The 55,336-nt window shown below is 71.1% G+C and carries 57 protein-coding genes and 1 tRNA gene (1 of these 58 cut by a window edge); 36 read left to right on the forward strand and 22 right to left on the reverse strand.

Features of this window, described 5'->3' with window-relative positions; genetic code table 11:
• Window positions 1-73: 73 nt before the first annotated feature.
• Together ABZ823_RS17480 and ABZ823_RS17485 are read right to left on the reverse strand one after the other, a co-directional pair.
• Window positions 74-712 carry a TnsA-like heteromeric transposase endonuclease subunit gene (locus tag ABZ823_RS17480; RefSeq protein ID WP_361660364.1) on the reverse strand — a complete coding sequence of 213 codons (639 nt, stop codon included), beginning with the start codon at window positions 710-712 and terminating at the stop codon, window positions 74-76.
• Window positions 713-900: 188 nt separating this feature from the next.
• Window positions 901-1,593 carry a TetR/AcrR family transcriptional regulator C-terminal domain-containing protein gene (locus ABZ823_RS17485; protein ID WP_361660368.1) on the reverse strand — a complete coding sequence of 231 codons (693 nt, stop codon included), beginning with the start codon at window positions 1,591-1,593 and terminating at the stop codon, window positions 901-903.
• A 21-nt stretch (window positions 1,594-1,614) separates the two neighbouring features.
• Between ABZ823_RS17485 and ABZ823_RS17490 the strand changes: the two genes are divergently transcribed.
• From ABZ823_RS17490 to ABZ823_RS17505, 4 genes are all read left to right on the forward strand, one after another.
• Complete coding sequence (locus ABZ823_RS17490) at window positions 1,615-2,766, forward strand: NAD(P)/FAD-dependent oxidoreductase (RefSeq protein ID WP_361660371.1); 1,152 nt, start codon at window positions 1,615-1,617, stop codon at window positions 2,764-2,766.
• A 366-nt stretch (window positions 2,767-3,132) separates the two neighbouring features.
• Window positions 3,133-3,636: a helix-turn-helix transcriptional regulator gene (locus ABZ823_RS17495; RefSeq protein ID WP_361660374.1), complete on the forward strand. Its 504-nt coding sequence runs from the start codon at window positions 3,133-3,135 to the stop codon at window positions 3,634-3,636.
• 102 nt (window positions 3,637-3,738) lie between these two features.
• Entirely contained in the window at window positions 3,739-4,383 is a 645-nt protein-coding gene (locus ABZ823_RS17500; RefSeq protein WP_361660377.1) for a hypothetical protein, read from the forward strand.
• Between the two features lie 144 nt (window positions 4,384-4,527).
• The gene (locus ABZ823_RS17505) at window positions 4,528-4,869 is read left to right on the forward strand and encodes a DUF2516 family protein (protein ID WP_361660795.1); all 342 of its coding nucleotides are present in this window, start codon (window positions 4,528-4,530) and stop codon (window positions 4,867-4,869) included.
• A 38-nt stretch (window positions 4,870-4,907) separates the two neighbouring features.
• On the opposite strand, the gene ABZ823_RS17510 is transcribed toward ABZ823_RS17505, so the two are convergent.
• From ABZ823_RS17510 to ABZ823_RS17520, 3 genes are all read right to left on the reverse strand, one after another.
• A complete protein-coding gene (locus tag ABZ823_RS17510; RefSeq protein ID WP_361660380.1) occupies window positions 4,908-6,215 on the reverse strand; it encodes a fused response regulator/phosphatase in 1,308 nt (435 codons plus the stop codon).
• A gap of 270 nt (window positions 6,216-6,485) precedes the next feature.
• Complete coding sequence (locus ABZ823_RS17515; protein ID WP_361660383.1) at window positions 6,486-7,571, reverse strand: NlpC/P60 family protein; 1,086 nt, start codon at window positions 7,569-7,571, stop codon at window positions 6,486-6,488.
• Between the two features lie 226 nt (window positions 7,572-7,797).
• Entirely contained in the window at window positions 7,798-8,616 is an 819-nt protein-coding gene (locus tag ABZ823_RS17520; protein WP_361660386.1) for a class I SAM-dependent methyltransferase, read from the reverse strand.
• 242 nt (window positions 8,617-8,858) lie between these two features.
• On the opposite strand from ABZ823_RS17520, the gene mshA reads away from it, so the two are divergent.
• The 3 genes from mshA (at window position 8,859) to ABZ823_RS17535 (ending at window position 12,548) form a co-directional block, all read left to right on the forward strand.
• Window positions 8,859-10,199, forward strand: a complete 1,341-nt coding sequence (gene mshA, locus ABZ823_RS17525; protein WP_361660389.1) for a D-inositol-3-phosphate glycosyltransferase — start codon at window positions 8,859-8,861, stop codon at window positions 10,197-10,199.
• Between the two features lie 23 nt (window positions 10,200-10,222).
• Complete coding sequence (locus tag ABZ823_RS17530; protein ID WP_361660392.1) at window positions 10,223-10,723, forward strand: YbjN domain-containing protein; 501 nt, start codon at window positions 10,223-10,225, stop codon at window positions 10,721-10,723.
• Between the two features lie 151 nt (window positions 10,724-10,874).
• Complete coding sequence (locus ABZ823_RS17535) at window positions 10,875-12,548, forward strand: glycosyl hydrolase family 28-related protein (RefSeq protein ID WP_361660798.1); 1,674 nt, start codon at window positions 10,875-10,877, stop codon at window positions 12,546-12,548.
• A 123-nt stretch (window positions 12,549-12,671) separates the two neighbouring features.
• On the opposite strand, the gene ABZ823_RS17540 is transcribed toward ABZ823_RS17535, so the two are convergent.
• Window positions 12,672-13,925, reverse strand: coding sequence for an MFS transporter (locus tag ABZ823_RS17540; RefSeq protein ID WP_361660394.1), 1,254 nt, complete (start codon window positions 13,923-13,925; stop codon window positions 12,672-12,674).
• Window positions 13,926-14,100: 175 nt separating this feature from the next.
• Here ABZ823_RS17540 and ABZ823_RS17545 point away from each other — a divergent pair, with 175 nt between their 5' ends.
• The 4 genes from ABZ823_RS17545 (at window position 14,101) to ABZ823_RS17560 (ending at window position 17,838) form a co-directional block, all read left to right on the forward strand.
• Entirely contained in the window at window positions 14,101-14,862 is a 762-nt protein-coding gene (locus ABZ823_RS17545; protein ID WP_361660397.1) for a phosphoglyceromutase, read from the forward strand.
• An 815-nt stretch (window positions 14,863-15,677) separates the two neighbouring features.
• The gene (locus tag ABZ823_RS17550; protein ID WP_361660400.1) at window positions 15,678-16,505 is read left to right on the forward strand and encodes a hypothetical protein; all 828 of its coding nucleotides are present in this window, start codon (window positions 15,678-15,680) and stop codon (window positions 16,503-16,505) included.
• A 115-nt stretch (window positions 16,506-16,620) separates the two neighbouring features.
• On the forward strand, window positions 16,621-17,364 hold the full coding sequence (locus tag ABZ823_RS17555; protein ID WP_361660402.1) for an SDR family oxidoreductase: 744 nt from the start codon (window positions 16,621-16,623) through the stop codon (window positions 17,362-17,364).
• Between the two features lie 27 nt (window positions 17,365-17,391).
• A complete protein-coding gene (locus tag ABZ823_RS17560) occupies window positions 17,392-17,838 on the forward strand; it encodes a cupin domain-containing protein (RefSeq protein WP_361660405.1) in 447 nt (148 codons plus the stop codon).
• Window positions 17,839-18,044: 206 nt separating this feature from the next.
• Here ABZ823_RS17560 and ABZ823_RS17565 read toward each other — a convergent pair whose 3' ends face one another.
• Together ABZ823_RS17565 and phoU are read right to left on the reverse strand one after the other, a co-directional pair.
• Window positions 18,045-18,197: a hypothetical protein gene (locus ABZ823_RS17565; RefSeq protein WP_361660408.1), complete on the reverse strand. Its 153-nt coding sequence runs from the start codon at window positions 18,195-18,197 to the stop codon at window positions 18,045-18,047.
• 150 nt (window positions 18,198-18,347) lie between these two features.
• Window positions 18,348-19,037: a phosphate signaling complex protein PhoU gene (phoU, locus tag ABZ823_RS17570; RefSeq protein ID WP_361660411.1), complete on the reverse strand. Its 690-nt coding sequence runs from the start codon at window positions 19,035-19,037 to the stop codon at window positions 18,348-18,350.
• A 243-nt stretch (window positions 19,038-19,280) separates the two neighbouring features.
• On the opposite strand from phoU, the gene ABZ823_RS17575 reads away from it, so the two are divergent.
• Both ABZ823_RS17575 and ABZ823_RS17580 read left to right on the forward strand, forming a co-directional pair.
• Window positions 19,281-20,549: an ATP-binding protein gene (locus tag ABZ823_RS17575; protein WP_361660413.1), complete on the forward strand. Its 1,269-nt coding sequence runs from the start codon at window positions 19,281-19,283 to the stop codon at window positions 20,547-20,549.
• Window positions 20,546-21,226: a response regulator transcription factor gene (locus tag ABZ823_RS17580; RefSeq protein WP_043441515.1), complete on the forward strand. Its 681-nt coding sequence runs from the start codon at window positions 20,546-20,548 to the stop codon at window positions 21,224-21,226. Before ABZ823_RS17575 ends, ABZ823_RS17580 begins: the two co-directional genes overlap by 4 nt.
• 196 nt (window positions 21,227-21,422) lie before the next feature.
• Here the strand turns inward: ABZ823_RS17580 and ABZ823_RS17585 are convergent, their stop codons facing one another.
• A complete protein-coding gene (locus ABZ823_RS17585; protein ID WP_361660417.1) occupies window positions 21,423-22,091 on the reverse strand; it encodes a DUF461 domain-containing protein in 669 nt (222 codons plus the stop codon).
• Between the two features lie 688 nt (window positions 22,092-22,779).
• On the opposite strand from ABZ823_RS17585, the gene ABZ823_RS17590 reads away from it, so the two are divergent.
• From ABZ823_RS17590 to ABZ823_RS17620, 7 genes are all read left to right on the forward strand, one after another.
• Entirely contained in the window at window positions 22,780-23,262 is a 483-nt protein-coding gene (locus ABZ823_RS17590) for a CarD family transcriptional regulator (protein ID WP_003953493.1), read from the forward strand.
• A 425-nt stretch (window positions 23,263-23,687) separates the two neighbouring features.
• Window positions 23,688-24,440 (forward strand): 2-C-methyl-D-erythritol 4-phosphate cytidylyltransferase, encoded by a 753-nt coding sequence (gene ispD / locus ABZ823_RS17595; RefSeq protein ID WP_361660420.1) that lies wholly within the window; start codon window positions 23,688-23,690, stop codon window positions 24,438-24,440.
• On the forward strand, window positions 24,430-24,924 hold the full coding sequence (ispF, locus tag ABZ823_RS17600; RefSeq protein WP_361660422.1) for a 2-C-methyl-D-erythritol 2,4-cyclodiphosphate synthase: 495 nt from the start codon (window positions 24,430-24,432) through the stop codon (window positions 24,922-24,924). The genes ispD and ispF overlap by 11 nt, the downstream gene beginning before the upstream one ends.
• Window positions 24,925-24,978: 54 nt before the next feature.
• The gene (locus ABZ823_RS17605) at window positions 24,979-25,386 is read left to right on the forward strand and encodes a PPOX class F420-dependent oxidoreductase (protein ID WP_361660801.1); all 408 of its coding nucleotides are present in this window, start codon (window positions 24,979-24,981) and stop codon (window positions 25,384-25,386) included.
• Window positions 25,387-25,482: 96 nt separating this feature from the next.
• A complete protein-coding gene (cysS, locus tag ABZ823_RS17610; protein ID WP_361660425.1) occupies window positions 25,483-26,883 on the forward strand; it encodes a cysteine--tRNA ligase in 1,401 nt (466 codons plus the stop codon).
• 98 nt (window positions 26,884-26,981) lie between these two features.
• A complete protein-coding gene (rlmB, locus tag ABZ823_RS17615; protein WP_361660428.1) occupies window positions 26,982-27,920 on the forward strand; it encodes a 23S rRNA (guanosine(2251)-2'-O)-methyltransferase RlmB in 939 nt (312 codons plus the stop codon).
• Window positions 27,921-28,088: 168 nt separating this feature from the next.
• Complete coding sequence (locus ABZ823_RS17620; RefSeq protein ID WP_361660804.1) at window positions 28,089-29,861, forward strand: DoxX family protein; 1,773 nt, start codon at window positions 28,089-28,091, stop codon at window positions 29,859-29,861.
• A gap of 372 nt (window positions 29,862-30,233) precedes the next feature.
• Here ABZ823_RS17620 and ABZ823_RS17625 read toward each other — a convergent pair whose 3' ends face one another.
• From ABZ823_RS17625 to ugpC, 3 genes are all read right to left on the reverse strand, one after another.
• The gene (locus tag ABZ823_RS17625; RefSeq protein WP_361660431.1) at window positions 30,234-30,965 is read right to left on the reverse strand and encodes a nucleotidyltransferase family protein; all 732 of its coding nucleotides are present in this window, start codon (window positions 30,963-30,965) and stop codon (window positions 30,234-30,236) included.
• A gap of 51 nt (window positions 30,966-31,016) precedes the next feature.
• Window positions 31,017-31,466 carry a hypothetical protein gene (locus tag ABZ823_RS17630; RefSeq protein ID WP_361660434.1) on the reverse strand — a complete coding sequence of 150 codons (450 nt, stop codon included), beginning with the start codon at window positions 31,464-31,466 and terminating at the stop codon, window positions 31,017-31,019.
• Between the two features lie 200 nt (window positions 31,467-31,666).
• Entirely contained in the window at window positions 31,667-32,803 is a 1,137-nt protein-coding gene (ugpC, locus tag ABZ823_RS17635) for a sn-glycerol-3-phosphate ABC transporter ATP-binding protein UgpC (protein ID WP_361660437.1), read from the reverse strand.
• Window positions 32,804-33,026: 223 nt separating this feature from the next.
• On the opposite strand from ugpC, the gene ABZ823_RS17640 reads away from it, so the two are divergent.
• Window positions 33,027-33,100 (forward strand) — tRNA-Thr (locus ABZ823_RS17640).
• A gap of 106 nt (window positions 33,101-33,206) precedes the next feature.
• On the opposite strand, the gene ABZ823_RS17645 is transcribed toward ABZ823_RS17640, so the two are convergent.
• Window positions 33,207-33,443, reverse strand: coding sequence for a hypothetical protein (locus ABZ823_RS17645; protein WP_361660440.1), 237 nt, complete (start codon window positions 33,441-33,443; stop codon window positions 33,207-33,209).
• Window positions 33,444-33,587: 144 nt separating this feature from the next.
• On the opposite strand from ABZ823_RS17645, the gene ABZ823_RS17650 reads away from it, so the two are divergent.
• The 7 genes from ABZ823_RS17650 to ABZ823_RS17680 all read left to right on the forward strand — a co-directional run bounded on the left by ABZ823_RS17650 (window position 33,588) and on the right by ABZ823_RS17680 (window position 38,903).
• Complete coding sequence (locus tag ABZ823_RS17650) at window positions 33,588-34,742, forward strand: SchA/CurD-like domain-containing protein (protein ID WP_361660443.1); 1,155 nt, start codon at window positions 33,588-33,590, stop codon at window positions 34,740-34,742.
• Window positions 34,743-34,805: 63 nt separating this feature from the next.
• Window positions 34,806-35,267: a cupin domain-containing protein gene (locus ABZ823_RS17655; protein ID WP_361660446.1), complete on the forward strand. Its 462-nt coding sequence runs from the start codon at window positions 34,806-34,808 to the stop codon at window positions 35,265-35,267.
• Window positions 35,264-36,532 (forward strand): beta-ketoacyl-[acyl-carrier-protein] synthase family protein, encoded by a 1,269-nt coding sequence (locus ABZ823_RS17660; protein WP_361660449.1) that lies wholly within the window; start codon window positions 35,264-35,266, stop codon window positions 36,530-36,532. The genes ABZ823_RS17655 and ABZ823_RS17660 overlap by 4 nt, the downstream gene beginning before the upstream one ends.
• Entirely contained in the window at window positions 36,529-37,782 is a 1,254-nt protein-coding gene (locus tag ABZ823_RS17665; protein ID WP_361660452.1) for a beta-ketoacyl synthase N-terminal-like domain-containing protein, read from the forward strand. Before ABZ823_RS17660 ends, ABZ823_RS17665 begins: the two co-directional genes overlap by 4 nt.
• Before the next feature lie 29 nt (window positions 37,783-37,811).
• Window positions 37,812-38,069: an acyl carrier protein gene (locus ABZ823_RS17670; RefSeq protein ID WP_361660455.1), complete on the forward strand. Its 258-nt coding sequence runs from the start codon at window positions 37,812-37,814 to the stop codon at window positions 38,067-38,069.
• A gap of 1 nt (window position 38,070) precedes the next feature.
• Window positions 38,071-38,550 carry an SRPBCC family protein gene (locus tag ABZ823_RS17675; protein ID WP_361660458.1) on the forward strand — a complete coding sequence of 160 codons (480 nt, stop codon included), beginning with the start codon at window positions 38,071-38,073 and terminating at the stop codon, window positions 38,548-38,550.
• 20 nt (window positions 38,551-38,570) lie between these two features.
• Window positions 38,571-38,903 (forward strand): TcmI family type II polyketide cyclase, encoded by a 333-nt coding sequence (locus ABZ823_RS17680; RefSeq protein ID WP_361660460.1) that lies wholly within the window; start codon window positions 38,571-38,573, stop codon window positions 38,901-38,903.
• Between the two features lie 191 nt (window positions 38,904-39,094).
• On the opposite strand, the gene ABZ823_RS17685 is transcribed toward ABZ823_RS17680, so the two are convergent.
• On the reverse strand, window positions 39,095-40,144 hold the full coding sequence (locus ABZ823_RS17685) for a methyltransferase (protein WP_361660463.1): 1,050 nt from the start codon (window positions 40,142-40,144) through the stop codon (window positions 39,095-39,097).
• A 174-nt stretch (window positions 40,145-40,318) separates the two neighbouring features.
• Between ABZ823_RS17685 and ABZ823_RS17690 the strand changes: the two genes are divergently transcribed.
• The 3 genes from ABZ823_RS17690 to ABZ823_RS17700 all read left to right on the forward strand — a co-directional run bounded on the left by ABZ823_RS17690 (window position 40,319) and on the right by ABZ823_RS17700 (window position 42,967).
• Window positions 40,319-40,984, forward strand: coding sequence for a rhomboid-like protein (locus ABZ823_RS17690; protein WP_361660466.1), 666 nt, complete (start codon window positions 40,319-40,321; stop codon window positions 40,982-40,984).
• A gap of 10 nt (window positions 40,985-40,994) precedes the next feature.
• A complete protein-coding gene (locus ABZ823_RS17695; RefSeq protein ID WP_361660469.1) occupies window positions 40,995-42,401 on the forward strand; it encodes an FAD-dependent oxidoreductase in 1,407 nt (468 codons plus the stop codon).
• 89 nt (window positions 42,402-42,490) lie between these two features.
• Window positions 42,491-42,967 carry a GNAT family N-acetyltransferase gene (locus tag ABZ823_RS17700; protein ID WP_361660471.1) on the forward strand — a complete coding sequence of 159 codons (477 nt, stop codon included), beginning with the start codon at window positions 42,491-42,493 and terminating at the stop codon, window positions 42,965-42,967.
• Window positions 42,968-43,044: 77 nt separating this feature from the next.
• Here the strand turns inward: ABZ823_RS17700 and ABZ823_RS17705 are convergent, their stop codons facing one another.
• Window positions 43,045-43,719, reverse strand: a complete 675-nt coding sequence (locus ABZ823_RS17705) for a pentapeptide repeat-containing protein (RefSeq protein WP_361660474.1) — start codon at window positions 43,717-43,719, stop codon at window positions 43,045-43,047.
• An 85-nt stretch (window positions 43,720-43,804) separates the two neighbouring features.
• Window positions 43,805-44,305, reverse strand: coding sequence for a hypothetical protein (locus tag ABZ823_RS17710; RefSeq protein ID WP_361660478.1), 501 nt, complete (start codon window positions 44,303-44,305; stop codon window positions 43,805-43,807).
• 63 nt (window positions 44,306-44,368) lie between these two features.
• On the opposite strand from ABZ823_RS17710, the gene ABZ823_RS17715 reads away from it, so the two are divergent.
• The gene (locus ABZ823_RS17715) at window positions 44,369-45,778 is read left to right on the forward strand and encodes a M1 family metallopeptidase (protein WP_361660481.1); all 1,410 of its coding nucleotides are present in this window, start codon (window positions 44,369-44,371) and stop codon (window positions 45,776-45,778) included.
• A gap of 1 nt (window position 45,779) precedes the next feature.
• Here the strand turns inward: ABZ823_RS17715 and ABZ823_RS17720 are convergent, their stop codons facing one another.
• Both ABZ823_RS17720 and ABZ823_RS17725 read right to left on the reverse strand, forming a co-directional pair.
• On the reverse strand, window positions 45,780-46,301 hold the full coding sequence (locus tag ABZ823_RS17720; RefSeq protein WP_361660484.1) for a GNAT family N-acetyltransferase: 522 nt from the start codon (window positions 46,299-46,301) through the stop codon (window positions 45,780-45,782).
• 107 nt (window positions 46,302-46,408) lie between these two features.
• A complete protein-coding gene (locus tag ABZ823_RS17725) occupies window positions 46,409-46,984 on the reverse strand; it encodes a TerD family protein (RefSeq protein ID WP_361660487.1) in 576 nt (191 codons plus the stop codon).
• Window positions 46,985-47,143: 159 nt separating this feature from the next.
• On the opposite strand from ABZ823_RS17725, the gene arfB reads away from it, so the two are divergent.
• The gene (arfB, locus tag ABZ823_RS17730) at window positions 47,144-47,572 is read left to right on the forward strand and encodes an alternative ribosome rescue aminoacyl-tRNA hydrolase ArfB (protein WP_361660490.1); all 429 of its coding nucleotides are present in this window, start codon (window positions 47,144-47,146) and stop codon (window positions 47,570-47,572) included.
• A 15-nt stretch (window positions 47,573-47,587) separates the two neighbouring features.
• Here arfB and ABZ823_RS17735 read toward each other — a convergent pair whose 3' ends face one another.
• Window positions 47,588-48,163 (reverse strand): flavin reductase family protein, encoded by a 576-nt coding sequence (locus ABZ823_RS17735; RefSeq protein WP_361660493.1) that lies wholly within the window; start codon window positions 48,161-48,163, stop codon window positions 47,588-47,590.
• Between the two features lie 424 nt (window positions 48,164-48,587).
• Between ABZ823_RS17735 and cdgB the strand changes: the two genes are divergently transcribed.
• Both cdgB and ABZ823_RS17745 read left to right on the forward strand, forming a co-directional pair.
• The gene (gene cdgB / locus ABZ823_RS17740; RefSeq protein ID WP_361660496.1) at window positions 48,588-50,261 is read left to right on the forward strand and encodes a diguanylate cyclase CdgB; all 1,674 of its coding nucleotides are present in this window, start codon (window positions 48,588-48,590) and stop codon (window positions 50,259-50,261) included.
• Window positions 50,262-50,379: 118 nt separating this feature from the next.
• Entirely contained in the window at window positions 50,380-51,330 is a 951-nt protein-coding gene (locus ABZ823_RS17745) for a carbohydrate-binding protein (RefSeq protein WP_361660499.1), read from the forward strand.
• Window positions 51,331-51,345: 15 nt separating this feature from the next.
• Here the strand turns inward: ABZ823_RS17745 and ABZ823_RS17750 are convergent, their stop codons facing one another.
• The 3 genes from ABZ823_RS17750 to ABZ823_RS17760 form a co-directional block, all read right to left on the reverse strand.
• Window positions 51,346-52,275, reverse strand: a complete 930-nt coding sequence (locus ABZ823_RS17750) for a 1-phosphofructokinase family hexose kinase (protein ID WP_361660502.1) — start codon at window positions 52,273-52,275, stop codon at window positions 51,346-51,348.
• A 177-nt stretch (window positions 52,276-52,452) separates the two neighbouring features.
• Complete coding sequence (gene nagA / locus ABZ823_RS17755) at window positions 52,453-53,670, reverse strand: N-acetylglucosamine-6-phosphate deacetylase (RefSeq protein ID WP_361660505.1); 1,218 nt, start codon at window positions 53,668-53,670, stop codon at window positions 52,453-52,455.
• Complete coding sequence (locus ABZ823_RS17760) at window positions 53,670-54,614, reverse strand: ROK family protein (protein ID WP_361660508.1); 945 nt, start codon at window positions 54,612-54,614, stop codon at window positions 53,670-53,672. Before ABZ823_RS17760 ends, nagA begins: the two co-directional genes overlap by 1 nt.
• Window positions 54,615-54,775: 161 nt before the next feature.
• Between ABZ823_RS17760 and ABZ823_RS17765 the strand changes: the two genes are divergently transcribed.
• Window positions 54,776-55,336 carry the 5' portion of an extracellular solute-binding protein gene (locus ABZ823_RS17765; RefSeq protein ID WP_361660511.1) on the forward strand. Its footprint extends 675 nt past the window's final position, so only the first 561 of its 1,236 coding nucleotides appear in the window; the start codon lies at window positions 54,776-54,778; the stop codon falls past the right edge of the window.

Below are 55,336 nucleotides of genomic sequence, written 5' to 3' on the forward strand. Positions count from 1 at the left end.
CGCCCGTCGAGTACGAAGCCAACTACTACACGGAACTCACGAAACCCCAGGTCACAACCACAATCTGAGATCTCTACCGAACCCGGGGCGGTTCAGTCACCAGCGGCGACGGCATCGAGAACAGGGCGAGCGACCGGGTGGCGAGCCCCTCATCGGCCCCGTGCCGTGGATGCCGGTATCCCGCCAGCCAGCGGACGTTCACCATCCGCACCGGATCCACCTCGCCGACGACGCGGTATCCCCACCCCGCCGCCTCACAAGCCGCCCGTGTCGCCGCGAACTTGGCCGCCGACCGTGCGTCGATCCGGTCCAGGGGCCGACAGTCCACCACCAGCCCTCGCCCGTCCTTGAACCGAGCGAAGTAGTCCGGAGCGTGCGAGACCCGCTTGCCCCGCTCGTCCTCCCAGAACAGCCACAACGGCTGCGACAGCAGCCCCATCACCTGTGGCGTGAAGTCGAGCAGCATCGCGTGATCCCGCTCCAGCCAGGACTCGAATCCCACGTGCCCACCGGTCGTCGACGACCAATACAACCCAGGGAAATGCCGCTGCCCGCGATATGACGGGAAGTCGCGGACCGGCCGCCCGGCCTCGAACGGCACCGAGACCGCATCCGCCAACGGCAGCCGATATTCACCCTGGTCGTCTCGCCAGCCGACCTCGAAGCCGTCTACTTGTGACGGCTTCGTCCCCTCCAGCACACCCAGCCCCATGTATGCCACTTTGCAGACCGGCAGGGACCGGGCAGCTCGACTGGGACCAAACCCCTCGTCCAGGTGATTACCTAGTCCGGCGCGATCCCCCGCCACTGGGCAGTGTTATGAAGTGGTGGCGGCGCAAGTCCCGCACGGCCCGTGGACACCGAACCCCGACCTCGCTCACATTCGGCAGGAGTTGAGCGTCACGTCGACGGCCGGGTGAGTTTCGCGGCCACGGCGTCGAGGACCCAGTCCAAGCCGGTCGCGAAGGATGTCTCGGCGTCCACATCCGTGCCGTCGTACACGGCCTTGGCCAGCGCCGGGAAGCGGCCCGTGGCCAGCATTCTTGTCACATGCGGGCCGTGGGCGCGCTGCCAGTCGTGTTTGGACAGGCCCGTGGCGCGCTCGGCCCGTAGGTTCGTGATCTCGCGCCTGATCGCGCCGGTGAAGTAGGCGCTGACCGTCTCCACGGCTCGCATGACGGTATCGATGTCGGTGAGGCCGTCGAGGGCGGCCAGCGTGGCCTCGGTCACGGCGAGGCCGTTCGGACCCAGGGCCGGGCGGCGGCCGAGCAGGTCGGCCAGCCATTCGTGACGGAGAGTTGCCTGCCTGGTGCGGTGGGCGAGGATGCGCAGCGCCTCCCGCCAGTCACTGGGCTGCTCCTCGGGGAGAATCTCGGCGTAGACCTCGTCCACCATGAGGTCGAACAGCTCCTCCTTGGTGGAGATGTATCCGTACAGCCGCATCGGCCCGGCGTTCAGTCGGCCGGCGACCTTGCGCAACGACACCGCCTCCAGCCCGCCCTCGTCGGCCAGCGCGATGGCGGCGGCGACAATCCGCTCCCGGTCGAGCGGCACGGGGCGAGTCGGCGGCTCCGGCCGGTCCCACACAGTCATGGGCACCACCGTACCGTTGCGATGCATCGTACTGAATCAATACAGTGTATCGACATGAGACATCGCATCGCAGTGGTCGGGAGCGGTCCTGCCGGCCTCACCTTCGCCCGCGTCCTGCACCGCCACGGCCACCCCGTCACCGTCCTCGAACGCGATTCCACCCCCGACGCCCGCCCCCCGGGCGGCACGCTGGACCTGCACGAAGGGATGGGCCAGCTCGCACTGGACAAGGCGGGGCTGTTGGCGGAGTTCCAGGCGCTGTCCCGTCCCGAAGGGCAGGCCATGCGCATCCTGGACACGGACGGGACCGTCTTGCGCGACTGGCGGCCCCGTCCAGACGACCGAGCCAATCCCGAGATCGACCGCGGGCAACTCCGTGACCTGCTGCTCGGCCTTCTCGACGTCCAGTGGGGCCGGGGCGTGACGCAGGTGGTGCCGGGGACCCAGGATGGCGTACTGGTCCATTTCGCGGACGGGAGACAGGAGGCATTCGACCTCGTGGTCGGCGCGGACGGAGCATGGTCCCGGGTCCGCCCGGCAGTCTCGTCGGTGACGCCGCACTACACCGGCGTCACGTCGATCGAGACCTCCCTCGACGACGTCGACACCTGCCACCCTGACCTTGCCCGGTTGATCGGCGACGGTTCCGTGGTTGTGTACGGCGTGAACCGAAGCCTCGTCGCCCAGCGCAACAGCGGCGGCCACGTGAAGGTGTACACCAAATTCCGCGCGCCGCTGGACTGGCACACGAACCTGGACCTGACCGACGTTGAGGCCGTGCGATCGAGTCTGCTGGCTCTGTTCGACGGCTGGGCCGCTCCCGTCCTCGACCTCCTTCGCCACGGCACCGCTTTCGTCTCCCGCCCCTTCTACGTCCTGCCCGTGTCCCACACCTGGACCCATGTCCCCGGGGTGACGCTCCTGGGTGACGCCGCCCATCTGATGCCCCCGCTGGGGGTCGGCGCGAACCTCGCGATGCTGGACGGCGCCGAACTCGCCGAGTCCATCGCCACCGGCCCTGAAGATCTGGACAAGGCCGTCCGCGCCTTCGAGGGGCAGATGTGGGCACGGGCCGGCAAGTGGGCGAAGATCACGACGGCCGGTCTGGAACGCCTCGTGAGCCCGGACCCCGCCGAAGCCCTGGCCCTCTTCGACGAAGTCCAGCCATCCTGACTGCCAAGCGCGAGAGCACCAGCATCAGTAACTCGCCGTGGCTTCACGAGACAGCACGGCACCGCCGCAGTCCCTTCCGACAAAACCACCGTTAGGCGAACGCGCGGTCGCCTGTACCGAACGCAGCCTTCGGCCCGTTACCCGCCAGAACCCGGTCCGATCCTCCTCGCGGGCCGGTAGGGCAGCTCGCTGCGCAGATCGTCCGGGACCCGTTCACTTCACTCTGCAGACTCGGCGGGAAACCGCAGATAGACAGGGAACGGACAACAGTTAGCGTGACGAGTCACACGTGGCGGGCCGCGGCGCGGCGCACTTTTGCAAGCGGTGTGCTTGCAATTGTTAGCACTCGTGGGGCACAGTGGAGTCATGGCATCGCTGAACGTCGGCAACCTCGGTGAGTATCTGCGCGAACAGCGGCGCAACGCGCAGCTGTCGCTCAGGCAGCTCGCCGACGCCGCCGGGGTGTCCAATCCGTATCTGAGCCAGATCGAGCGCGGGCTGCGCAAGCCGAGCGCGGAGGTGTTGCAGCAGGTCGCCAAGGCGCTGCGGATCTCCGCCGAGACGCTGTACGTGCGGGCCGGCATCCTCGACGCCGAGCGGGACCGGGAGGAGAGCCGACAGCAAGGCTCGACGCGTGCCGTCATCCTCGCCGATCCCACGCTCAACGAGCGGCAGAAGCAGGTGCTGCTCCAGATCTACGAGTCCTTCCGCAAGGAGAACGGCTTCGAGATCGCCCGGGCGGGCACGGCGGACGAGAACGGCCGGGTGGCCCAAGAGGCTCCGGACACGGACGACGCCCACAGCACCGACACCCCCGGCCCCCGCACGGCCGACGGCAGCGATGCCGGTCCGCGGCGCAACGCCGGTTGACCGGGCCGCCCCGGGATGACCGGGACGACCACTACGACCGGAAGACGAGCGGCGGACCGCCCAAAACCCTCAGTCGAAAGCCGAACCGGGAGGACCGTTCCCATGGCCATCACCGACGATCTGCGTAAGACCCTCAGCGACCCGACCCCGCTCTACTTCGCCGCCGGCACCGCCGACCTGGCCCTCCAGCAGGCCAAGAAGGTCCCCGGCCTGGTCGAGCAGCTGCGTACCGAGGCCCCGGCCCGCATCGAGGCGGTACGCAACACCGACCCGAAGGCGGTCCAGGAGAAGGCCGCGGCCCGTGCCAAGGAGGCCGGGGCCCGGGTGAAGGTGACGCAGGAGACCATCCAGTCGAGGGTCGGCGAGTTCCTCAACTCGCTCGACTCGGACCTCAAGAAGTTCGGCACCACCCTGGACGCCGACCTGAAGAAGCTCGGCGAGACCGCCCAGGACCTCGCCCTGCGCGGTGTCGGCGTCGCCGCCGAGTACGCGGTCAAGGCCCGTGAGACCTACGAGAAGGTCGCCGAGCACGGCGAGCAGGCCGTGAAGACCTGGCGTGGCGAGGCAGCCGAGGAGATCGAGGAACTCGCCGTCGCCGTGGAGGGCAAGCCGGAGTCCGTCGAGGTCAAGGACGAGCAGAAGCCGGGCGAGGCCAAGGCCGCGCCGGCCGAGAACAAGTCCGCGGCGAAGAAGGCGGCGCCGGTCCGCAAGCCGGTGGCGAAGAAGACCCCGCCGCCGGCCAAGTGAGCACTGTCAGACCCGCCCCGCGGGGGGCGGGCCACCGGTGACGGGCCGGGCACTTCGCTGGTGCCCGGCCCGTTGTACGGATACACGGCGCCGGGACACGGGTACGGTGGCCGTACAGAGGACTCGACCCGGGTGGTGGGCATTGTGCTGATGACGGCATTCGGCGGCTTCTTGTCGCTGCTCTATCTGGCCATGCTGGTGCTCGCCGTAGTGGCACTGGCGATGGCCGCGCTGTACCGCGACGACGCGTATCGCGCCGCCGACAAGCAGAACAAGGGCTTCTGGCTGATCATCCTCGGTATCGCGGTCGCCGTGAACCTGCTGGTGCCGATGCTCTTCCTCCAGCTCGCCGGCCTCGTCGCCACCATTGTGTTCTTCGTGGACGTCCGGCCCGCGCTCAAGCAGGTCTCGGGCGGCGGCTGGGGCCGTCGCCGCCGAGGCAGCAGCAGCGACGGCCCCTACGGCCCGTACAACGGCGGACGGTAGCCCGGCCGCACTCCCGGTGCGGCGGGGACTCCCAGCGGCTACGGCAGGGGCAGCGGTGTGCGGTCGAGCAGGACGACCGCGACGTCGTCCGTGAGTTCCCCGCCGTTGAGGTCGCGGACCTCGCTGACCGTCGCGCGCAGCAGCGCCTCACCGGTCAGTCCCTCGGCCAGCCGGCGACGGACGAGTTCCACCATGCCGTCCTGGCCGAGGCGCTCCCCGTCCTCGCCGATGCGCCCCTCGATGAGACCGTCCGTGTAGAGCATCAGACTCCAGGCGGGTCCCAGCTCGACCTGCATCCGCGGCCAGCGGGCGTGCGGCAGCAGACCGAGCGCCGGGCCGTTGTTGTCGTACGGCAGCAGCTCGGCGGGCCTGTTCGGACGCGCGATCAGCGGGGACGGGTGACCGGCCAGGCACAGCCCGGCGCGGCGGCCGTCCGGAGCGATGTCCACCGTGCACAGCGTCGCGAAGATCTCGTCGTTGTCCCGCTCGTGCTCCAGGACCTGCTGGAGCGTGGACAGCAGCTCGTCGCCACACAGGCCCGCCAGCGTCAGCGCGCGCCAGGCGATGCGCAGCTCCACCCCGAGCGCGGCCTCGTCCGGGCCGTGCCCGCAGACGTCGCCGATCATCGCGTGCACCGTGCCGTCCGGTGTGCGCACCGTGTCGTAGAAGTCACCGCCGAGCAGCGCACGCGAGCGGCCGGGGCGGTAGCGGGCCGCGAAGCGCAACGAGGAGCCGTCCAGCAGCGGGGTGGGCAGCAGACCTCGTTCCAGACGGGCGTTCTCCTGCGCCCGCAGCCTGGACTCGGTCAGCCGCCGCTCGGCCGTGTCGGAGCGCTTCCGCTCGACCGCGTAGCGTATCGCCCGGCTCAGCAGCCGACCGTCGAGCTCGTCGCGGAACAGGTAGTCCTGGGCGCCGACGCGCACGGCCTCGGCGCCGCGCTCGGCGTCGCCGGACGCGGTGAGGGCGAGAACGGCATGGCGGGGCGCGAGCCGGAGGACGTGCCGCAGCACGGCCAGCTCGTCGTCCTCCTCGGCGGCACGGCCGGGAGCGGGCAGGGCAAGGTCGAGCAGGATGCAGTGGACGTCGTCGGTGAGCAGCCGCTCGGCCTCGGTGAGGTTCCGGGCGGTGCGCAGCCGGATGGGGCGGCCCGCCGCGTCGAGCATCTCGGGCACGATCGGTGCGCCGGTCGGATCGTCCTCGATCACCAGCAGGGTGAGCGTGTCGGCCGGGGTCTTGATACGGGAGGCCGGCCCCGGAGCGGCCTGGATCCCGGACAGGGGCCCGGCTTGAGCCTGACCACTCTCCACGGCCGGGATCATTCTCTGCCGCGGTACGGGTACGGGCATCGTGTTGGGTTCCTTCCCTCCCCCCGAGGGCACGGGCGGGGCGAGGGACCTCGACCCACCGACCGGGACCATAGCGGTAGCCGAGGCCGCAATGGAATGCCCGACGGCGCGGTGTCGGGTAACGGGCCAGCGTCATATGCCGCATCCCCTACCGCAGTTGGACACGGGTGGGGGCGCAGGGGATGACGAAAGTCACGTCGGGGGCGGGTTTGAGCCGGAGATGGCGTGCGCGGCGTCACGTGGGGCCCGTCACGTGGGATGCGGGGCCCCTCAGCTCGCGTCCGGGCGCACCACTCCCAGGATCGGCATCGAGCCCGCGCCCGCGATCGTCACCGTGCGTCCCGGACGCGGGGCGTGGACGATCACGCCGTCGCCGACGTACATCGCCACATGGCTGGCGTCCCGGAAGTAGATGATCAGATCGCCGGGGCGCATGTCCTTGATGTCGACGTGCCGCAGCCGCTTCCACTGCTCCTGGGAGGTGCGCGGAATGGTGGTTCCGGCCGCCGCCCAGGCCTGGGACGTCAGTCCCGAGCAGTCGTAGGACTTCGGGCCCTCGGCGCCCCATACATACGGTTTGCCGATCTGGTCGGTCGCGAACCGCACGGCCTTCAGGCCGTCCGTGGAGGCCTTGGTGCCGATGTCCTTGAGTATGCCGGTGTCCAGCCAGGCCGTCTGCGCCCGTTTCGCGGCCTGTTCCTCCAGCTTCCGCAGTCGCTCCCGCTCCTGCTTCCTCAGCCGGGACTGGAGCTCCTCGGCGGCGGCGATCTCCTTCTCGATCCTCTTCTTGGCCTCGGCCCTGGCCTTGCGGTTGGCGTCGAGTCTCTTCCACTGGTCGGCGGCGTCGCGCGCGTACTGCTTCAAGTCGTCCTGGGTGCGCGTCATCTCGGCGAGCAGTCCCTTGGCCGCGTGTTCGCCCTGGCGGACGGTGCCCGCGTCGTCGAGGAACTCCTGCGGGTCGCGGCTCAGCCAGAGCCTGACCTCCGGCGGCAGCCCTCCGCCGCGGTACTGGGCCCGCGCCGCGGCGCCCGCCCGGTCCTTCAACTCGGCCAGCTTCTCCTGGCCCCGGACGATCTCCCGGGCCAGCTCGACGATCCGCGCCGACTGCTCCTTGGTCTGCTCCGCGGCCGCGTTGTACGCGTCCGTGGCGACCGCGGCGTCGTGGTACAGCTCGTCCAGCTTCCTGCGGACCGCTTCCAGGTCCTTGTCGGCCGCCGGAGTCGACCGGCGGGGCGGAGTGGGTGCCGGGGCCGGCCGGCTCACGCTCGCATAGGCGGCTCCCGGCGCGCCCAGCACGGTGACCGCGCAGACCAGTGCGATGGCCGCCGTGGTCAGGGTCCGCTTCCCGGATCCCATACTTCGCCCCCAAAACTGGTTTCCCGTCGGTAACTTGCGACGTCTGGGGATCGTGCCACGTCGGCGGGCAAAGCGACAGAGGCGGCACTTATCCGCACAAAAAACTCCCCCGCCTGCCGCACCTGGTACGACGATCTCCCTGCCCTGCCCGTCGCCCTCCCACGCAATCTCCCGCGCATGTGACGAAGAAGGCAGGAAGATCGTTCCCCGCAGGTCGGGCGGGGTTTCACGCGCGAGGCGCCAAGGCTCCCCAGGCGACCGTGACTTCGCCCTGGCGCCAGCGCGCCGGGCCGTCGGTCACCGGCCAGTCCGCCGTCAGCCGGCGGACGCTGCGTATCCAGCGCTGGCGGGCGCCGTAGGACGCGTAGGGCGCCGCGGCGGCCCAGGCGCGGTCGAAGTCGCGCAGGAAGGCGTGCACGGGCTCGCCCGGGACATTGCGGTGGATCAGCGCCTTCGGCAGCCGCTCGGCCAGGTCGGAGGGGCGCTCCAGCGAGCCGAGCCGGGTGGCGAAGGTGACCGTGCGCGGCCCCTCCGGGCCCAGGGCGACCCACACATGACGGCGGCCGATCTCGTCGCACGTGCCTTCCACGAGCAGTCCGCCGCGGGAGCCGGTCGCCGGGTCGGCGGGGGAGAGGCGGGCGCACAGCCGCTCCCAGACGGCGGCGACCTCCCCCTCCTCGTACTGCCGCAGGACGTTGGCGGCGCGGATGAGGCAGGGGCGACCGGGCACCGGCACCTCGAAGCCGCCGTGCCGGAAGACCAGCCCCTCGCGGGCGTACGGCCGCGCGGCGGCGACCCGGGCGGGCTCGATCTCCACCCCGACCACTCGGGTGCGCGGTGCGGTGGTGCGCAGCCTGTGCAGCAGTTCGACCGCGGTCCAAGGGGCGGCCCCGTACCCGAGGTCGACGGCCACCGGGTCTGCCGTGCGGCGCAGCTCGGCGCCGTGGACCATGGCGATCCAGCGGTCCATCCGGCGCAGCCGGTTCGGATTGGTGGTCCCGCGCGTCACCGTACCCACGGGGCGGGACGCGGCGCGGGTTGACATGCGTACGAGAGTAAGCGGCCGGACGGGGGCGCGGGCCGGCCTGTGGACAACGGCGCCTCCGGCCCCCGCGGCAGGCCGTGGAGCGCGGCGCAGCCCACCGGCTGTCGAACGGTTGACCGGAAACTGGTAATGATTCGGTAAAGCCGCTCGCAGGGGAAATGGAGTGCCCCGCCCTGGCGTTCGCACGGTTGTGAGGGAGTGCCGGGCCCTCGCGGCAGGCCCGCAGCAAGGAGGAACGCCACGTGAGCCAGTACGTCAGCAGGCTCGGGCGTCGCACCGCGGCGGCCTCCCCGCGCCTTCGGCTGCCGCATCGCAGGCCCCGTCGCGTTGCCATGCTCTCCGTGCACACCTCACCGCTCCACCAGCCCGGCACGGGTGACGCCGGAGGCATGAACGTCTACATCGTGGAGCTGGCCCAGCGTCTGGCCGCCATCAACATCGAGGTCGAGATCTTCACCCGGGCCACCACGGCCGCCCTCCCGCCGGCCGTCGAGCTCGCCCCCGGCGTCCTCGTCCGGCACGTGGACGCCGGACCCTACGAAGGGCTCGCCAAGGAAGACCTGCCCGCCCAGCTGTGCGCCTTCACCCATGGCGTGATGCAGGCCTGGGCCGGCCACCGCCCCGGCTACTACGACCTCGTGCATTCCCACTACTGGCTCTCCGGCCACGTCGGCTGGCTGGCCGCCCAGCGCTGGGGGGCTCCGCTGGTCCACGCCATGCACACCATGGCCAAGGTCAAGAACGCCTCCCTGGCCGAGGGAGACACCCCCGAACCCGCCGCCCGTGTGATCGGCGAGACCCAGATCGTGGCCGCCGCGGACCGGCTCATCGCCAATACCGCCGAGGAGGCCGCCGAACTCGTACGGCACTACGCGGCCGACCCCGGCAAGGTCGCGGTCGTCCACCCGGGGGTCAATCTGGAGCGGTTCCGGCCCGCCGACGGCCGCGCCGCGGCCCGCGCCCGGCTCGGACTTCCGCAGGACGCGCTGATCCCCCTCTTCGCGGGCCGCATACAGCCCCTCAAGGCGCCCGACGTGCTGCTGCGAGCCGTCGCCGTCCTCCTCGACGACCGCCCCGAGCTGCGCTCCCGCATCGTCGTGCCGATCGTGGGCGGCCCCAGCGGCAGCGGTCTCGCCAAGCCCGAGGGGCTTCAGAAGCTCGCCGCCCGGCTCGGCATCGCCGATGTCGTGCGCTTCCGGCCGCCCGTCGGGCAGGACCAGCTCGCCGACTGGTTCCGAGCGGCCTCCGTCCTGGTCATGCCGTCGTACAGCGAGTCCTTCGGGCTCGTCGCCATCGAGGCGCAGGCGGCCGGTACGCCGGTGCTGGCGGCCTCGGTGGGCGGGCTGCCCGTCGCCGTCCGGGACGGGGTGACCGGATTCCTGGTCCAGGGACACGACCCCGCCGCCTACGCGCGCGTACTGCGCGACTTCGCCGACGACCCGTGGCTGTGCGCCCGTATGGGCGGGGCCGCGGCGCGGCACGCCGAGTCGTTCGGCTGGGACACGGCGGCCTCGGCGACGGCCGGTGTGTACACGGAGGCCGTGGGGGCGCACCGGCGCCGGGTGCGCGCGCACCACGGCTGACGCCCGTCGCGTACGCTGCCCGCATGGCTGAGGAACAGCGCGCTGCACAGGTCATCGAAGGGGTCCTCAAGGACGCCGAACTGGAGTGGGAGAGCCCGCAGTCCGGCTCGTACGTCGTGAAGCTCCCCGGGACGCGCAAGCTGTCGACGACCGTCTCGCTGATCGTCGGCAAGCACTCCCTGTCCCTCAACGCCTTCGTGATCCGCCACCCCGACGAGAACGAGTCCGCGGTCCACCGCTGGCTGCTGGAGCGCAACCTCAAGCTGTACGGCGTGAGTTACGCCGTCGACCCGCTCGGCGACATCTATCTGACGGGCAGGCTGCCGCTGGCCGCGGTCACCCCCGAAGAGGTGGACCGGCTGCTCGGCTCGGTCCTGGAAGCGGCGGACGGCAGTTTCAACACCCTTCTGGAGCTGGGCTTCGCCTCCGCGATCCGCAAGGAGTACGCCTGGCGGGTGGCGCGCGGCGAGTCGACGCGCAATCTGGACGCGTTCAGCCATCTGACTCAACGCTCCGAGAGCTGACCCTTCGGGCCGTACCAACCAATCCCCGCACGACCCTTTCTCGGTCAGGGGACCCCGTGGCATGCTCACTGCCGACGCCGATCTGAACGTCGTTCACATCCATGGAAGTCTTCTCCTGAAGGTTCTGGGAGTCCCGGAAGGCGGTTCGGACATGGGCATGGGGCACGCGGACATCAGCAGACGAGGCCTGCTCGGCAGCGCCATCGCCGTGGCGGCCGTCGCCGTGACCGGAACACCGGCGACGGCCGCCGCACCAAACGGCCCGAAGGGGGAAGTCCCCGCGCTGTGGCGCGAGTTCGTCCGCGCCCCCTTCACCCACCCGCAGATCCCGTATGTCGGCCGGGCCGGCTACCGCCGCGGGGCGGCGCGCTTCCCCCGCCGCCCCGTGGTGGCCGACGTGACCGCGTACGGAGCCGTGGCGGACGGCACGACCGACTGCGCCCCCGCGATCAACCGTGCCATCGCCGCCGCCGGCAGGGCCGGCGGCGGCACGGTCCTCGTCCCGCCCGGAACGTTCCGCATCGACGGCCTCATCCGCATCGGATACGACAACGTCGTCCTGCGGGGCGCGGGCAGCGGCCGTACGACGCTGTACGCGACGAAGAACCTCACAGAGCTGATCGGCGTCTACGGCTCCAGGTACGGCGGTGACAAGTCCTCCTGGTCCTGGGCCGGAGGTCTCATCTGGCTGGCGCCGACGGCGCGTTGGGACTCCCTGGTCGCGGCCGTACAGGCCAGGGCGTGGCCCTTCGAGGGCTGGACGGGCAACAAGCGCGACGAGTGGGAGGCGCTGACCGCGGTGTCCCCCGCGAAGCAGGGCTCCTGGACGGTGACGGTCGCCGACGCGCGCCGGCTGAGGCCGGGGCAGCTCGTCCTGCTCCGGCTCGTGGACGACCCCGGCCACACCCTGCTGGAACACATGTCCGGTGGCGGCCCGGGCCCCGAGGCATACGTCTGGGACGACAAGACCAAGCTCACGTCGTACGTTCCCTACGAGTGGCCCGTGCGCATCGCGCATGTGGCGGGCCGGAAGGTCACCTTCGAGCGGCCCCTGCCGCTGGATGTGCGGCCGGAGTGGGACCCGCGTCTGACGACGCACGTACGGGAGCTGACCGGCGCCGGTGTGGAGGGACTGACGCTTCAGGCGGTCGAGACCCCCCAGTCCCCGCACCTGCTCGACAAGGGCTACAACGGGGTCGTGTTCCAGTGCGCGTACGACTGCTGGGCGGACGATGTCGTCGTACGGCACGTGGACAACGGCTTCGGCCTGGTCGCCGCCTCCGCCTGCACCCTGCGCCGCACGCGCGTGGCGGGCCGGGGCTCGCACCACCCGTACTTCTGCCGGGAGGGTTCGCACGACAACCTGATCGAGGACTTCGCCATCGAGCAGCGCACGGTCCCGGCCCCGCCGAACACCCAGCTGCACGGCATCAACGTGGAGGGCCTGTCCTCGTACAACGTCTGGTCGCGCGGCGACATGCGGATGGGCACCTTCGACTCGCACCGCGGGCTGCCGTTCGCGAACGTCCGTACGGACATCACGATCGACAACAACGGCCGCCATGGCGGGGACGCCTCCGCCGGACCCCTCTTCGGCGCCCGCTTCACCCACTGGAACATTCGCGTCACCAACGGCCGCGCCGGCCTGATGAAGATCGACGGGCTGGCCCCCTGGTCGGCGACCGTCGGCCTGAACGAGGTCAGCGAGTTCGACCAGATCGACGTCCCCGACTTCACGGGCGACCTGCACTCCCGGCTGGAGCTGTACGGCACGACGGACGCGGTCAGGCCGCGGAATCTGTACGAGGCGCAGCGGGAGCTGTAGCCCGTCACCTCTCCGCCGGGCAGAAGCGGCCGATCGGCAGGGCGAGCCGGTGGTCCTGCTGCTCGCGGCGCAGCCGGCCGCTGCGCATCAGCGTGAGCAGGCCGTCCGGCTCCGGTCGAGCCCTCAGGCCGCGCCGACCTCCGCGCCGGCCGTCTCCGTCCTCGTCCCCGCCGTCGTCTCCTGCGCCGGAAGGCGCTGCATCAGCGCCCCGTACCCGGCCGCGGCGCCCGTGCCGACCAGCGCGCACAGGGCCCACAGCCACTGTGCGCCGAGCCGGTCGATGACGACACCGGACATCAGCGGGGCGACCAGAGCGGCCACGGACCACGACATGGTGTACATGCCCTGGTAGCGGCCGCGTCCGCGCACGGGGGAGAGACGCACGACGAGGCCCGTCTGGGTGGGCGCGTTGACGATCTCCGCGAGCGTCCACACGCACACCGTCAGCGCGAAGACCCCGACCGACCCCGCGAAGGCGGTGAGCCCGAACCCGTATCCCGCGAGCAGGGACGAGACCACCAGCAACGAGCGCGGGTCGCGGTGCTCGATGAACCGGGTGACCGGGATCTGGAGCGCCACGATCAGCACGCCGTTGACGGCGATCGCAAGGCCGTAGTCCGCGGGCGTGAACCCGGCCCGGCCCATCGCCACCGGCAGCCCCACCGATCCCTGCTGGAAGACCAGTGAGACGAGGAACGACAGGCCGACCACGCTCATGAAACGGCCGTCGCGCAGCACGGTCCCCAGCCGCACGTCGTCCCCCGCCTCCTCGGAAAGCGGCGCCGGCCTCGACTCGGGCAGCTTCAGGAAGACGACGACCGCGCAGATCATCGTCATCCCCGCCTCGATCAGGAACCCGGCGAGATAGCTGAACTCGGCGATGAGCCCCGCGGCCATGGAGGAGACGGCGAAGCCGAGGTTGATCGCCCAGTAGTTGAGGGAGAAGGCGCGCAGCCGGTCCTCGGGGCGGACGATGTCGGCCATCATCGCCTGCACGGCCGGGCGGGAGGCGTTGGAGGCCATACCGACGACGAAGGCGACGGCGGCGATGGCGACCGGATCGTGCATGAAGCCGAGCAGTGCGACGGATACGGCCGTGGAGCACTGGGCGACGAGCAGGGTCGGCCGTCGCCCGAGCCGGTCGGCCATCACCCCCGCGCCGAGGGAGGAGACCACTCCGCCGAGTCCGTGCAGCGATGCCACAAGGCCGGCGTAGGAGGCGGAGTAGCCGCGGTCCAGGGTGAGGTAGAGCGCCATGAAGGTGGCGACGAAGGCCCCGAGCCGGTTGACGAGCGTGCTGGTCCACAGCCACCAGAACTCCCGGGGAAGCCCGGAGACCGTCTCCCGGGCGGCGCGTCTGAGAGTGGCGAGTGACATGCGTGATCCCCCACGGATGTAAGTGGCTCGAGCAGTAAGCACAACTTACGAGGGCGGGGATCGGGGCGGCCACCGAATTAACGGAAGCCGTCAACTGTCGTACGGACAAGGAGCCGCCCGTCCACCCCCCGGGCGGCCACGCGAGGGGGCGAATGCGTGGATTACGCTCTGAGGCATGGCCGACGCACCGTACAAGCTGATCCTCCTCCGCCATGGCGAGAGCGAGTGGAACGCGAAGAACCTGTTCACCGGCTGGGTGGACGTCAACCTCAACGACAAGGGCGAGAAGGAGGCGGTCCGCGGCGGTGAGCTGCTGAAGGACGCCGGCCTGCTCCCCGACGTGGTCCACACCTCCGTCCAGAAGCGTGCGATCCGCACCGCCCAGCTCGCACTGGAGGCGGCCGACCGGCACTGGATCCCGGTTCACCGCTCCTGGCGTCTGAACGAGCGCCACTACGGCGCCCTCCAGGGCAAGAACAAGGCGCAGACACTGGAGGAGTTCGGCGAGGAGCAGTTCATGCTGTGGCGTCGCTCCTACGACGTCCCGCCGCCGCCGCTCGAGGACGACTCGGAGTTCTCCCAGGCGCATGACCCGCGCTACGCGGTGCTCCCGCCGGAGCTGCGCCCGAGGACGGAGTGCCTGAAGGACGTCGTCTTCCGCATGCTGCCGTACTGGTACGACGGCATCGTCCCGGACCTGCTGACCGGCCGCACGGTCCTGGTCGCGGCCCACGGCAACAGCCTGCGGGCCCTGGTCAAGCACCTCGACGGCATCTCGGACGCCGACATCGCGGGCCTGAACATCCCGACGGGCATCCCGCTCTTCTACGAACTCGACGCCGACTTCAAGCCCGTCACCCCGGGCGGCCGGTACCTCGACCCGGAGGCGGCCGCGGCGGCGATCGAGGCGGTCAAGAACCAGGGCAAGAAGAAGTAGCCTTTGTGATCATGCCCCCTGCCTGCGCTTATGGCGCGGGTCGGGGGCATTTTCACGGCCTGGGCCCACTGCGGGCCCTCAGCGCCCCGGGTCCTGCGGCCGGAGCGCCTGACCGGCAGCTTCCGGGCCGCGGTCCCGGCTGCTCGGCATGAGGTGCGCGTACGCCTTCATGTTCCGTCGGTGGGGAGCACACTCGATGCGCTGTGAGCCCGGTTCGCCAGGCGGCTGACGGCGAGGTGCACCCGCCTACGGATCTGCGGGTAGGGCGCGCGACACCACAGCCGCACGGATTGGCCGAGCACGGGCAGGCGCCGTTGGCTGCGGTGCCCATTGACCACCGGGGTTCTCTCGGGGTTGCCCAGAGGATCGGGCAGCCGACTGGTTTCATCGACCTGCTGAAACGGGATCGCGTCCCGGAGGCGGTGTTGAGGTCTGAGGGTTTCCCGCGGACCAGGGATGGCGTGCGAGGAGGAGGAGGACGTGCCCGGCTCCTCGGTCGAGCCCGACTGGTCCGCGTAGTCCGAATAGGCGCGTTTGCTGGACTATTCGGAGGGCAGGTCGATCGCCCCCGATGTTGCGCTGCCCGGCCGGGGCAGCACATGTGCGGTCATGGGGTGCTCACGCCGCGCGAGAGAACGACGCGTGGACGTACCCCTTTTCCGGACATGTGTTGAAAGGCCAGGAGAAGCCAGATGCTTGACGAAGTAGGCAGGATCCTGCGGCGCCGCTGGGTGCGTCCGGCGACCGCAGCGGTAGCGGCAGGGGCAGCCAGCCTGACCGGAGTGGTCCCAGCCGCGGCTACCCAGGGGACTGTGGTGAGCTGCGAAGCCAACCCCAACGCCCTGCAGCCCGCCATCACCACCGCTTCACCGGGGGACACCCTGCTGGTGAGTGGGACCTGCACCGGCCCCTTCACCATCGGCAAGGACCTGACCCTGAGCGGCGTCAGTGGGGCGGTGCTCGACGGCAAACAGGCAGGCTCCACCGTCACGGTCGGCAGCGGAGCCCAGGTTCACCTGGACCACTTGACCCTCACTCATGGCCGCGCTGCGTCCTTCGGCGGCGGCGTCAACAACCAGGGCACGCTGACGTTGAGCCGTTCCACGGTGACAGACAACAGGGCGCCGTCAGGCCCGGGTGGCGGCGTCCACAACCAAGGCACGCTGACGGTGATCGGCTCCACGGTGAGGGACAACTACTCACTGGGTGCCGGCGGCGGCATCAACAACAACGGGCGCCTCACGGTGCGCGACTCCAGCGTGTTCGGCAACTCCGGAGACAATGGCGGAGGCATCTTCAACTACCTCGCCGGCCAAACCGTTACGGTGATCCACTCGGCGGTGCACCACAACACCGCGAGAGTCCGTGATGGCGGCGGCATCGGCAACAACCTGGGCGAGGTGACGGTCTCCGGCTCCGCGGTGTACGGCAACACCGCCCCCTCCGGTGGCGGCATCTGGAACGGAGGCACGCTGAAGGTGACCCGCTCCAAAGTCGTGGGCAATGCCGCGACGGGCGGCCCCGGCAGTGGCGGCGGCATCCACAGAGCCGGCGGCACGGTGACCCTCACCCAGTCCGTGGTTCGTGGCAACACCCCGGAGAACTGTGCTCCGCTCGGAAGTGTCCAGGGCTGCACAGGCTGAACACCGCCTTGCAGCCCTGGAGACACCGTCACCCACCCGCTTCGTCCAAAAGGGGTACTCCACCGACCCGCACCCGCCGCGTGCGTCGAGCGCTGTGCCGTCGCAGTCTGGGCGTATGGCGACAAACACGAAGTTCGCAGTTCTGGGCGGTACCGGATTGATCGGGTCGCAGGTCGTGAAGAAGCTGAACGCGGCCGGACACCGGGCTGCGCCGCACTCCATGTCCACGGGCGTCGACGTGATCACCGGCCGGGGCCTGGCCGAGGCGGTCGACGGCGCCGATGTCGTCGTCAACCTGACGAATTCCCCGACCTTCGACGACGCCTCCCCGGAGTTCTTCCGGACCTCGATGGACAACATCCTGGCCGCCGGCCACGAGGGCGGGGTCGGGCACATGGTCATCCTCTCGATCGTCGGCGCGGACCAGGTGCCCGACCTCGACTACTACCGGGCCAAGGTCCTCCAGGAAGACATCCTCAAGGCCGGGCCGATCCCCTACTCGATCGTCCGCGCCACCCAGTTCATGGAGTTCATGGACGCGGTCCTGTCCTGGACCACCGAGGGTGACATCGTCCGTCTGCCCACCACCCCGCTACAGCTGATCGCCGCCCAGGACGTCTCCGACACCGTCGCCGAAGTCGCCGCCGGCGCCCCTCTGAACGGCACCCTCGACGTCGCGGGTCCCGACGTCCTCCCCCTGGACGACCTCGGCCGGATCACCCTGGACGCCCACCCCGATGGCCGCACGGTCGTCACCGACGACACCGCCGGCATGTTCGCCGCTGTCCCCGGCGATGCCCTCGTCGCCAAGGGTGACGCCCGTATCGCCCCCACCCACTACAGCGACTGGCTCTCCTGAATCCCCCGGCCCTGGAGGTCTCTCACCATGGCGAACCATGAGTCCGCGGCAGGCAGCGCTGAGAGCCGGCCGCGGTCGGAAGCATGGAAGACGGCGCTCACCGTGTTGCAGTCGGTCGAGCCGCCGTTCGTTCCGCCGGGGGCTGAGGCCATGACGGTTCTCGTGCAGTTCCCTCCCGGCGACCCCGGCACCCCTCCGCACCGGCACTCGGGACCTGCCTTCGGCTACATGCTGGAAGGGGAGATGCTCTTCGAGCTGGAAGGCGAGCCGGAGCGGGTGATCAAGACCGGGGAGACCTTCTGGGAGCCGGGCGGCGATGTCATCCACTACCAGGACGGGAACAACCGGACGGACTCCTGGAGCCGTTTCCTCGTCACCATGATGTGTGAGCCGGGTCAGCCCATGCTCACGCTGGTCGACGACGAAGAGCTGGCCCGGCGCCGGCACCTGCGGGCTCCCCGCCCGGGCACCTGACCGCCGCCGTCTCTTCCCGGCGGCCGGCCCGGACGACCCGGCCGGCCTCTTGGGGCGCGGTCGGCCGACCCTCATCGGGGGTTGAGGTCCCTGCGGGACAGCAGCGGGCGGAGAAAGGTCGGTTTCACACGTACGCGAGGGGTCCCGCATGGGAGCGGAACCCCTCGGCGTCCGATTCTTCGGTTGTGGCAAGCGTCCCTACGCGGTCAGCCGCACTGGCAGGGGGCGCCCGACTGGCACCCGCACCCGCAGCCGGAGCCGCAGCCGCACGCGCCGAACAGGGGGAGGCTCTTGATGTCGACGGGCTGCTGGGTCTCGCGCTCCTGCGTGGGGTCGGGCGTGCTGGGGGCCTCGGCCATGGGTCCCTCCTCGGGTCAGACGAGACAGTGCCTGTGCCCATTTCATGCCCACTCCGGCAGGCGCATCAACGGCGCACGGAGGTTCGACCACACCCGGGCCGGGCTCCTTCGAGCCCGGCCGGGCTTCCGTCCCGGTCGGCCGCCCGGTGGTCAGGCGCCTTCCACGCCCGTCACCGGCTGGATGTCCGGCTGGAGATCGTCGGCGTGCTCACCCGTCACCAGGTACACCACACGCTTCGCCACCGCCACCGCGTGGTCGGCGTAGCGCTCGTAGTAACGGCCCAGCAGCGTGACGTCCACGGCCGTCTCGATGCCGTGCTTCCAGCGGTCGTCGATCAGGTGCTGGAAGAGCGCGCGGTGCAGGAGGTCCATCTCGTCGTCGTCCTGCTCCAGCTGCATCGCCAGGTCGATGTCCTTGGTGACGATGACCTCCGCGGCCTTCGCCATCAGGCGCTGCGCCAGCTGGCCCATCTCCAGGATCGTCGCGTGCAGGTCCTGCGGGACGGCGCGCTCCGGGAAGCGCAGCCGGGCCAGCTTCGCGACGTGCTGGGCGAGGTCACCCGAGCGCTCGAGGTCGGCGCTCATCCGCAGCGACGTGACGACGATGCGCAGATCCGTCGCCACCGGCTGCTGGCGGGCGAGGAGAGCTATGGCGCGCGCCTCCAGGTCGTGCTGGAGTTCGTCTATCTTCTTGTCGCCCTCGATCACGGTTTCCGCCAGCTTGAGGTCGGCGTCGAGGATCGCCGTCGTGGCGCGCCCGATCGCCGATCCGACGAGCCGGGCCATCTCGACCAGGCCCTCGCCGATGGAGTCCAGTTCCTCGTGGTACGCGTCCCGCATCAGGGTGTCCCTCTCTTGCGTCTGTTTCGGGGGGCCGGGGGCCGGGGCCCGTCGTCACCATGGCGAACACGGCGGACACGGCCTCTTTCGGTCCCCACGCTCCCACGTTCCGGTCCGTACGCGACCGTTTCCGGCATCCCAAATGAATCGATACTGGCTCCAAGGTGAACTCTGGGCGACGAGTGGTCGAGGTCGCACTCCGATGGCTGTGGGTAAGTCTCGGGACATGCCTAACCTGGGTGCATGGACGTGAACGCGGCGGTCGCCGCAGCGGCAGCGATCGCCGGAGTGCTCACCGGTGTCATCGCCATGCTGGCGTTCCGCTGGAGCGAGCGCGACCAGAAGCGTCCGACCCGCACTTCCCTGCACACCGACCCCGTGCTTCCGCCGGGCGTGGACACGGTGCTGTCCGTGCTGCGGTCCTCGGCCGTCGTGCTCGACGAGTCCGACGCCGTCGTCAAGGCCAGCTCCGCCGCCTATGCCCTCGGCCTCGTACGCGGTGGCAAACTCGCCGTCGAGCCGATGCTCCAGATGGCGCGGGACACCCGACGGGACGGCGAGATACGCCAGGTCGAGCTGGACCTGCCGCGCCGCGGCACCGGGCGCGGAGAGGCCCTCGCCGTCTCCGCGCGTGTGGCGCCGCTCGGCTCCCGGCTGGTGCTGCTGCTCGTCGAGGACCTCACCGAGGCCCGGCGTATAGAGGCGGTGCGCCGCGACTTCGTGGCGAACGTCAGCCATGAGCTCAAGACACCGGTGGGCGCCCTGTCGCTGCTTTCCGAGGCCGTGATGGACGCCTCCGACGACCCCGAGGCCGTCGAGCGCTTCGCGGGCCGGATGCAGATCGAGGCCACCCGGCTGACCAACCTGGTCCAGGAGCTCATCGACCTGTCGCGGGTGCAGAACGACGATCCCCTCGAGGACGCCGAGCCCGTGCGCGTCGACGAACTCGTCGCCGAGGCCATCGACCGCTGCCGCCACCAGGCCGGCACCAAGCAGATCACCATGGCCGCCGGAGGCACCGCCGACCTGCATGTGTGGGGCAACCGGGGCCAGCTCGCCGCCGCCCTCGGCAACCTCGTCGAGAACGCCGTCAACTACTCGCCCGCCCGTACCCGCGTCGGCATCGCCGCCCGCAGGGTGTCCGGGTCCGGCGGGGAAATGATCGAACTGGCCGTGACCGACCAGGGCATCGGCATCTCCGACAAGGACAAGGAGCGCATCTTCGAGCGCTTCTACCGCGTCGACCCGGCCCGCTCCCGTGCAACGGGCGGCACGGGCCTGGGGCTCGCGATCGTCAAGCATGTGGCCGCCTCGCACGGCGGGGAGGTCACGGTGTGGAGCTCGGAGGGACAGGGCTCCACGTTCACCCTGCGGCTGCCGGAGGCGGGTGCGGCCCGCGACCGAGCGACCGATCATCCGTCCGACCTCGATGAAGAGGTCGGCCGGCCCGACGGGTCGACCACCGTCTCATCCCCGTACGAACCGCTTCCCGCCCCGGAGGTCCTTCCGTGACCCGAGTGCTCGTCGTCGAGGACGAGGAGTCCTTCAGCGACGCCCTGTCCTACATGCTCCGTAAGGAGGGCTTCGAGGTCGCCATCGCGACCACCGGGCCCGATGGTCTCGACGAGTTCGAGCGCAACGGCGCCGATCTCGTCCTGCTCGACCTGATGCTGCCCGGTCTGCCGGGCACGGAGGTCTGCCGCCAGCTGCGCGGCCGCTCCAACGTCCCGGTGATCATGGTGACCGCCAAGGACAGCGAGATCGACAAGGTGGTCGGTCTGGAAATAGGGGCCGACGACTACGTCACCAAGCCCTTCTCCTCGCGCGAGCTGGTCGCCCGCATCCGGGCCGTCCTGCGCCGCCGCGGCGAGCCGGAGGAGGTGGCGCCGGCCGCGCTGGAGGCCGGGCCGGTGCGCATGGACGTCGACCGCCACGTGGTCACGGTCTCCGGCTCGAAGGTCGACCTGCCGCTGAAGGAGTTCGACCTCCTGGAGATGCTGCTGCGCAACGCGGGCCGCGTGCTGACCCGTATGCAGCTCATCGACCGCGTCTGGGGCGCCGACTACGTGGGCGACACCAAGACCCTGGACGTCCACGTCAAGCGGCTGCGCGCCAAGATCGAGCCGGACCCGGGCGCCCCGCGCTACCTGGTCACGGTCCGTGGCCTCGGCTACAAGTTCGAGCCGTAAGCCGGCGAACGGCCCTCACGCGCGCGTACCGGCCCGGAGGGCGCCCACGCGCGCGTAGTGCAAGGGGTGCACCGGTCGTGGACCGCGTGACCGCGTAAACGGCGTGGACGCACGACCGCCTGACCGGGCGACTGCACGCATGACGAAGGGCGGTTCCCCCTGGCAGGGGGAACCGCCCTTCGTCATGTACGGGATGTCAGTGGCCGGCGGAGCCGGACGCGGTCGCCGTCGCGCTCGACGACGCATCTGCGCCGGGCGTGGCGGACGAGCCCGCCGCGGGCGAGCCCGACGCCGACTTCGAGGGCGTGGCGCTCGCGCCGCGCGTGGGCGAGGCGGGGGCGCTCGGCGAGGGGATGTTGCTCGGTCCCCACTTGCTGAAGTAGCTCTCGGCCGGCACCACGAACGCCCGCAGGCTCACGTCGCCGGTCTTGCTGAAGCTGAACGTGACCTTCTGCGCATTGCCGTTCTGGACGGCGGCGCCCGGGTTGTCCAGGACGGCGGAGGCGTGGTCCTTGCCGCCGATGACGAGGGAGCCACCGGCCGGGACGGTCACCTTGCCCTTGCCCTTGGCGGGCGTGAGGGTGGCGGTGCCGTCGCCCTCCACGCTGATCGAGTCCAGCGTCTGGTCGGTCCTGCCCGCGTTGAAGACGGTCGCCGAGACGACCGCGGGGCCGGTGGCCTTCGGGTCGGGCTGGGTGATGACGAGAGCGTTCTGGATCTTGATGTCGCCGACGCTGGTCGCGGCGTTGTCCGGCCTGATCTCGAGCGTCTGGCTGTTGTTGCCGGCGCCGCATGCGGCGAGCGAGGCGATCGAGAACGCGATGGCGGCGGCGGCGAGGGCGCCGCGTCGAAGGCTGCTGCTCACGGCGGCGGCAACTCCTTGTACGTGGGCGGAGCAGGGCGACCCCCTGATAAAGCCGCCCTAAGTGTCTGTCAGCGGCCATAGGTTACCGAGCCGCTCCCCGGCCGCCGCACCCGACCCTCCCCAATCCCCGACTGGGTTCGGAAACGTCGGTTCGGAGCCGGTCCCGGGGGATACGGCCCGGGTCCCGGGAGGGCGCCCTCCGGGGGTTGGCACGGCCACGGTGACCTCACCGTTCCCACCGGCCTCATCAGCCCCTTTGACCACTACCTGGTCCGCCATTCACATAACCGCCCGGGTTCCGCTCGCGGATTTTCGGTAAGGAATGGGCGGCGGTACGAAAATCGATCACGAGGACAACATCCGGGGATCGGCACCCGCCTTGATCAATTCCGGATTCGGCGCGTACGCGACGACAGACACCGAACGGAGTAGCCGAACTCGAACGCTTGGAGCCGGACAAATAGGGAAGATCGGGCGTTGGTCGGAGCCCTTCGACGCGTGTAACGTACGGGTTTCTCTGCGCCCGCAGAGCCGCTCCGACCTGCGAATACCCTCTTCCGCTCCCCCCTCGAAGCACGTTCCTGTCGCGGTTGTCAAGCCCCGAGATATGCCCTGACCTGCGAAAACGCCATTCAGAAGACGCGGTTTCCGTGTTACCCTGGATAGCCACGGAAGGGGTACCTGTCACATGACGTTCAAGGTTGGCGACACCGTGGTCTATCCCCATCACGGGGCCGCGCTGATCGAGGCCATCGAAACTCGCCAGATCAAAGGCGTGGACAAGACCTACTTGGTGCTGAAGGTCGCCCAGGGCGACCTGACGGTGCGTGTGCCAGCGGACAATGCGGAGTTCGTCGGCGTGCGTGATGTGGTCGGTCAGGACGGGCTGGACCGGGTCTTCGAGGTGCTGCGCGCGCCGTACGCCGAGGAGCCCACGAACTGGTCGCGTCGCTACAAGGCAAATCTGGAGAAGCTCGCCTCCGGCGATGTCATCAAGGTCGCGGAAGTCGTCCGTGACCTGTGGCGTCGCGAGCGCGAGCGCGGACTGTCCGCCGGTGAGAAGCGGATGCTCGCCAAGGCCCGGCAGATCCTGGTGAGCGAGCTGGCCCTCGCGGAGAACACGAACGAGGACAAGGCCGAGGCGCTGCTCGACGAGGTCCTCGCGTCCTGACGCCCTTCCGCTCCGCCCGCTTCCCTCGAGGAGTGCCCGCCCGACTCCCTCAGGTACGCGGCGGACGGACCAGTGCACTGCACCCATGTACATGCCGCGGTGCCCGATGACGCAACAGCGTCGCCGGGCGCTGCGGCATGTTCGTGCCCGGAGGCAAGGGCCGTACATCGTGCCCGCGGCGTAGTCCGGACGCCGGGAGGCGGGGCCGTGCCGAGGCGTGGAGCCCCGCCCGGATGTCGTACGCCGACGGGGAACCCCGATACTGGGCCTGCCGGGCCCGGGCAGCCGGCTCGACCGGAGGTCACGGAAGGGTCCGGTCAAGGCGTCGCGCCCGGCACTCCCCCAGCTCTCGGCTTCGCCCGAGCAGGGGGTCACCCCCAGGGCCATACCCATCCCGGTCGAGCACACAAACCTGACAGGAACCGATGTCTGACGATTCGCGCCCTTCACCCACCGGACTCCGTACGGCAGCAGTGATTCCGGCCGCGGGCCGGGGAGTTCGCCTCGGTCCGGGCGCCCCCAAGGCGCTTCGCACGCTGAACGGCACGCCCATGCTCATCCACGCGGTGCTCGCGATGGCCGCGTCCCGCGCCGTCTCCCTGGTGATCGTCGTGGCTCCGCCGGACGGGGCCGCGGAGGTCAAGTCGCTGCTGGACGCGCACGCTCTGCCCGAGCGGACGGACTTCCTGGTCGTCCCCGGCGGCGGCACACGCCAGGAGTCCGTGAAGCTGGGCCTCGACGCGCTGCCGCCCGAGTACGAGATCGTCCTCGTCCACGACGCGGCCCGCCCGCTCGTTCCGGTGGACACGGTCGACGCGGTGATCGAGTCGGTACGGGAGGGCGCGCCGGCCGTGGTGCCGGCGGTGCCGCTCGCCGACACCGTCAAGGAGGTCGAGCCAGCCGACGCGCCCGGTGAGCCGGAACCGGTCGTCGCCACACCGGAGCGGGCCCGGCTGCGCGCGGTGCAGACTCCCCAGGGCTTCGACCGCGCCACGCTGGTCCGGGCGCACGAGACGGTGACGGACAACGTCACGGACGACGCGAGCATGATCGAACAGCTGGGGCTGCCGGTTGTGGTGGTTCCCGGCCACGAGGAGGCCTTCAAGGTGACGCGGCCCCTCGACCTGGTGCTGGCGGAGGCTGTCCTGGCGCGCAGGAGGCTGAACGATGGCTTCTGAGGCACCGCTGCTGCCGCAGGTGGGCATCGGCACCGACATCCACGCCTTCGAGGAGGGGCGGGAGCTGTGGTGCGCGGGCCTGAAGTGGGAGGGCGAGGGGCCGGGCCTCGCGGGTCACTCGGACGCGGACGTGGTCGCGCACGCCGCGTGCAACGCGCTGTTCTCCGCGGCCGGGCTCGGCGATCTGGGGCAGCACTTCGGCACGGGCCGCCCCGAGTGGTCGGGCGCGTCGGGCGCCGCGCTCCTGACGGAGGCGGCGCGGATCGTCCGCTCGGCGGGCTTCCGGATCGGCAACATCGCGGTGCAGGTCGTCGGACCCCGCCCGAAGATCGGCAAGCGCCGCGACGAGGCCCAGAAGATCCTCTCCGAGGCGGCGGGCGCCCCCGTCTCGGTCTCGGGCGCGACGACGGACGGCCTCGGCTTCCCGGGGCGGGGCGAAGGGCTGATGGCGGTCGCGACGGCGCTCGTGGTGCGGGTGAGCTGAGAGCGTGCGAGGGTATCCGAGGAGTCACCAGTGATCCAGGCCCCGGAGGTACCCATGCCCGCCGCCGTCCTGTCCGACCGGCTCAAGTCCCTGCTCGACCGCCCCGTCTTCGTCGTCCTCGGCACGATCCAGCCCGACGGCAGCCCTCAGTTGTCCCCGGTGTGGGTCAAGCGCGACGGTGATCACCTCCTCGTCTCCACCACCGTCGACCGGCGCAAGAAGAAGAACATCGACAGCGACCCGCGGGTGAGCGTCGTGGTCCAGGACCCCGACTCGCCGTACGAGTACGCGGAGATCAGGGGCACCGCAGAGATGACGACGGAGGGTGCCCGGGAACTCATCGACGAGCTGTCGCTGAAGTACACCGGCAAGAAGTACGCGGAGTTCAACCCCGCGTCGGCGCAGGACGCGGAGCGGGTGGTCGTGCGGATCGTGCCGCGGAAGGTGGTCGGGGTGCTGTGAGGCCGGGGACCCGGCGCCCTTGACGTTTGTCACGAATGCGTGGCCTTGGTGGCAAGGGGGCGTGAGGCACCCCTTGCCGCCCACTACCCTGGACACGTGACTATTCGCCTGTACGACACCAGCGCCCGGCAGATCCGTGACTTCACCCCGATCAAGCCGGGTTGTGTCTCGATCTACCTGTGTGGCGCCACCGTGCAGGCACAGCCGCACATCGGGCACATCCGCTCGGGCCTCAACTTCGACATCATGCGCCGCTGGTTCGAGTACCGCGGCTACGAGGTCACGTTCATCCGGAACGTGACGGACATCGACGACAAGATCATCGTCAAGTCGGCCGAGCAGGGCCGCCCTTGGTGGGCCATCGGGTACGAGAACGAACGCGCCTTCAACGACGGGTACGGCGTCCTCGGCTGCCTGCCGCCCACCTACGAGCCGCGGGCCACCGGCCACGTGCCCGAGATGATCGAGATGATGCGCGGTCTCATCGAGCGCGGCCACGCCTACGCCTCCGAGGGCAACGTCTACTTCGACGTGCGCTCCTTCCCCGGCTACCTGCAACTGTCCAACCAGGAGCTGGAGAACCTGCGCCAGCCCGAGGGCGAGGGCGAGACCGGCAAGCGGGACGAGCGCGACTTCGCCCTGTGGAAGGCCGCCAGGCCGGGAGAGCCCTCCTGGGAGACCCCTTGGGGCCGCGGGCGGCCCGGCTGGCACCTGGAGTGCTCCGCCATGGCCCACAAGTACCTGGGCCCGGCCTTCGACATCCACGGCGGCGGCCTCGACCTCATCTTCCCCCACCACGAGAACGAGATCGCCCAGGCCAAGTCCTTCGGCGACGAGTTCGCCCGGTACTGGGTGCACAACGCCTGGGTCACCATGAGCGGCGAGAAGATGTCGAAGTCCCTCGGCAACTCGGTGCTCGTCTCCGAGATGGTCAAGCGCTGGCGGCCCGTCGTGCTGCGCTACTACCTCGGCACCCCGCACTACCGCTCGATGATCGAGTACAGCGAGGAGGCCCTGCTCGAGGCCGAGTCCGCGTTCGCCCGTATCGAGGGCTTCGTGCAGCGCGTCGTCGAGAAGGCCGGCGGGGTCGTCGAGCCCGCCGACGAGGTGCCGCCCGCCTTCGCGGAGGCGATGGACGACGACCTGGGCGTGCCGCAGGCGCTGGCCGTCGTGCACACCACCGTCCGGCAGGGCAACAGCGCCCTGGCCGCCGACGACAAGGAGGCCGCCGTGGCCCGGCTCGCCGAGGTGCGGGCCATGCTCGGCGTCCTCGGCCTCGACCCGCTCGATGCGCAGTGGTCCGGGGAAGGGGAGCGCGGCGAGGATCTTCACGGGGTGGTCGACAGCCTCGTGGGCCTGGTGCTCCAGCAGCGCGAGGCGGCCCGCGCCCGCAAGGACTGGGCCACCGCGGACGCCATCCGCGACCAGCTGAACCAGTCGGGCCTGGTCATCGAGGACAGCCCCCAGGGCCCGCGCTGGACGCTCGGCCCGCGCTGATCCCGCCCCGGCGACTCCTTGATCGATTGTGCCGCCCGGCCCTCCGGGCGGCACACTGCATAGACGTACATACGAAGGCTTCAACAGACAGGTAGGTCATGGCCGCGAACAACCGCCGCATGTCCGGCAAGAAGGGCGCGCAGGTCGGCAGCGGCGGCAAGCGGCGCCGCGGCCTGGAGGGCAAGGGCCCGACCCCGCCCGCAGAGGCGCGCAAGGGGCATGCCAAGCAGCGCGCCGCGCAGGCGAAGGCGCGCCGCGCGCAGGGGCGCCCGCAGCGCCGTCCGGGCGGCAAGGCGTCGTCCGAGCTGGTCGTCGGGCGCAACCCGGTCGTCGAGGCGCTCCGCGAGGGTGTGCCCGCGTCCACGCTGTACGTCCAGCAGTTCATCGACAGCGACGAGCGCGTGCGCGAGGCGTTGCAGCTCGCGACGGAGCGCGGCGGGATCAACCTCATGGAGGCCCCGCGTCCCGAGCTGGACCGGATGACGAGCGGCCTCAACCACCAGGGGCTGGTCCTGCAGGTCCCGCCGTACGAGTACGCGCATCCCGAGGACCTCGTCGACGCCGCGTTCGACGAGGGTGAGGACCCGCTGATCGTCGCCCTCGACGGGGTGACCGACCCGCGGAACCTGGGCGCCGTCGTGCGGTCCGTCTCGGCCTTCGGCGGGCACGGTGTCGTCGTGCCCGAACGGCGTGCGGCGGGCATGACCGCCGGTGCGTGGAAGACGTCCGCCGGTACGGCCGCCCGTACGCCCGTCGCACGCGCCACCAATCTGACGCGTGCCCTGGAGGCGTACCAGAAGGCGGGCATCACGGTCGTCGGGCTGGCCGCGGACGGGGAGGTCGAACTCGGCGACCTCGAAGCCCTCGAGGGGCCCGTCGCGATCGTCGTCGGCAGCGAGGGCAAGGGCCTGTCGCGGCTGGTCGGCGAGACGTGCGACGTCCGGGTGCGGATTCCGATGCCGGGCGGCGCCGAGTCGCTCAACGCGGGTGTGGCCGCGGGGATCGTGCTCTACGAGGCGGCCCGCCGGCGCGCCTGACGCCAACCGCCGCCGGGCCTGAGCGGACGTTCGTGACAGGCCCGGACGGCTGTTCGTTCTTTCCCCCGAATGGGGGAAACCGGTGCTACAGGACAAGCTTGACGGGGTCCGGACAGATCCGCCCGGTCAAGGCAGTGTCCTAACCACACGTCACTCGGTTAGATGAGTGTGGAGACCAGAACACGCCGCACACCCACGGGAGAGCGGTCGTCGGGATTCGACGACACCCCCGTGCTGAGCATGATGAAGGTGCCGAGCGACCCGGCGCAGGTCATCGTCAATCATGCGAGCTTCCGCGTGCAGTTGGGCGCGTCGACCCGGCGCGACCAGTCCCCGTACGCCGCACGGCAGTTGAGCACCCCCCTCGTCGGTACGGCGGACAGCACCGGCGCCCTGGGCGCTGCCGCGGGCCGCCGCCGTCCCGTCGTCTGGAGCGGCAAGTCCGCGCCCGGCGACACCGGGGCCCACCGGCTGCTCCAGGCCGTACGGAGCCAGAGCGTCGGCCACGGCGAGGAACCGGCCGGTGCCGCGGGTGCGACGCAGGTCATCTCGCGCCTCGGTGTGCACGACCTTGACGGAACCCACGGCTACGACGATGGTCTGGGCGCACGCACGCTCCAGGCGCCGGTCGTCGGCGGAGCCCACGGCCACGACTCCGGCGGGACCCGGCTGCTGCCGCATATGCGGAGCGCGAGCAGCGTGTACGGCGAGGACGTCCTTGAAGAGCCGCTCGACGGTGGACCGGCCTTCGACGAACCGCCCTACGACGAGCGGGCCTACGACGAACCGGCCTACGGCGGGCCCGGCTACGGGGAACACCCCTACGGCCGCCCCCTGTTCAGGGACGAGGTCGGGACGGGGGAGCCGGAGCCGCGGGGCAGGCGGCACGGGGGCACACCGGCCTCGTCCGCCGCCGCGGCGGGGGTCCGGCACGCCTACTATCCGGGCCGCCGGATGAATCTCGGAGTGGTGCTGCTGCCGCTGCGCATCTTCCTGGGCTCCATCTCCGCGTACGCGGGCATGGGCAAGCTCTGTGACCCCGTCTACTTCGACGGCGGCAAGCGGGGCTCCATGGTCACCTGGCTCAGCACGCTCCACCCCTGGGAAGCCGCCGAGCCACTGCGGCAGTTCGCGCTCCAGCACCCCGTCGGCACCGGGCTCGTCATCGCATTCCTCCAGGTGATCGTGGGCGTGCTCACCGTCCTCGGCCTGTGGCAGCGGGTCGCTGCCGCGGTCGGCGCGATGCTGTCGGCGGCGCTGATCGTCACGGTCAGCTGGCGGACCGTTCCCGCGTACGACGCGCCCGACATCATCTATCTCGCGGCCTGGTCGCCGCTGATCATCGCCGGGGCGCCGGTGTACTCCGTGGACGGCCGTCTCGCGGGCGGCGCGTGGCGCAGGCTCGGTCCCCGGGCGGACATCTGGGAGCTGCGGCGGTACGTGCTGCGCCGGGGCGCGCTGATGACCGCGCTCGTGACCGGGGTGACGCTGCTCGTCGGGTCGCTGCTCGGCGGTGCGGTGCGGGACGCGGACCGGGTGGTCGTCCCCGGACCCGGTCAGGCGCCGCGCAACGAGCTGCCGGGTTCGCCGCTGCCCGGGACGGACGGCGGGCGGCCGGACAAGTCGGGCCCCTCGGCCTCGCGGCCGTCGGCGACGCACGGGACGACGTCGTCGTCGCCGTCGAGCACGGCCACCGAGCCGGGTGCGGCAGGGGCCACCGGCACCGTCACCGGCGGCCGGCCGAGCCAGACCCAGGGCACCGCCGGTCAGGCACCGCCCCGGCACTCGGCGCCGACGCGGCAGGCTCCGAGCACCAGCGCGGGCCCGTCGTCCTCGGGCGGCAGCGGCACGGGCGGCCCGACGGGCGGGGCGAGTGGCGGTGCGGGAGGAAGCAGCAGCTCCGGAGGCTCGGACCACCTGGTGGGCGGCCTCCTGGGCTGACCCCACCCGATCTCCCGGCGCAAGGGTCCCGCACATACCGTGCGGGGCCTTCCGCGACAAGGGCCGGGGGTGCGCCGTGCCGCTGGGCGCGGCGCCGGCCTCGGGGGCGGGTGCGGGCGGTTGGGCGGGACGGCGGGTGGTGCGGGGCGGGCGCATGGAGCCCCTGGCGGCGGCGGATCGCGTGGGGCGGCGGCGCTGGACGCGGGCGCAGCCGGGAGGCGCGACGCCGTGCGACTCGGCCTTCGGTGGGGAGGGGACGTTCCGGTGCTCGGTGTGAACGGTGACGCCCCCGGCCCAAGGCGGGGCCCCGTGGGCGGGGGCGTGTATCAGCGGTTGAGGGCTCCCCGTATCAGCGGTTGTGGAGCCCCGGTATCAGCGGTTGAGGGCCCCCAGTTCCCTGGCGGCCTCGGTGAGGTCCTTCGCCGTGTCGATGGCGCGCCAGTAGGCGCCCTGAGGGAGGGGGAAGCCGGCGAGGCGGCGTTCCCGGGCCAGGCGGGGGAAGGTCGTGCGCTCGTGGTCGCCGCGCTCGGGGAGCATCTTCGCGAACTCGGCGGAGAACACGTAGACGCCCGCGTTGATCTCGAACGTCGATGGCGGGGCCTCGATGAAGTCCGTGACGCGGCCGAAGCCGTCCGTCTTGACCGCACCCCACGGGATGCGCGGGCGGGCCAGCGCGAGCGTGGCGACCGCGTCGCGCTCGGTGTGGAACTCCGCCATGTCCCGTAGGGAGAAGCGGGTCCAGATGTCACCGTTCGTCGCGTACCACGGCTTGTCGGGGTGCGGCAGGTGCTCGGCGGCGTAGCGCAGACCGCCGCCGCGGCCGAGCGGCTCCGCCTCGACGACCGTCGTGACGTGCACGGGGAGGTCGGCGGAGTCCAGCCACCGCTGTAGGACGTCGGCGAGGTGGCCGCAGGAGACCACGACGTCCTTGACACCCTCCTCGGCGAGCCACGCGAGCTGGTGGCCGATGATCGGAGTCCCGGTGCCCGGGATCTCCACCATCGGCTTGGGCCGGTCGTCGGTGTACGGACGCAGCCGTGAGCCCTGGCCACCGGCCAGGATGACGGCTTGAACGGGGCGCGAGGCGGCGTTCGGATCGGTCATGACCGAACTGTACGTCGCGCGCCCCGTCCGCAGTCCGGATGGCCGGCTTGCTCAGCCGCGCTGCGTGGCCACACCCGAGGCGAAGGACGTGTCGCAGACCGGGCGGGCGTAGGACTGGGCGCGTGCGGGGCCGTACACACGGACGGCGGCGCGGCCCAGCGCGCGGGCGATGGACGCGCAGTGCCTCGCCAGCGACGGGCGGCCGTTGACCGCCTGCTGGAGGTGGGTGAGCGCGACGCCCGGGTTCCTTTCCTGGAGCTCCAGCAGGAGCTTGTCGCGCAGCACGTCCTGCGGGGCGCGGGAGGACGCGCGGGTGGAGACGTCTTCGGAGGAGGCGGCGAGCATCGAGCTCGACGATCCCCCCGACCAGCTCACGCGGGTGACCGCGAGGGTGCCGGACAGCACCAGGACGACGGGCAGGACGAGGGCCAGGGTGCGGCCGATCCGGTGGGCGGGGCCACGGCCGCGCCGTGGCCGAGGAGTAGTGGTGGTGTGCTTCACGCGAGTGAGAGTAGCGTGGTGTAGTGATTTGGCGACATTTAGTCACCGGTTCGGGTGATGAGAAAGCGACGATTTCTGGGTAGGGGGTTGACGCGTGTGGTCGAATTGCCTCGTTTGCCGGGGTATTTGTCGACAGTGAAGAGGGCCCCGTGGCAAGCCGCGGGGCCCTCTTCGCCACTCCGGTGCGAGGCGGGCGGGCCTCAGTCGGAGAGGCGCTCGCCGGTGGAGGTCGAGAACACGTGGGTCTCGCCCGGCCGCGGCACGACGTGCAGCTGTGCGCCCTTCTCCGGCACCTGGCGGCCGCCGACGCGGACCACCAGGTCCTTGGCCTCCCCGCCGACCTCGGCGGTGCCGTAGACATAGCCGTCGGCGCCCAGTTCCTCGACGACGTTCACCGAGATGGCGAGGCCGGCCGGGGCGTCCTCGGCGTCCTTGGACAGCGAGGCGGCGGCGCCGCCGCCCAGCTCCACCACGTCGAAGTGCTCGGGGCGGACGCCGACGGTGACCGTGCGGTCCCCCTTGTCGGAGGCGGCCTTGAGGGCGTCGCGGTTGACCGGTACGACGCTGTTGCCGAACTTCACGCCGCCGTCCGTGATCGGGACCTCGACGAGGTTCATGGCCGGGGAGCCGATGAAGCCGGCCACGAAGAGGTTGGCCGGGCGGTCGTACATGTTCCGCGGCGAGTCCACCTGCTGGAGGATGCCGTCCTTCAGCACGGCCACGCGGTCGCCCATCGTCATGGCCTCGACCTGGTCGTGGGTCACGTACACCGTGGTGATGCCGAGACGGCGCTGGAGCGACGCGATCTGGGTACGGGTGGAGACGCGCAGCTTGGCGTCGAGGTTCGACAGCGGCTCGTCCATCAGGAAGACCTGGGGCTCGCGCACGATGGCGCGGCCCATGGCCACACGCTGGCGCTGACCGCCGGAGAGCGCCTTCGGCTTGCGGTCCAGGTACTCGGTGAGGTCGAGGATCTTCGCGGCCTCCTCCACCTTCTTCCGGATCTCCGCCTTGTTCACGCCGGCGATCTTGAGCGCGAAGCCCATGTTGTCGGCGACCGACATGTGCGGGTACAGCGCGTAGTTCTGGAACACCATGGCGATGTCCCGGTCCTTGGGCGGCAGATGCGTGACGTCACGGTCGCCGATGCGGATGACGCCGGAGTTCACGTCCTCGAGCCCCGCCAGCATGCGGAGCGAGGTGGACTTGCCGCAGCCGGACGGGCCGACCAGGACGAGGAACTCCCCGTCCTGGATCTGGATGTCGAGTGCGTCGACGGCGGGCTTGTCGGAGCCCGGGTATATCCGGGTCGCCTTGTCGAACGAGACAGTGGCCATGGTGAATGGGCCCCCTTCACCGGCAGGAACGTGCCGGACGATCCGTTGTAAAGGTGGTGCACTACGGGATTCCGTTGTGGTGTAGTCCACAGGAGTGGACTGCCTGAGGACGGTACCTGCCATTCACCTGCTCTGTCAGTACCCGGGGGACTGTGAACTTCGCGGAAATTCTCGACGGTACGGGGCCGGGACCTGGGTACACTGCACGGGCGCGCATACGCACGCCTCCTTAGCTCAGCTGGTCAGAGCGCCGCTCTTGTAAAGCGAAGGTCGTCGGTTCGAATCCGACAGGGGGCTCTCTACTTCACCCGTGCGACCTGCGGTTTTCGGCTGAGGGGCCGGCCGCGGGACCGTCGCGTGGGCCTTCCGCCGACCCCAGTCGGCCCCGTGTCCCGGGGCGGGGTCAAGGCGCCGTCAGGACCCGTACCGCCCGGTACACCGTGAGCCGTACGGCGTCGCGGGTGGCGGTCGCCAGGGCCACCGGCCGGCTTTCGGTGTCGGGGGTCTCCGGCATACCGGGTCGTTCTCGTGGGTGGAGTTCCCGGTGAGGAACACCACCGTTCCGGGTGTCAGGGGGCGCCAGGAGCGGTGCCGCCGCCCCGATGTCCGGCTCGATGTCGGCCACCCGGAACAGCTCCATCCTCCGCACGCTGTCGCCCCGTCACCCACGTGGTTCATACGAGTCGCGCGCTCTCTGTCACCGGCACAAGATCGAGGAACGCTGACGTCGTGTCACCTGCCGTCGGCGTAGCCCTTGCTCCCCGCATAAGGAGATGTGCGCAGGATGACCACAACGACTGAACGTATGTCAGGACCCTCGACGCGACAGATGCCGAAGCGTGTCTCCCAGTCCGTCTTCGACGGCTCCCGCGTCCGGGTGGTTCTGCTGGTGGACGTCTACGACGGATCCCAGCAGGAGTTCCTGGAGGCGTACGAGCATCTGTGCAGCCAGGTCGCGTCCGTTCCCGGGCATGTCAGCGATCAGCTCTGCCAGTCGATCGAGGATCCCTGCCAGTGGCTCATCACCAGCGAGTGGGAGAGTGCCCCCCCGTTCCTCGCCTGGGTGAACAGCGAGGAGCACGTGCAGATGGTGCGGCCGATGAACAGCTGTGTCCGGGACACCCGCTCGCTGCGCTTCCACATCGTCCGCGAGACCGGCGTCGCGGCGCCGGCCGATTCCGGCACCCGTCACCTTCAGCTGGCGCCCCGGATCGGTGACGGCACGATCCGTCACGCGCTGACCTTCACGGTGAAGCCCGGCAGCGAGCAGGCCGTCGCCAAGATCCTCGCCGACTACGCCCCGCCCAAGGCGCAGGTCGACGAGACCACACGGCTGTGCCGCACCTCGCTGTTCATGCACGGCAACCGGGTCGTACGCACGATCGAGGTGGAAGGCGACCTGCTCTCGGCGCTGCGCCATGTGGCCCGGCAGCCGGAGGTCATGGCCGTCGAGGAGGCCATCAACCCGTATCTGGAGCAGGAGCGGGACCTGGGCGACGCCGAGGCCGCGCGGATCTTCTTCGCCCGGGCCGCCCTCCCCGCCGTCCACCATGTGACCACGGGTGACGAGTGCCCGGACGCGGTGCGGCGCGCGCTGTACTACCCGGCCCGGCCGGGGCGCGGGATGGATCTGGCCCGGCTGCTCGCGGAGCAGGACGAAGCGTCGGCGAACGACCCGGACTGCCCGGTGTGCCGCAGCACGATCTTCCAGCGCGACGACATCGTGGTGCGGCTGGTCGACGTGCGGGGCAACCTCGACGGCGACCCGGTCCGCTCCCTCGGCCGCGCGAACTCCGCGCAGGCGGCGGAGCTGCTGTCCCTCCTCGACGGCGAGGCCATCGGTGCGGAGGGTCCGGCGCTGAAGAGCGGCGACGCCGCCGCCATCCTCAAGCTCGCGCGCATGGAACTCATCACCGACCGCCGTTCGGCCGACGCCTGACCGGCACCCGCGAGCCGCAGCGGCCACGCCCCCTGTCGACCAGCACACCACCGGAGGAACGACGTGATCAAAGCCCGGCCCAGGATCGTGAATCTCCACGAGACCGAGCCCAACACCAAGCGCGGAGGCGATCTGCGCGCCATGCTCACCCCGGCCACGGTCGGCTCCACCAGCGGTTTCATGGGCGTGGCCATCGTGCAGCCCGGCGACCGCATCGGCGAGCACTACCACCCGTACTCCGAGGAGTTCGTGTACGTCATTTGCGGGCGGCTGGAGGTGGACCTGGACGGCGAGGCCCAGCCGCTGCGGCCCGAGCAGGGGCTACTCATTCCTGCCTACATGCGGCACCGCTTCCGCAATGTCGGCGACACGGAAGCCCGGATCGTCTTCCACCTCGGCCCGCTGGCCCCGCGCCCGCAGCTCGGCCACGTCGACACCGAGGAGACCGACGCCGTAGCGGTCGCGGCGGAGGCAGCCGGAGCGGGCGGCGCCCGGACGGCCGAGCGAGACCAGGTACGTTCATGACCAGGCGCGTGGCGGTCACCGGCATAGGGGTGGTCGCACCGGGTGGCATCGGCGTACCGGCGTTCTGGGACCTGCTCGCGGCCGGCCGTACCGCGACGCGGGGCATCACCTTCTTCGACCCGACCGGTCTGCGCTCGCGGATCGCGGCGGAGTGCGACTTCGACCCGGCGGCCCACGGGCTGGACGCGGAACAGGTCGCGCGCTGCGACCGGTACATCCAGTTCGCCCTGGCCGCCGGGGAGGAGGCCGTGCGTGACGCGGGGCTCGACACGGAACGGGAGAACCCCTGGAGGATGGGGGTCTCCCTGGGTACCGCGGTCGGCGGCACCACCCGGCTGGAGCACGACTACGTCCTGGTCAGCAACCACGGGGAGCGCTGGGACGTGGACCACCGGCAGGCGCAGCCGCAGCTGCACCGCGCGTTCTCGCCGAGCACTCTCGCCTCGACGGTGGCGGAGCGCTTCGGGGCCCGCGGGCCGGTGCAGACCATCTCCACGGGCTGCACCTCCGGGCTCGACGCGGTCGGATACGCCCTGCAGACCGTGCAGGAGGGCAGGGCGGATGTGTGCATAGCTGGTGCCTCGGACTCGCCGATCTCGCCGATCACCATGGCGTGCTTCGACGCGATCAAGGCCACGTCCCCCAACAACGACGATCCCGCGCACGCCTCCCGTCCCTTCGACAACAACCGTGACGGGTTCGTCATGGGCGAGGGCGGCGCGGTGCTCGTCCTGGAGGAGCTGGAGCACGCCCGGGCCCGCGGCGCGCGCGTGTACTGCGAGATCAGCGGCTACGCCACCTTCGGCAACGCCTACCACATGACCGGTCTCACCAGCGAGGGCCTGGAGATGGCACGGGCGATCGACGAGGCGCTGGACCATGCGCGGCTCGACGGCTCGGCGATCGACTACGTCAACGCGCACGGCTCGGGCACCCGCCAGAACGACCGGCACGAGACCGCGGCGGTGAAGAGGGCCTTGGGGCATCACGCCTACGACACGCCCATGAGCTCCATCAAGTCGATGGTGGGGCACTCCCTCGGGGCGATCGGGGCTATCGAAGTGGTGGCCTGTGTGCTGGCCCTGGACCGTCAGGTCGTACCGCCCACCGCGAACTACGACACCCCGGACCCCGAGTGCGACCTGGACTACGTGCCACGGGTGGCCCGCGAGCGCAGGCTGAACAACGTGCTCTCCGTGGGCAGCGGGTTCGGTGGGTTCCAGTCCGCGGTGGTCCTGGCCCGGCAGAGGGAGAGGACACGATGAGCGCACCGCATGTCAGGCGCGCCGGCGTCACCGGAATCGGCGTCGTCGCCCCCAACGGAACGAGTACCGACACCTTCTGGAAGGCCACCCAGGCGGGTGTCAGCGTCCTGGACCGGGTCACCCGGGAGGGCTGTGAGCATCTGCCGCTGCGGGTGGCGGGCGAGGTCCGCGCTTTCGAGCCGGCGGCGACGATCGAGGAGCGCTTCCTCGTCCAGACCGACCGGTTCACGCACTTCGCGATGGCCGCGGCCGATCTCGCGCTGGAGGACGCCCGGATCGGCCAGGGCGATCTGAGCGGTACTCCGTTCGTCGCCGGGGTGGTCACCGCGGCCGGGTCCGGCGGCGGTGAGTTCGGCCAGCGGGAGTTGCAGCGGCTGTGGGGAAAAGGGAGCCGCTATGTGGGCCCGTACCAGTCCATCGCCTGGTTCTACGCCGCCAGTACCGGGCAGATCTCCATCCGCCGCGGGTTCAAGGGGCCCTGCTCGGTCGTCGCCGCCGACGAGGCCGGCGGCCTCGATGCCCTCGCGGACGCCGCGCGGGCCGTGGCGCGCGGCACCGATGTGATGGTGGCCGGTTCCACCGAGGCGCCGCTGGCGCCCTACTCGGCGGTCTGCCAGCTCGGGTACGAGGAGCTGAGCACCGTCGGCGACCCGGCCCGCGCCTACCGTCCGTTCACCGCCGACGCCTGCGGGTTCGTGCCCGCGGAAGGCGGCGCGATGCTCGTCGTGGAGGAGGTGTCCTCGGCTCGTGAGCGGGGGGTGCCCGTGCGTGCCGTCGTCGCGGGGCACGCGGCCACGTTCACCGGCGCTTCCCGCTGGGAGGAGTCCCGGGAGGGGCTCGTCCAGGCGATCCGCGGTGCCCTGGACGAGGCCGGCTGCGCCCCCGAGGAGATCGACGTGGTCTTCGCCGACGCCCTCGGTGTGCCGGCGGCGGACCGCGCCGAGGCGCTGGCGATCGCCGACGCCCTGGGCGCGCACGGCAGGCGCGTGCCTGTCACGGCGCCGAAGACGGGCGTCGGCCGCAGCTACTGCGGGGCGCCCGTGCTGGACGCCGCCGCGGCGGTGCTCGCGATGGAGCACGACCTGATCCCGCCCACCCCCAACGTTTTCGACATCTGCCATGACCTCGATCTGGTGACCGTCCGCGCCCGTGCCGCCGAGCTGCGCACGGTGCTGGTCCTCAGCCGGGGACTCATGGGCTCGAACTCGGCGCTCGTGCTGCGGCACGGCGCCGCCGGCGCCTCCTGGTGAGGCCGCCCCGCAGCAAAGGAGAGGAACCTATGAGTGACCGAATCACCGTGGAAGAACTGGCCGAACTGATGAAGACGGCCGCCGGGGTCACCGTGGCCCCGCAGGACCTCCAGCAGCGCTACGACTCGGATTTCGACACCTTCGGCATCGACTCGCTCGGCCTGCTGGGGATCGTAGGGGAGCTGGAGAACCGGCACGGCACCCCGATGCCGCCCGACGCGGAACGCTGCAAGACCCCCCATCAGTTCCTGGACCTCGTCAACACCACCCTCATGGCTGGAGCCTGACATGGCAGGACACACGGAGAACGCCATCACCATCGCCGCCCCGCTGGCCCTGGTCTGGGACATGACCAACGACCTGGAGAACTGGCCGCGGCTGTTCAGCGAGTACGCGTCCTGCGAGGTCCTCTCGCGTGAGGGGAACCGGACGACCTTCCGGCTGACCATGCACCCCGACGAGAACGGCACGGTGTGGAGCTGGGTCTCGGAGCGGGAGACGGACCGCCCCGCGCTCAGCGTCAGGGCGCGCCGCGTCGAGCCGGGTCCCTTCGCCTACATGAACATCCGGTGGCAGTACGAGGAGGTGCCCGAGGGCACCCGGATGGTGTGGACGCAGGACTTCGAGATGAAGCCGGACGCGCCGGTCGACGACGCCTGGATGACCGACAACATCAACCGCAACTCCAAGATCCAGATGGCCCTGATCCGGGACCGGATCGAGCAGGTCGCCGCCGAGAACCGGCCCGCGCCGGCCCTCACCGACTGAGCCGGACGGAGGACAGGCCGATGCACCAAGCCCTGATCGTGGCCCGGATGGCTCCTGGCTCCGCCCCGGACATCGCCAAGGTGTTCGAGGAGTCCGACCGGGGAGAGCTGCCGCACCTCGTGGGAGTGAAGCGGCGCAGCCTCTTCCAGTTCGGTGATGTGTATCTGCACCTCATCGAGTCCGAGCGGGACCCCGGCCCCGCCATCGCCAAGGTGGCCGGGCACCCGGAGTTCCGGGACATCAGCGAGCGGCTCTCCGCGTACGTCAGTGCCTACGACCCCGCCACCTGGCGCTCGCCCAAGGACGCGATGGCGCAGCGCTTCTACCTCTGGGAGCGTGATGTCACCGCCTGAACCGCCCATACGACCACCGGTCGCCGGGCCCGCGTGAGGGACGCGGGCCCGGCGACCGGTGCTGTGTGCGGTGCTTGCCCCTTCGCCGGCGTGAGCGGTCGGCGACGGTTTCGCCCGGTCCGTCGAGTGGTCGCCGAGGGTTTCGCCCGGTGCGCCGGGCGGTCGCCGAGGGTTTCGCCCGGTCCGCCGGGTCAGGCCGGGACGGTGCAGTCGAACGCGTGCAGGTAGGGGTTGACCGGGCGGACCGCGTCGATGACCAGACCCGCAGCCGTCAGCCGGTCGACCATGCTCCGGGTGGTGTGCTCGGCGCCGCCCACGTTGAGGAGCAGCAGCAGGTCCATGGCGGTGCTGAACCGCATCGACGGCGTGTCGTCGACGAGGTTCTCGATGACCACGACCCGCGCTTTCGGTCCGCCCGCCTCGACGACGTTGCGCAGCGTCCGGGCGGTGCTGTCGTCGTCCCACTCCAGGATGTTCTTGATGATGTAGACGTCGGCCCGCACCGGAATCGCCACGCGGCAGTCGCCGGGCACGATGGTCACTCGTTCCGCGAGCGCGCCCTCCCGCAGCAGGGGGACGGCGTTCGCCACGACGGGCGGCAGATCCAGCAGGGTGCCGTGCATCGAGGGGTACTTCCCCAGCAGGCTCGCCACCACATGCCCCTGGCCGCCGTCGATGTCCGCGACCGACGAACACCCCGCCAGGTCGAGCAACTCCGCGACATCCCGCGCCGACTGCTCGCTGGAGGTGGTCATGGCCCGGTTGAAGACGTCGGCCGACTCCGGGGCGTCCTCGTGCAGGTAGGTGAAGAACTCCTTGCCGTACAGGTCCTGGACGACGTTCCGGCCGGTGCGCACCGCCTCGTCGAGCCTGGGCCAGGCGTCCCAGGTCCAGGGTTCGGTGCACCACAGGGAGATGGAGCGCAGGCTGCCCGGGTCGTCCTCGCGCAGCAGGCGGGACATCTCGGTGTGCGCGAACCTGCCGTCCTCGTGCTCGGTGAAGACGCCGTAGCAGGACAGGGCGCGCAGCTGTCGGGACTTGGTGATCCGGACGCTCTCGCGGTACGTGCCGGCGGGGACGAGAACGGTGTCCCCGGAGCCGGCGGCGTCCACCGCCTGCTGGATCGATTCCCCCGGGCGTACGAGATGGGTGGTGGGTCCCTTGGGGGGCGGGGTGGCGCCCAGCCCCGAGCCGACGAGCGCTGCTGCGCACGCCAGCCAGGCGATGTGGCGTTTCGTCACATTCTGTACGCTATGACCCCTTATGGAGGATAGAAAGCCGGATCGGCCATCCGGCGGGTGTCTCCTTGAACGCGCGTACGAGAGCGAGTCCGTCGGGGGCGGCCCGAGGCGCCGTCGCAACAGGTCGTTCCCCTCCGAGGGCAGCCGCGCAGTCGGCAGCCGATACTTGCGTATGTGGACACGGTGATACGGCTGAGGCGCGGACTCGAGGCAGCGGCGGCGTACGTCCGCAGCGCCCCGGGGACCTACCTCTGGCTGGCGGTCCTGTTCGTGACCACCGTCGCCCTGCACCACATGTCGCCGGAGTTCGAGGAGAACTTCCTGCGACACCGCTCCACCAACCTCCACGAGCTGTCGTCCAACCCCGTCCGCGCGTTCATCACCAGCGCCATGTGGATCGACGGCGGGCGCTGGCTGCCGTACGCCGCGCTCTACACCGTCTTCCACGCCCAGACGGAGCGCTGGCTGGGCACCGCGCGCTGGCTGGCCGTGTGCGTCGCCGCCCATGTCCTCGCCACACTCGCCAGCGAGGGAGCCCTGTTTCAGGCGATACGCCGGGGGCTCGCCCCCCTCTCCGCCGCCGACACCCTGGACATAGGGGTCAGCTACGCACTCGCCGGGGTCGTCGCGCTGCTCACCTACCGGATCGCGGCGCCCTGGCGTTACGCGTATCTGGCGGTCGTCCTCCTCGTGTACGCCGTCCCCCTGGCCCTTGCCCCCACCTTCACCGATTTCGGGCACTTCGTATCGGTGCTGATCGGTCTCGGCTGCTACCCGCTGACCCGTGGCCGCCGAAAAGCACGGAATCCGAAGGAGACACCGGTCACCCTCAGGGGCTAACGTCCGGCGCATGAACAGCGCAGCGAGCGGTGTCGTCAACGGCGGCATCTCCTTCTGGTACGCCGACGACGGCCTTCCCGCCCCGCGGGAGCCCCTGGCCCAGGACGCGTCCGCCGACGTCGTGATCGTGGGCGGCGGTTACACCGGACTGTGGACCGCCTACTACCTGAAGAAGGCGGCACCTTTCCTGCGCATCACCGTGCTGGAGCAGAAGTTCTGCGGCTACGGCGCCTCCGGCCGCAACGGCGGCTGGCTCTACAACGGCATCGCGGGCCGCGACCGGTATGCGCGACTGCACGGCCACGAGGCCGCCGTACGCCTCCAGAAGGCGATGAACGAGACGGTCGCCGAGGTCGTCCGGGTCGCCGAGGAGGAGGGCATCGACGCGGACGTGCGCGCCGGCGGCGTCCTGGAGGTGGCGTACACGCCCGCCCAGCTGGCCCGCCTGAAGGCGTTCCAGGAGCTCGAACTGTCCTACGGCGAGAAGGACCGCGAGCTGTACGGCGCCCGGGAGACCGCCGAGCGGATCAGGGTCGCGCACGCGGTCGGCTCGACCTGGACCCCGCACGGGGCGCGGCTGCACCCCGTCAAGCTGGTCAAGGGGCTCGCGGCGGCCGTCGAGGCGCTCGGGGTGACGATCCACGAGGGCACGCCGGTCACGGAGATACGCCCCAAGCACGCGGTGACGCCCTACGGCACGGTGCGCGCGCCCTACGTCCTGCGCTGCACGGAGGGCTTCACGGCGTCGCTGAAGGGGCAGCGGCGCACCTGGCTCCCGATGAACTCGTCCATGATCGCGACCGAGCCGCTGACCGAGGCGCAGTGGGCCGAGATCGGCTGGGAGAGATGCGAGGCGCTCGGCGACATGGCGCACGCGTACATGTACGCGCAGCGCACCGCCGACGGCCGGATCGCGCTCGGCGGACGCGGCGTGCCCTACCGCTTCGGCTCCCGCACGGACAACGACGGCCGCACGCAGCCCGCCACCGTCGAGGCGCTGCACGAGATCCTGGTCCGCTTCTTCCCGTCGCTGGCCGGGGTGAAGGTGGCCCACGCCTGGTCGGGCGTGCTCGGGGTGCCGCGCGACTGGTGCGCGACGGTCACCCTGGACCGTGCGACAGGGCTCGGCTGGGCGGGCGGTTACGTCGGCTCGGGCGTCGCCACCGCGAACCTCGCCGCGCGCACTCTCCGCGACCTTGTCCAGCAGGACTCGGGGCAGGCCGGCGGGACCGAGCTGACCGCGCTGCCGTGGGTGAACCACCGGGTGCGCAAGTGGGAGCCGGAACCGCTGCGCTGGCTCGGGGTGCACGGCATGTACACCACCTACCGCACCGCGGACCGGCGCGAACTCACCGCGCCCGGCGTCCGGTCGTCGAGGCTGGCGCGGTTCGCGGACCGGGTGGCCGGGCGGCACTGACCGGCCTCTGCGCGGCGGGCGGCACTGACCGGCCTCTGCCCGCCGGGGGCGGGGACTGCCGGGCCGCGCCTCCGTGTGACACTGCGGGCATGATCCGCACCGCGACCCCAGACGACATCCCCGCCGTCCATGCCCTGATCCGTGAGCTGGCCGAGTACGAGAAGGCGCGGGAGGAGGCTCGGGCGACCCAGGAGCAGCTGCGCGAGGCGCTGTTCGGGGAGCGCCCGGCGGCTTTCGCGCACGTCGCGGAGGAGGACGGCGAGGTCGTCGGCTTCGCGCTGTGGTTCCTGAACTTCTCCACCTGGCGGGGCGTGCACGGCATCTACCTCGAAGACCTGTACGTCCGCCCGGAGGCCCGCGGTGGCGGCCACGGCAGGGCACTCCTGAGGGAACTGGCCCGGATCTGCGTCGCACGCGGCTATGAGCGCCTGGAGTGGTCGGTCCTGAACTGGAACCGCCCCGCGATCGGCTTCTACGAGGCCCTGGGCGCCCGCCCTCAGGACGAGTGGACGGTGTACCGCCTGACGGACGGGGCGCTGGCCCAACTGGGGCAGGCGGGAGCCTGAGTCTGACGGCGGAGCCCAGCCACGGTGGGAGGAGAGGCGCCCGGGTCGCGGAAGCCGCCGCCCGGAACGCCGCCGTCTCAGCTGTCCCCCGCCACCCGGACACCCATCCGCGCCGCCAGCACGGGCGCCAGGTCCAGAAGCTGGGCATGGGTGATCACCGCGCCCGCGAGACGGTCCACTCCCCGGGCGATGTCCAGCTCCGCCGCGCGGCGCAGATCCACATCCACCAGGGTCGCCGCAGTGAGGTCCGCCCCCTTCAGGACGCAGTCCACGAACTCGACCCGCTCCAGCCGGGCACCCCCGAAGTCCGGTTCGACCAGGACACAGCCCTCGAAGACGACGTCCTTGAGTCTCGCCCTGCGCAGGTTCAGGTAGTCGATCTTTCCGCCGCGCACCAGCACCCGCTCCAGCGCCGCGCCGTGCAGCTGCACCCCGCCGAGCCGGGCGTCCACCAGCTCCACGTCGCGCAGGCCCGCCTCGGCGAGGTCCGTGCCCACCCCCCGTATCCCGGTGAGGACGCAGTCCACCACGCGCGCGTGGTGCAACTCGGTCTCGTCCAGCGCGCAGCCCGTCAGCGCGCAGTCCAGGAAGCGGGCGCCCCCGCCCTCCTGCCCGGCGAGGTCCACGTCACGGAACTCCAGCCCGTCGTAGTCCCCGTCCGGCGTCAACTCGCCGTCCGTGAACGGCGCCAGCTCCGGCAGCCGCACCTGAGGCCGCCGTGCCGGCTTCACCACCCGATCGCTCCGCACCATGCCCCCATGCTGCACCCCGCCACTGACAATCCCCCCGGCCTTCGACGACGCCCCGGTCTCCGCTTCGGCCCGCCGCCCCGCCCGCTCAGCCGACGCGGGGGAAGCGGGACTGGAGAGTCCAGATCGCCGGGTTGTCCGCGAGGTCCTCGTGGAGGTCGGTGAGGTCGGCGACGATATCGTGCAGGAAGTCCCGGGCCTCGCGGCGCAGTTCGGTGTGGGAGAAGGACAGCGGGGGCTCGGCCGCGGGCAGCCACTCCGCGTCGATGTCCACCCAGCCGAAGCGGCGCTCGAAGAGCAGACGGTCGGTGGACTCGGTGAAGTCCAGCTCCGCGCGCTGCGGCCGGGCGGCGCGGCTGCCCAGCGGGTCCCGGTCGAGCAGCTCGGCGATGTCGCACAGAGCCCACGCGAAGTCGAGCACGGGCACCCATCCCCAGGCTGTGGACAACTCCCGGTCCGCCTCGGTGTCGGCGAGATAGACGTCACCGCAGAACAGGTCGTGCCGCAGGGCGTGGACGTCCGCACGGCGGTAGTCGGTCTGCGGGGGATCGGGGAAGCGGTTGGAGAGGGCGTAGCCGATGTCGAGCACGGGGCGATGGTGTCACGGCGCGGCCGGGCCCACCGTCGCGGGCCACCCCGTAGGATCGCGTGCGTGTCCTGGTCCATACGTCCCATACGCCCTGTCCCCGTCCTGCTGCTGGCCGTTGTGCTCACGGCGTGCGGCGGCGGTGTGCACGGCACCCCGGGCGCTGCGGGGCTGAGCGACCCCTACTTCCCGCGCGCGGGCAACGGCGGGTACGACGTCACGCACTACGACCTGACCCTCGCCTACGACCCGGCGCACCGCCACCTCACCGGCACGGCGGTGATCACGGCCCGCGCGACCGAGGACCTCTCCGCCTTCAACCTGGACCTCAAGGGGCTGGACGTCGGCGGTGTCACCGTCGAGGGCCGCGGCGCCCGCTGGAACCGCGCCGGCCAGGAACTGACGGTGCGTCCGCGCGCCGAACTCGACCGGGGCGAGACGTTCCGCACGACGGTCCGCTACTCGGGCACACCCGAGACGATCACCGATGCCGACGGCTCGAAGGAGGGCTGGCTCGGGACCGCCGCCGGCGCCCTGGCGCTCGGCGAGCCGGCGGGCTCGATGGCGTGGTTCCCCGGCGACCACCACCCGTCGGACAAGGCGACGTACGACATCACGGTCACCGTCCCCGAGGGGCTCCAGGCCGTTTCCAACGGCGAACCGACACGCGAGACGACGAAGGACGGTCGCACCACCTACGCCTGGCACACCGGCAGGCCGATGGCGAGCTACGTGGCCACGGTCGCGATCGGCCACTACACCGTCACCCCCTCCAGCCTGAAGAACGGCCTGCCCGTGTATGTCGCCGTGGACCCGTCGCAGGCGGAGGCGAGCCGCAAGGTGCTGGCGCGGATACCGGAGATCATGGAGTGGGAGGAGGACAACTTCGGCCCGTACCCCTTCTCCTCCACCGGCGCGATCGTCGGCCGCCCCGACGCCGCCGGCTACGCCCTGGAGACGCAGACCCGACCGGTCTTCCCCGGTGCGCCCGACACCGACACCCTCGTCCACGAGCTCGCCCACCAGTGGTACGGCGACTCCGTCACCCCGGACAGCTGGCGCGACATGTGGCTCAACGAGGGGTTCGCGACCTACGCGGAGTGGCTGTGGCACGAGGACCACGGCGGCGACACGGCCCAGCAGACCTTCGACGCGCTCTACCGGGGCGACTACGGCGACGACCCGGAGAGCAACGAGGCGATCTGGGCGTTCCCGCCCGCGAATCCGACGAGCGCCGCGCACGTCTCGGACAGCCCCGTCTACGAACGGGGCGCGATGGTCCTGCACAAGATCCGGCAGAGCGTCGGTGACGACACCTTCTACGACATCATCCAGGGCTGGGCGGACGCCCACCGCTACGGCAACGCGTCCACGGCCGACTTCACGGCGTACGTGGAGAAGAAGGCGCCGCACAAGGACTTCGGCCCGCTCTGGCGGGACTGGCTGTACGGGGAGGGGAAACCGGAGCGGCCCTGACTCACAAGGGCCGCAGCGCCTTGCGGAGAACGGTGCAGGGGCGGCCCTTTTGGCGCTCGCGGCGGTGGTCGACGGTCTCGTAGCCGAGGGACGTCCAGAAGGCGAGGCCGCGGGGGTTGTCGTCCAGGACCGCGAGGCGTACGCCGGTCCGGCCGGCGGCGCGGAGGCGGTCCTCGACCAGGGAGGCGAGCCGCCGGCCGTACCCCTGCCGCTCCAGGGCGGCGTCCACCATCAGCAGGCCGATCCACGGGTCCGGGTCGGCCGGGTCGGGGTGGCGGGCGAGGGTGATCGCGATCCCCACCAGGCGCCCCTGGGCGCGGGCGAGCAGGACCTCAACGTCCGGGTTCGCCAGCTCGTCGGCCAGCGCGGTCGCCACCTGTTCCGGGCGGATGTCGTCCGGGTCCGGGAAGTCGCCGCTGAGGGCGTGGAAATCGCGGTGGGAGGCGTGGAGCGCGGTGAGTTCGGTGAGCAGCGGGGCCGGGATGTCGTGGTCGGCGGAGAGCCGGAGGGGCTGGAGGATCACGGACGCCAACGTATCCCGCGCGGGGCGTACAAGGGACCCGGAGAGGGACCCGAGCCCCCGGCCGCGGCGCACCGCGGCCGGGGGCTCCTGGGAGGCGTCCCCCGACGTCAGACGTTGACGCCGAAGTCCTGGGCGATGCCGACCAGGCCCGAGGCGTAGCCCTGGCCGACCGCGCGGAACTTCCACTCCGCGCCGTTGCGGTACAGCTCGCCGAAGATCATGGCCGTCTCCGTGGCCGCGTCCTCCGACAGGTCGTAGCGGGCGATCTCCTGGCCGCCGGCCTGGTTGACGATGCGGATGTACGCGTTGCGCACCTGGCCGAAGTTCTGCGAACGGGCCTCGGCGTCGTAGATGGAGACGGGGAAGACGACCTTGTCGATGTCGGCCGGGAGCGCCGCCAGGTTGACGTTGATCGCCTCGTCGTCGCCCGCGCCCTCGCCCGTGCGGTTGTCACCCGTGTGGACGATCGAGTTGTCCGGGGTCTGTTTGTTGTTGAAGAAGACGAAGTGCTGGTCCGAGTACACCCGGCCCTGGGTGTTGACCGCGATCGCGGACGCGTCGAGGTCGAAGTCCGTGCCGGTGGTGGTGCGGACGTCCCAGCCGAGGCCCACGGTGACGGCGGTCAGGCCCGGAGCCTCCTTGGTGAGCGAGACGTTGCCACCCTTGGACAGGCTTACAGCCATTGTTGGGAGTCCCTTCCCTCGGTGCGTGTGCGGATGAAGCTACCGCCATCCTTAGGAACGCCTAGGGGGGTATCCATGGTTCCGGGGCGCTTTACCTTTTTTACCTGACGTCCCGAAATCCGGATGACGTGGACCGCGTGGAGCCGGGAACATGGACTCATGTCCGGTCCCCACGTCATCCGCGGCTCCGTCTCGCTCCCCGAGGCCGAGCTCATCTGGCGTTTCTCGCGCTCTTCCGGGCCCGGCGGACAGCACGTCAACACCAGTGACACCCAGGTGGAACTGCGATTCGACCTCGCGCGGACCGAGGCGCTGCCGCCGGTGTGGAAGGAGCGGGCGCTGCGGCGCCTGGCGGGGCGGCTCGTCGACGGCGTCGTCACCGTCCGCGCCTCGGAGCACCGCTCGCAGTGGCGCAACCGCGAGGCCGCCGCCGTTCGCCTCGCCTCGCTGCTCGCGGAGGCGACGGCCCCGCCGCCGAAGCCGCGCAAGCCGACCCGGATTCCGCGCGGGATCAACGAACGCCGGCTGCGGGAGAAGAAGCGGCGCGCCGAGACCAAGCGGGGCCGCTCCGGACGGGGCTGGTCCTAGGGGGCGGAGGCCCGGCTACGCCAGATGGCGGTACCGCCCCCGGAAGTAGGCCAGCGGACCGCCCTCCGCGCTCGGCACGCGGGCCGTCAGGACCCGGCCGATGACCAGGGTGTGGTCACCGGCCCGCACGCGCTGTTCCGTGCGGCATTCCAGGGTCGCCAGGGCGCCGCCGACCAGCGGTGCGCCGGAGGCCTCGCCGCGGACGTAGGGGATGTCCTCGAACAGCAGCCGGTCGCTGATGCGGCCCTTCATCGCGAAGCGGCCCGCGATGTGCCGCTGGCTCTCGGAGAGCATGGAGACGGCCCACAGGGGCTGCTCGGCCAGCAGGTCGTCCATGCGGGAGCCCTCGCGCAGGCTGACCAGGACCAGGGGCGGGTCCAGGGACACCGACATGAACGCGTTGGCCGTCATGCCGACGTCCTCGCCGCCCGGCCCCTCCGGGTCCAGCGCGGGCTCGTTGGCGGTCACCAGGACCACGCCCGTGGCCAGCCGGGACATGGCGGCGCGGAACTCGTCGTTGCTCACCCCCTCAGGATGCCCGGAGGCGGGCGCGACGGCGGTCAGGAGCGGGGCAGGGGGAGTGTTCAGCACACAAGAACGCTAGTCGGCACCCCCGGACCCCACATCGGGCCCGGGGCCGAGCCGCGACCTAGGTCCGGCGGCCGAGGCCGCGGGTGCCGCCGGCCCGTCCCCCGGGCTCAACTCGGCTCTCGTCACACCCAGTTGGCGCGTATGATCGCAGGGTCTGCACAGGGTGATGAAATGCGCGCGCGGAATGCACCGGAAAAGCGCGGAATCCCCTCCCAATTGTTCATGTTTTACTGTGACTTGAGTCACAGGAGCAGTATTTTGTTGACCCTGTGTACCTAATGGGCAGCGCGCTGTGATTCAGTGGCGGGGACGCTGCGCGACGCTACGTCCGGAGTACGCCGAGTAGCGCACCGAGGAAAACAGGGAGAATCGTAGTACGCCGAAGTGTCCCTGGAGTTGCTGCGAGACCTCGAGGGGAGGGCGCATGGAGACCGAGTCGGAGCCGTACGTCCGCCTTGCCACCCTGCGGCAGCTGCACCAGGTGATGGCGGACATGAACACCGCCCGGAGCCTTGCGGACACACTCCAGACCGTCGCCGACGGCATCGTCGCCGGCCTCGGCTACGAGCTGGCGGCCGTCAACCTCGTACGCCCCGACGGCGACCTCGTCGTCGCCGCGCTCGCCGGGAACTCCGCGGCCGAGGCACTCATCACCGGCCGCGTCGGCTCCCGCGCCTCCTGGGAGCGCCGGCTGGCCATGGGCGAGGCCTGGGGCGACCTGAGGTTCATACCGCACACCGAGGGCTGGGTCCTCGACGACGACGACGTCCCGCAGTGGTACACCGACGGCCCGGAACCCCGCTTCGAGGACGAGTGGCACCCCTCCGACCGCCTCTTCGCGCCGATGCACACGCCGAGCGTCCAGGGCACCCGCGGTGAACTCATCGGGGTCATCTCCGTCGACCGCCCGCGCAACGGGCGACGGCCCGGCGCCTGGGGCCGCGAGGCGCTCCAGATGTACGCCTTCCAGGCCGCCATAGCCATCAGCAACGCCCGGCTGAGAGCCAACATGCAGCGGGCCCTGGTCCGCCTGGAACGGGAACAGCAGGCCCTGCGCGCCAGCGAGGAGTCCTTCCGGCAGGCCTTCGAATACGCGCCCTCCGGCATGGCCATCGCCGAGATGGGCGGCGACCAGCACGGGCGGATCCTGCGCACCAACGACGCCCTGTGCCGTCTGCTCGGCCGGCCCGCCTCCGCCATGCGCCGCTACTCGTTCTCCGACCTCGTCCACCCCGAGGACATCGGCACCCTGCTGCGCACCTCCGCCGAGGGCGGCCGGGCCGAGCTGAGGCTCGGGCGCCGGGACGGCACGTATGTCTGGGTTTCCCTGCGCAACTCCGTCGTCGCGGACGCCGCCGACGGGCCCCGCTTCCTGCTCACCCACGTCGAGGACATCGAGGAGCGCAAGCGGCGCGAGCTCCAGCTCGCGCACCGCGCCTCCCACGACTCGCTCACCGGCCTGCCCAACTCGGCCGAACTGCGCTCGCGGCTGTCGGCCCGGCTGTGCCAGCGGCCCCAGTCCCTGCCGCCGGGCGCGGCCGAATCCCTGGACACCGCGTTCGGCGCGTACGAGACCGACCATCCGGCGGCATACGACGGAAGCGGGCACGCCTTCGACTTCCACACCGGCCCCGGCCCGTACGACGCCTTCGACCACCACGTGCACACCGTCGCCCCCGACCGGGACTCCGACGACGGCACCAAGGGGCTCGCGGTACTCTTCTGCGACCTCGACGGCTTCAAGTCCATCAACGACCGCTTCGGTCACAACGCCGGGGACGCCGTCCTCATCGAGGTCGCCCGGCGGCTCAGCCGGGGCGTGCGCGACGGGGACACGGTGGCCCGGCTCGGCGGAGACGAGTTCGTCGTCCTCGCGGACGGGCTCGGCAAGGCCGACGCCCAGGACCTCGCCGTACGCCTGCGCAACGAGATCATCCAGCCCATACGGGTGGACGGCCGCGCCATGCGGGTCGGCGCCAGCTTCGGCATCGGCTGGGCCCACTGCGGCATGACGGCGGACGAAGTGTTGAAGTCCGCTGACGAGCGTATGTACGTGGAGAAACGATCTCGTCCCAAACAGCACCGACGCGCGGGATGAATCCCAGGTCAGTGCGTAGGTGATGAGAAGAACAGCCGTTTGGGGCCCGAGGAGCGGGTAGGCTCGCCATTCAGCCACGTACGCAATTGGACCCGCACCTGTTGAGGAGTACCTAGGGATGACGCCCGGCAACAACGGCGCGAGCACGCCCGAGGACGACGACCCGTTCGGCTATCTCTACGCCGACGGTCAGGCCAACGGCGCCCAGCCGCCCACCGGCGGCTACGGCTACCCGGGATCCGTCAACAGAGTGCGCACGGTCGGCCAGCGCCAGTACGGCCAGCCGCAGGCCCCGACGGCCGCCTACGGGCAGGTGCCCCAGCAGCAGGCGTACGGCCAGCAGCAGGCGTACGGCCAGCCGAACGCGCACTACGCCGCGCCCGAGACCGTGCCCGGTGGCGCCCCCACGACCCGGCAGGGGCCGACGGGCACCGGCGGCGGACGCGGCCGGGGCCCCAACACCAAGGGACTGCTGATCGGCGCGATCGCGGTGGTCGCCGCGGTCGTCATCGGCATCGCGGTGGCCATGACCGGCGGGGACTCGAACGACAAGAAGGACACGGCGGGCGGCGCGTCAGGCGGCCCGACCACCTCGCAGAGCTCCTCTCCGAGCTCCTCCTCGTCCGCGTCCGCGGCCGCGGGCGATCTGCCGAAGATCGACGCCAAGGCCCTGCGGCTGGAGGGCGGCGCGACCATCGCCTCGGACGTGAAGGGCGCCAAGGCCGACGGCGGGGTCTACGTGGCCGGCTTCAACGCCGTAGGCGCGGCCGTGACCTGGAGCGTGGATGTTCCCTCGGACGGCAAGTACACCTTGCACACCGGCTACGACGTGCCCGGCGTCGACGCCACCGGCACGCTCACGATCAACGGGACGGCGCAGAACACCCCTCTCAAGCTGAAGAACTGGGCCGGAGCGCCCCAGGGCGACTGGGAGAAGGGCTGGACGAAGACGTACAACTACATCCAGCTCAACAAGGGCACCAACACGATCCGGATCTCCTGCGAGCAGGGGAACCAGTGCAACGCCTACCTCGACCAGCTGTGGCTGACCGAGGGCTGGTCGTCCTAGCCACCCCGAAACCCCCTAGGCCGCCGTCGCCTCGCTCGTGACCGCCACCCGGTCCAGCAGCTCTTCATAGGTGTGGCGGTCGAACTCGCCCGCCACGGGTGCCAGGACGGTCGCCGCGGACAGGGCCACCGCGCGGGCCAGGCGCGCCGACCAGGGCAGATGCTCCACCAGACCCGACAGCAGGCCCGCGACCGCCGAGTCACCGGCGCCCGTCGGATTGCCCCGGATCCGGCGCGGTGGGACGGCCCGCCAGCGGCCCTCCGCGTTCACGGCGAGCAGGCCCTCCGCGCCCAGCGAGGTCACCACCGTGTGGGCTCCGCGCCGACGGGCGTCCCGGGTGGCCTGCAACGGCTCGTGGGAGCCGGTCAGTTCGGCCAGTTCGTCGGCGTTCGGCTTGACGATGTCAGGGCGGGCGGCCACCCCTCTGCGCAGCGGTTCGCCGCTCGTGTCGAGCAGTACGGGCACCCCCACCGCACGTGCGGCCCGCACCAGTTGGGCGTAGGCCCCCACCGGCACCCCCGGCGGCAGGCTGCCGCACAGGGCAACCGCAGCCGCCGAGCGCACCAGGTTCCCGTACGTGTCCAGGAAGGCCGACCACTCGGCCGGGGCTATCGCCGGGCCGGGCTCGTTGAGCTGGGTGGTGTCGCCGGTCGTCTCGTCGACCACCGCGATGGTGCGCCTCGTCGCGCCCGCCACCGGGACGAGCGCGTCCACGATCCCGGGCGTGTGGGTGAGCTGGTCCTTCAGGGACCGGCCCGTGGCGCCGCCCGCGAAGCCCGTGGCGGTCACCCGGTGGCCGAGCACGGCGAGTACCCGGGCCACGTTCAGCCCCTTGCCGCCGGGCCGTTCGGCCACCTCGGTCACCCGGTGCGAGGCGTGCGGCTTCAGCGCCCGTACGCGATAGGTGATGTCGAGAGCGGTGTTCAGCGTGACCGTGAGGATCACCTGGACCTCCCTCGAATGTCGTGACGGCGCTTCCGGTGGTTCCGTACGTCGGTTCCCCGTGTGCGGAATTCCAGGATGCCCCTGCCGTCGGCGGTGTGCGGAGGCACGATCATGCCAAATGAGTCGGCGGTCGGCCCAGTCCCCGGGTCGACCACCGTGCGCCAACAAACGGATGAATCACCCCAGTTGGGGATCGACCACCCACTCGCCGCGGCGCATCACTCCCTTGAGGGCGAACTCCTCGTCCAGCAGCACCAGGTCGGCGTCCTTGCCTGGCTCCAGGGAACCCACCCGGTCGTAGACGCCCAGCAGCTTGGCCGGGTTGGCCGAGAGGGCGGCGACGACGTCCGCCACCGGCAGCCGGTCGACGGTGACCGCCCGCCGGAACGCGCGGTCCAGGGTGAGCGTCGAGCCCGCGATCGTCCCGCCCTCCACCAGGCGCGCCACCCCGTCGGCCACCTCCACCTCCAGCGGGCCGAGCATGTACCGCCCGTCGCCGATGCCCGCAGCGTCCATCGCGTCCGTGATGAACGCGACCCGGGCGGCACCCGCGTGATGGAACGCCAGCTGCAGCGTGGCCGGGTGCAGGTGCGTGCCGTCGTCGATCAGCTCGACGGTGATCCGCTCGTCCTCCAGGAGCGCGGTGACGGGCCCGGGGGCGCGGTGGCCGAGCGGCGGCATCGCGTTGAACAGATGCGTCGCGACCGTGGCGCCCGCGTCGATCGCCTCCACCGTCTGCTCGTAGGTCGCGTCCGTGTGCCCGATCGCCGCGATCACGCCCTGCTCGGCGAGCAGCCGTACGGAGTCGATGCCGCCGGGCAGTTCGGTGGCGAGCGTGACCATCTTCGCCCGGCCGCGGGCCGCGTCGATCAGCTTGCGCACCTGAGCGGGGTCCGGGTCGCGCAGCAGTTCCTCGGAGTGCGCGCCTTTGCGGCACGGCGAGATGAACGGCCCCTCGAAGTGGATGCCGGCGATGTCGCCCTGCTCCGCCAGCTCGGACAGCAGCCCGGCCTGCCGGGCGAGGACGTCCAGGTGGCCGGTGACGGTCGAGGCGACGACGGTGGTGGTGCCGTGCAGCCGGTGGGTGCGGACGGCCGCCAGGGCTTCCTCGGCCGTGCCCGAGAAGGACGCGCCGCCGCCACCGTGGTTGTGGATGTCGACGAAGCCGGGGACCAGCCAGTGGCCCCGTGCGTCGATGGTCTCCGCGTCCGGGAGGCTGGTCCCCCCCGGACGACGGGGGTGCCCCCGGTCGGCCGAAGCCGGGACCGGGTAACGGTCGGAGTCCTCGGGGGAGATCTCGGCGATCCGCGTGCCCTCCACGACGACGCGGCCGTCGGTCACGATCCCGGCGGGCAGCACCACCCGGGCACCGGCGAGAACCTTGCTGGGGGCCATCAGGCGGTTACCTCCGAACGGTCAGTGGTTTCGAGGAGATCCCAGGCGAGAAGTCCCGCGCCCAGGCATCCGGCGGCTTCCCCCAGCGCCGCCGGGACGATCGAGGGCGGCTTCTGGAAGGTGAGCCGACGCCGTACGGCGTCCCGCAGCGGTGCGAAGAGGGTGTCCCCCGCCTCGGCGAGCCCGCCGCCGATGATGACCGTGCGCGGGTCCAGCAGGGTGAGGGCGGTGACCATGCCGTCGGCGAGAGCGTCCACGGCCTCCTGCCAGACGCGGACGGCGCCCGGATCCCCGGACGCGACGGCCCGCGCGCAGTCGGCGGCGTCGGCCTCAGGGTCCCCGGACGCCTCGGCCCACGCCCCGCTGACGGCCGCCGCGGAGGCGTACCGCTCCAGGCAGCCGGACTGGCCGCACGGGCAGGGGGCCCCGCCGGGCCGTACGACGATGTGGCCGATCTCGCCCGCGAAGCCGTGCGCCCCGGCCTCCACCCGGCCGTCGATCCCGATGGCGCCCGCGATGCCGGTGCCGAGCGGCACGAACAGGAAGCGGTCGGCGCCCTTGCCGGCGCCGATGCGGCCCTCGGCGAGGCCGCCGGTGCGCACGTCGTGCCCGAGCGCCACGGGCACGCCGTCCAGGCGGCTGCTGAGCAGGTCGCGCAGAGGGAGGTCACGCCAGCCGAGGTTGGCGGAGTAGGCGGCGACTCCGCGGTCGCCGTCCACGATGCCGGGTACCGCGACGCCCGCCGCGGCCGCGGGTTCGCCGAGGTGCCGCTCGCCGTGCGCGCGCAGCTCGGCGGCGAAACCGAGGATCGACTCCACCACGGCGTCGGGCCCGCGCTCGCGGCCGGTGGCCCGGCGCGCCCGGTGCAGCAGCTCGCCTCCCGAGCCGACCAGGGCGGCCTTCATCCCGGTGCCGCCCACATCGAGGGCGATGACATGTCTCACGAAGACAGTGTGGCCCCTGGGCCCGGAGAGGTCTAGTCCACTCACGTGGTGTAGACCTTATGTAGTTGATATTCCGAATGGCGAGACAGCAAGGTTGGTCAAGAGCGGTGCAGGGGCGCGGGGCGCGTAGGGCGACATGGCACAGGGGTCTGATCGCGGGGGTGTCCGCACTGGGCGTGACGGTGGTACTGGCGGGCTGCTCGGGCGCGTCCGGCTCGGGGGACGTGACGCTGCGGCTGGTGGCCGCGGACTACGGGGACTCCTCGGCCAACAGCTCCAAGAAGTACTGGGACAGGCTGGTCCGGGACTTCGAGGCGGAGCACTCGGGGATCAAGGTCGAGGTCAGCGTCTACTCCTGGAACGACGTGGACCGCAAGGTCAAGGAGATGGTGGCCGCGGACCACGCGCCCGACATGGCGCAGATCGGGGCGTACGCGGACTACGCGGCGGCGGGCAGGCTCTACCAGGCCGACGAGGTGCTCTCGATCCCGGTCCAGGCGGACTTCGCCTCGGAGCTGAGCAACGCGGGCAAGGTGAACCGGACGCAGTACGGCATGCCGTTCGCCGCGTCCACGCGGCTGCTCTTCTACAACAAGACGCTGTTCTCCCAGGCGGGCATCCAGCCGCCCGCGACCTGGAGCGGTCTGGCGGCCGATGCGCAGGCGCTCGAGGCCAGGGGCGTGAAGTTCCCCTACGCGCTGCCGCTCGGCCCGGAGGAGGCC

Source organism: Streptomyces sp. NPDC047079 (genome assembly GCF_040643755.1).
Lineage (GTDB): Bacteria > Actinomycetota > Actinomycetes > Streptomycetales > Streptomycetaceae > Streptomyces.

Coding starts and splice junctions, on each gene's coding strand:
- arfB (WP_361660490.1), top strand. CDS start 47,144: ATGTCCGGTCCCCACGTCATCCGCGGCTCCGTCTCGCTCCCCGAGGCC.
- ispF (WP_361660422.1), top strand. CDS start 24,430: ATGGCTTCTGAGGCACCGCTGCTGCCGCAGGTGGGCATCGGCACCGAC.
- ugpC (WP_361660437.1), bottom strand. CDS start 32,803: ATGGCCACTGTCTCGTTCGACAAGGCGACCCGGATATACCCGGGCTCC.
- cdgB (WP_361660496.1), top strand. CDS start 48,588: ATGGAGACCGAGTCGGAGCCGTACGTCCGCCTTGCCACCCTGCGGCAG.
- ABZ823_RS17645 (WP_361660440.1), bottom strand. CDS start 33,443: ATGGAGCTGTTCCGGGTGGCCGACATCGAGCCGGACATCGGGGCGGCG.
- ABZ823_RS17745 (WP_361660499.1), top strand. CDS start 50,380: ATGACGCCCGGCAACAACGGCGCGAGCACGCCCGAGGACGACGACCCG.
- ispD (WP_361660420.1), top strand. CDS start 23,688: ATGTCTGACGATTCGCGCCCTTCACCCACCGGACTCCGTACGGCAGCA.
- ABZ823_RS17700 (WP_361660471.1), top strand. CDS start 42,491: ATGATCCGCACCGCGACCCCAGACGACATCCCCGCCGTCCATGCCCTG.
- ABZ823_RS17650 (WP_361660443.1), top strand. CDS start 33,588: ATGACCACAACGACTGAACGTATGTCAGGACCCTCGACGCGACAGATG.
- ABZ823_RS17725 (WP_361660487.1), bottom strand. CDS start 46,984: ATGGCTGTAAGCCTGTCCAAGGGTGGCAACGTCTCGCTCACCAAGGAG.
- ABZ823_RS17535 (WP_361660798.1), top strand. CDS start 10,875: ATGGGCATGGGGCACGCGGACATCAGCAGACGAGGCCTGCTCGGCAGC.
- ABZ823_RS17625 (WP_361660431.1), bottom strand. CDS start 30,965: ATGACCGATCCGAACGCCGCCTCGCGCCCCGTTCAAGCCGTCATCCTG.
- ABZ823_RS17705 (WP_361660474.1), bottom strand. CDS start 43,719: ATGGTGCGGAGCGATCGGGTGGTGAAGCCGGCACGGCGGCCTCAGGTG.
- ABZ823_RS17695 (WP_361660469.1), top strand. CDS start 40,995: ATGAACAGCGCAGCGAGCGGTGTCGTCAACGGCGGCATCTCCTTCTGG.
- ABZ823_RS17490 (WP_361660371.1), top strand. CDS start 1,615: ATGCATCGTACTGAATCAATACAGTGTATCGACATGAGACATCGCATC.
- ABZ823_RS17510 (WP_361660380.1), bottom strand. CDS start 6,215: ATGCCCGTACCCGTACCGCGGCAGAGAATGATCCCGGCCGTGGAGAGT.
- ABZ823_RS17485 (WP_361660368.1), bottom strand. CDS start 1,593: ATGACTGTGTGGGACCGGCCGGAGCCGCCGACTCGCCCCGTGCCGCTC.
- ABZ823_RS17665 (WP_361660452.1), top strand. CDS start 36,529: ATGAGCGCACCGCATGTCAGGCGCGCCGGCGTCACCGGAATCGGCGTC.
- ABZ823_RS17575 (WP_361660413.1), top strand. CDS start 19,281: ATGGACGTGAACGCGGCGGTCGCCGCAGCGGCAGCGATCGCCGGAGTG.
- ABZ823_RS17565 (WP_361660408.1), bottom strand. CDS start 18,197: ATGGCCGAGGCCCCCAGCACGCCCGACCCCACGCAGGAGCGCGAGACC.
- ABZ823_RS17545 (WP_361660397.1), top strand. CDS start 14,101: ATGGCCGACGCACCGTACAAGCTGATCCTCCTCCGCCATGGCGAGAGC.
- ABZ823_RS17605 (WP_361660801.1), top strand. CDS start 24,979: ATGCCCGCCGCCGTCCTGTCCGACCGGCTCAAGTCCCTGCTCGACCGC.
- phoU (WP_361660411.1), bottom strand. CDS start 19,037: ATGCGGGACGCGTACCACGAGGAACTGGACTCCATCGGCGAGGGCCTG.
- ABZ823_RS17590 (WP_003953493.1), top strand. CDS start 22,780: ATGACGTTCAAGGTTGGCGACACCGTGGTCTATCCCCATCACGGGGCC.
- ABZ823_RS17555 (WP_361660402.1), top strand. CDS start 16,621: ATGGCGACAAACACGAAGTTCGCAGTTCTGGGCGGTACCGGATTGATC.
- ABZ823_RS17670 (WP_361660455.1), top strand. CDS start 37,812: ATGAGTGACCGAATCACCGTGGAAGAACTGGCCGAACTGATGAAGACG.
- ABZ823_RS17680 (WP_361660460.1), top strand. CDS start 38,571: ATGCACCAAGCCCTGATCGTGGCCCGGATGGCTCCTGGCTCCGCCCCG.
- ABZ823_RS17675 (WP_361660458.1), top strand. CDS start 38,071: ATGGCAGGACACACGGAGAACGCCATCACCATCGCCGCCCCGCTGGCC.
- ABZ823_RS17495 (WP_361660374.1), top strand. CDS start 3,133: ATGGCATCGCTGAACGTCGGCAACCTCGGTGAGTATCTGCGCGAACAG.
- ABZ823_RS17560 (WP_361660405.1), top strand. CDS start 17,392: ATGGCGAACCATGAGTCCGCGGCAGGCAGCGCTGAGAGCCGGCCGCGG.
- ABZ823_RS17480 (WP_361660364.1), bottom strand. CDS start 712: ATGGGGCTGGGTGTGCTGGAGGGGACGAAGCCGTCACAAGTAGACGGC.
- rlmB (WP_361660428.1), top strand. CDS start 26,982: ATGGCCGCGAACAACCGCCGCATGTCCGGCAAGAAGGGCGCGCAGGTC.
- ABZ823_RS17500 (WP_361660377.1), top strand. CDS start 3,739: ATGGCCATCACCGACGATCTGCGTAAGACCCTCAGCGACCCGACCCCG.
- nagA (WP_361660505.1), bottom strand. CDS start 53,670: ATGGCCCCCAGCAAGGTTCTCGCCGGTGCCCGGGTGGTGCTGCCCGCC.
- ABZ823_RS17660 (WP_361660449.1), top strand. CDS start 35,264: ATGACCAGGCGCGTGGCGGTCACCGGCATAGGGGTGGTCGCACCGGGT.
- ABZ823_RS17540 (WP_361660394.1), bottom strand. CDS start 13,925: ATGTCACTCGCCACTCTCAGACGCGCCGCCCGGGAGACGGTCTCCGGG.
- ABZ823_RS17520 (WP_361660386.1), bottom strand. CDS start 8,616: ATGTCAACCCGCGCCGCGTCCCGCCCCGTGGGTACGGTGACGCGCGGG.
- ABZ823_RS17515 (WP_361660383.1), bottom strand. CDS start 7,571: ATGGGATCCGGGAAGCGGACCCTGACCACGGCGGCCATCGCACTGGTC.
- ABZ823_RS17530 (WP_361660392.1), top strand. CDS start 10,223: ATGGCTGAGGAACAGCGCGCTGCACAGGTCATCGAAGGGGTCCTCAAG.